The organism is Nitrospiraceae bacterium (genome assembly GCA_019637075.1).
Classification (GTDB): Bacteria; Nitrospirota; Nitrospiria; order Nitrospirales; family Nitrospiraceae; genus JAHBWI01.
Window position 1 is genome coordinate 807,402 of record JAHBWI010000001.1, and the last position, 57,671, is coordinate 865,072.

At 59.9% G+C, this 57,671-nt stretch carries 59 protein-coding genes (2 of these 59 cut by a window edge); 27 read left to right on the plus strand and 32 right to left on the minus strand.

Annotated elements, in window-relative coordinates; translation table 11 throughout:
• The 12 genes from tsaB to KF814_03875 all read right to left on the minus strand — a co-directional run.
• Positions 1-94: the 5' portion of a tRNA (adenosine(37)-N6)-threonylcarbamoyltransferase complex dimerization subunit type 1 TsaB gene (gene tsaB / locus KF814_03820; protein MBX3235258.1), read on the minus strand. 716 nt of this gene lie to the left of the window's left edge; the window shows 94 of its 810 coding nt (coding positions 1-94); it begins with the start codon at positions 92-94; its stop codon lies beyond the left edge, outside the window.
• A gap of 13 nt (positions 95-107) precedes the next feature.
• Positions 108-947 carry a hypothetical protein gene (locus KF814_03825; protein ID MBX3235259.1) on the minus strand — a complete coding sequence of 280 codons (840 nt, stop codon included), beginning with the start codon at positions 945-947 and terminating at the stop codon, positions 108-110.
• Between the two features lie 22 nt (positions 948-969).
• Positions 970-2,331 carry a DNA repair protein RadA gene (gene radA, locus KF814_03830; protein MBX3235260.1) on the minus strand — a complete coding sequence of 454 codons (1,362 nt, stop codon included), beginning with the start codon at positions 2,329-2,331 and terminating at the stop codon, positions 970-972.
• Between the two features lie 132 nt (positions 2,332-2,463).
• Complete coding sequence (locus KF814_03835; GenBank protein ID MBX3235261.1) at positions 2,464-3,222, minus strand: hypothetical protein; 759 nt, start codon at positions 3,220-3,222, stop codon at positions 2,464-2,466.
• Between the two features lie 232 nt (positions 3,223-3,454).
• Entirely contained in the window at positions 3,455-4,234 is a 780-nt protein-coding gene (locus tag KF814_03840) for an enoyl-ACP reductase (protein MBX3235262.1), read from the minus strand.
• A 104-nt stretch (positions 4,235-4,338) separates the two neighbouring features.
• On the minus strand, positions 4,339-5,229 hold the full coding sequence (locus KF814_03845) for a hypothetical protein (GenBank protein ID MBX3235263.1): 891 nt from the start codon (positions 5,227-5,229) through the stop codon (positions 4,339-4,341).
• 23 nt (positions 5,230-5,252) lie between these two features.
• The gene (locus KF814_03850; protein MBX3235264.1) at positions 5,253-5,495 is read right to left on the minus strand and encodes a hypothetical protein; all 243 of its coding nucleotides are present in this window, start codon (positions 5,493-5,495) and stop codon (positions 5,253-5,255) included.
• A 43-nt stretch (positions 5,496-5,538) separates the two neighbouring features.
• Positions 5,539-6,006, minus strand: coding sequence for a thioredoxin-dependent thiol peroxidase (gene bcp, locus KF814_03855; protein ID MBX3235265.1), 468 nt, complete (start codon positions 6,004-6,006; stop codon positions 5,539-5,541).
• A gap of 32 nt (positions 6,007-6,038) precedes the next feature.
• Positions 6,039-6,479: a tetratricopeptide repeat protein gene (locus tag KF814_03860; GenBank protein ID MBX3235266.1), complete on the minus strand. Its 441-nt coding sequence runs from the start codon at positions 6,477-6,479 to the stop codon at positions 6,039-6,041.
• A 28-nt stretch (positions 6,480-6,507) separates the two neighbouring features.
• Positions 6,508-6,783 (minus strand): DUF507 family protein, encoded by a 276-nt coding sequence (locus KF814_03865; protein ID MBX3235267.1) that lies wholly within the window; start codon positions 6,781-6,783, stop codon positions 6,508-6,510.
• A complete protein-coding gene (locus KF814_03870) occupies positions 6,783-7,064 on the minus strand; it encodes a DUF507 family protein (protein ID MBX3235268.1) in 282 nt (93 codons plus the stop codon). The genes KF814_03865 and KF814_03870 overlap by 1 nt, the downstream gene beginning before the upstream one ends.
• A gap of 39 nt (positions 7,065-7,103) precedes the next feature.
• Complete coding sequence (locus tag KF814_03875; protein ID MBX3235269.1) at positions 7,104-7,520, minus strand: hypothetical protein; 417 nt, start codon at positions 7,518-7,520, stop codon at positions 7,104-7,106.
• A gap of 141 nt (positions 7,521-7,661) precedes the next feature.
• Here KF814_03875 and KF814_03880 point away from each other — a divergent pair, with 141 nt between their 5' ends.
• The 8 genes from KF814_03880 (at position 7,662) to KF814_03915 (ending at position 19,968) form a co-directional block, all read left to right on the plus strand.
• Positions 7,662-8,447 (plus strand): ribonuclease H-like domain-containing protein, encoded by a 786-nt coding sequence (locus tag KF814_03880; protein MBX3235270.1) that lies wholly within the window; start codon positions 7,662-7,664, stop codon positions 8,445-8,447.
• On the plus strand, positions 8,447-9,214 hold the full coding sequence (locus KF814_03885; GenBank protein MBX3235271.1) for a serine/threonine-protein phosphatase: 768 nt from the start codon (positions 8,447-8,449) through the stop codon (positions 9,212-9,214). The genes KF814_03880 and KF814_03885 overlap by 1 nt, the downstream gene beginning before the upstream one ends.
• Before the next feature lie 63 nt (positions 9,215-9,277).
• On the plus strand, positions 9,278-10,189 hold the full coding sequence (locus KF814_03890; protein MBX3235272.1) for a nuclear transport factor 2 family protein: 912 nt from the start codon (positions 9,278-9,280) through the stop codon (positions 10,187-10,189).
• Positions 10,190-10,270: 81 nt separating this feature from the next.
• Positions 10,271-11,275: a hypothetical protein gene (locus KF814_03895; protein ID MBX3235273.1), complete on the plus strand. Its 1,005-nt coding sequence runs from the start codon at positions 10,271-10,273 to the stop codon at positions 11,273-11,275.
• A gap of 356 nt (positions 11,276-11,631) precedes the next feature.
• Entirely contained in the window at positions 11,632-15,810 is a 4,179-nt protein-coding gene (locus tag KF814_03900; GenBank protein MBX3235274.1) for a methyltransferase domain-containing protein, read from the plus strand.
• Between the two features lie 94 nt (positions 15,811-15,904).
• Positions 15,905-17,188: a GAF domain-containing protein gene (locus tag KF814_03905; GenBank protein MBX3235275.1), complete on the plus strand. Its 1,284-nt coding sequence runs from the start codon at positions 15,905-15,907 to the stop codon at positions 17,186-17,188.
• Between the two features lies 1 nt (position 17,189).
• Positions 17,190-18,602: a sigma-54-dependent Fis family transcriptional regulator gene (locus KF814_03910; protein MBX3235276.1), complete on the plus strand. Its 1,413-nt coding sequence runs from the start codon at positions 17,190-17,192 to the stop codon at positions 18,600-18,602.
• A gap of 214 nt (positions 18,603-18,816) precedes the next feature.
• The gene (locus tag KF814_03915) at positions 18,817-19,968 is read left to right on the plus strand and encodes a response regulator (protein ID MBX3235277.1); all 1,152 of its coding nucleotides are present in this window, start codon (positions 18,817-18,819) and stop codon (positions 19,966-19,968) included.
• A gap of 7 nt (positions 19,969-19,975) precedes the next feature.
• Here KF814_03915 and recN read toward each other — a convergent pair whose 3' ends face one another.
• From recN to moaC, 12 genes are all read right to left on the minus strand, one after another.
• Positions 19,976-21,661 (minus strand): DNA repair protein RecN, encoded by a 1,686-nt coding sequence (gene recN, locus KF814_03920; protein MBX3235278.1) that lies wholly within the window; start codon positions 21,659-21,661, stop codon positions 19,976-19,978.
• Between the two features lie 20 nt (positions 21,662-21,681).
• Entirely contained in the window at positions 21,682-22,029 is a 348-nt protein-coding gene (gene trxA, locus KF814_03925; GenBank protein MBX3235279.1) for a thioredoxin, read from the minus strand.
• Positions 22,030-22,121: 92 nt separating this feature from the next.
• A complete protein-coding gene (locus tag KF814_03930; GenBank protein ID MBX3235280.1) occupies positions 22,122-22,607 on the minus strand; it encodes a hypothetical protein in 486 nt (161 codons plus the stop codon).
• A gap of 94 nt (positions 22,608-22,701) precedes the next feature.
• A complete protein-coding gene (locus KF814_03935; protein ID MBX3235281.1) occupies positions 22,702-25,113 on the minus strand; it encodes an LPS-assembly protein LptD in 2,412 nt (803 codons plus the stop codon).
• Between the two features lie 70 nt (positions 25,114-25,183).
• A complete protein-coding gene (locus KF814_03940; protein ID MBX3235282.1) occupies positions 25,184-26,479 on the minus strand; it encodes a bifunctional folylpolyglutamate synthase/dihydrofolate synthase in 1,296 nt (431 codons plus the stop codon).
• Between the two features lie 27 nt (positions 26,480-26,506).
• Positions 26,507-27,343, minus strand: coding sequence for an acetyl-CoA carboxylase, carboxyltransferase subunit beta (accD, locus tag KF814_03945; protein ID MBX3235283.1), 837 nt, complete (start codon positions 27,341-27,343; stop codon positions 26,507-26,509).
• 9 nt (positions 27,344-27,352) lie between these two features.
• The gene (locus KF814_03950) at positions 27,353-28,141 is read right to left on the minus strand and encodes a 3',5'-cyclic-nucleotide phosphodiesterase (protein MBX3235284.1); all 789 of its coding nucleotides are present in this window, start codon (positions 28,139-28,141) and stop codon (positions 27,353-27,355) included.
• 151 nt (positions 28,142-28,292) lie between these two features.
• The gene (locus tag KF814_03955; GenBank protein ID MBX3235285.1) at positions 28,293-29,000 is read right to left on the minus strand and encodes a hypothetical protein; all 708 of its coding nucleotides are present in this window, start codon (positions 28,998-29,000) and stop codon (positions 28,293-28,295) included.
• Positions 29,001-29,060: 60 nt separating this feature from the next.
• Complete coding sequence (moaA, locus tag KF814_03960) at positions 29,061-30,125, minus strand: GTP 3',8-cyclase MoaA (GenBank protein ID MBX3235286.1); 1,065 nt, start codon at positions 30,123-30,125, stop codon at positions 29,061-29,063.
• 81 nt (positions 30,126-30,206) lie between these two features.
• Complete coding sequence (locus KF814_03965) at positions 30,207-30,683, minus strand: molybdenum cofactor biosynthesis protein MoaE (GenBank protein MBX3235287.1); 477 nt, start codon at positions 30,681-30,683, stop codon at positions 30,207-30,209.
• A 153-nt stretch (positions 30,684-30,836) separates the two neighbouring features.
• Positions 30,837-31,091, minus strand: coding sequence for a MoaD/ThiS family protein (locus tag KF814_03970; protein ID MBX3235288.1), 255 nt, complete (start codon positions 31,089-31,091; stop codon positions 30,837-30,839).
• 12 nt (positions 31,092-31,103) lie between these two features.
• Positions 31,104-31,616, minus strand: coding sequence for a cyclic pyranopterin monophosphate synthase MoaC (gene moaC, locus KF814_03975; GenBank protein ID MBX3235289.1), 513 nt, complete (start codon positions 31,614-31,616; stop codon positions 31,104-31,106).
• A gap of 296 nt (positions 31,617-31,912) precedes the next feature.
• Here moaC and KF814_03980 point away from each other — a divergent pair, with 296 nt between their 5' ends.
• The 6 genes from KF814_03980 (at position 31,913) to KF814_04005 (ending at position 37,740) form a co-directional block, all read left to right on the plus strand.
• Positions 31,913-32,713, plus strand: coding sequence for a hypothetical protein (locus KF814_03980; protein ID MBX3235290.1), 801 nt, complete (start codon positions 31,913-31,915; stop codon positions 32,711-32,713).
• Between the two features lie 125 nt (positions 32,714-32,838).
• Positions 32,839-33,777: a dihydroneopterin aldolase gene (folB, locus tag KF814_03985; GenBank protein ID MBX3235291.1), complete on the plus strand. Its 939-nt coding sequence runs from the start codon at positions 32,839-32,841 to the stop codon at positions 33,775-33,777.
• On the plus strand, positions 33,774-34,619 hold the full coding sequence (locus tag KF814_03990) for a PHP domain-containing protein (GenBank protein ID MBX3235292.1): 846 nt from the start codon (positions 33,774-33,776) through the stop codon (positions 34,617-34,619). Before folB ends, KF814_03990 begins: the two co-directional genes overlap by 4 nt.
• A 136-nt stretch (positions 34,620-34,755) precedes the next feature.
• Entirely contained in the window at positions 34,756-36,159 is a 1,404-nt protein-coding gene (locus KF814_03995) for a serine/threonine protein kinase (GenBank protein MBX3235293.1), read from the plus strand.
• A 9-nt stretch (positions 36,160-36,168) separates the two neighbouring features.
• The gene (locus KF814_04000; GenBank protein ID MBX3235294.1) at positions 36,169-37,002 is read left to right on the plus strand and encodes a Stp1/IreP family PP2C-type Ser/Thr phosphatase; all 834 of its coding nucleotides are present in this window, start codon (positions 36,169-36,171) and stop codon (positions 37,000-37,002) included.
• A gap of 12 nt (positions 37,003-37,014) precedes the next feature.
• Positions 37,015-37,740, plus strand: a complete 726-nt coding sequence (locus tag KF814_04005) for an FHA domain-containing protein (protein ID MBX3235295.1) — start codon at positions 37,015-37,017, stop codon at positions 37,738-37,740.
• On the opposite strand, the gene KF814_04010 is transcribed toward KF814_04005, so the two are convergent.
• From KF814_04010 to KF814_04020, 3 genes are all read right to left on the minus strand, one after another.
• Positions 37,737-38,345, minus strand: coding sequence for a cysteine rich repeat-containing protein (locus tag KF814_04010; protein ID MBX3235296.1), 609 nt, complete (start codon positions 38,343-38,345; stop codon positions 37,737-37,739). The two genes, KF814_04005 and KF814_04010, sit on opposite strands and share 4 nt — an antisense overlap.
• Before the next feature lie 30 nt (positions 38,346-38,375).
• Positions 38,376-39,389 (minus strand): hypothetical protein, encoded by a 1,014-nt coding sequence (locus KF814_04015; protein ID MBX3235297.1) that lies wholly within the window; start codon positions 39,387-39,389, stop codon positions 38,376-38,378.
• A 157-nt stretch (positions 39,390-39,546) separates the two neighbouring features.
• Complete coding sequence (locus KF814_04020) at positions 39,547-39,960, minus strand: secondary thiamine-phosphate synthase enzyme YjbQ (GenBank protein ID MBX3235298.1); 414 nt, start codon at positions 39,958-39,960, stop codon at positions 39,547-39,549.
• Between the two features lie 134 nt (positions 39,961-40,094).
• Here KF814_04020 and KF814_04025 point away from each other — a divergent pair, with 134 nt between their 5' ends.
• The 8 genes from KF814_04025 to KF814_04060 all read left to right on the plus strand — a co-directional run bounded on the left by KF814_04025 (position 40,095) and on the right by KF814_04060 (position 48,078).
• Complete coding sequence (locus KF814_04025; protein ID MBX3235299.1) at positions 40,095-41,888, plus strand: adenosylcobalamin-dependent ribonucleoside-diphosphate reductase; 1,794 nt, start codon at positions 40,095-40,097, stop codon at positions 41,886-41,888.
• A 178-nt stretch (positions 41,889-42,066) separates the two neighbouring features.
• A complete protein-coding gene (locus tag KF814_04030) occupies positions 42,067-42,825 on the plus strand; it encodes a hypothetical protein (protein ID MBX3235300.1) in 759 nt (252 codons plus the stop codon).
• A 276-nt stretch (positions 42,826-43,101) separates the two neighbouring features.
• The gene (locus tag KF814_04035) at positions 43,102-43,800 is read left to right on the plus strand and encodes an HAD family phosphatase (GenBank protein MBX3235301.1); all 699 of its coding nucleotides are present in this window, start codon (positions 43,102-43,104) and stop codon (positions 43,798-43,800) included.
• Positions 43,797-44,726: a cobalamin-binding protein gene (locus tag KF814_04040; GenBank protein MBX3235302.1), complete on the plus strand. Its 930-nt coding sequence runs from the start codon at positions 43,797-43,799 to the stop codon at positions 44,724-44,726. The genes KF814_04035 and KF814_04040 overlap by 4 nt, the downstream gene beginning before the upstream one ends.
• Complete coding sequence (gene hpnD / locus KF814_04045) at positions 44,723-45,595, plus strand: presqualene diphosphate synthase HpnD (GenBank protein ID MBX3235303.1); 873 nt, start codon at positions 44,723-44,725, stop codon at positions 45,593-45,595. The genes KF814_04040 and hpnD overlap by 4 nt, the downstream gene beginning before the upstream one ends.
• Entirely contained in the window at positions 45,592-46,893 is a 1,302-nt protein-coding gene (locus tag KF814_04050; protein ID MBX3235304.1) for an FAD-dependent oxidoreductase, read from the plus strand. Before hpnD ends, KF814_04050 begins: the two co-directional genes overlap by 4 nt.
• 55 nt (positions 46,894-46,948) lie before the next feature.
• Positions 46,949-47,305 carry a hypothetical protein gene (locus tag KF814_04055; protein MBX3235305.1) on the plus strand — a complete coding sequence of 119 codons (357 nt, stop codon included), beginning with the start codon at positions 46,949-46,951 and terminating at the stop codon, positions 47,303-47,305.
• Between the two features lie 98 nt (positions 47,306-47,403).
• Entirely contained in the window at positions 47,404-48,078 is a 675-nt protein-coding gene (locus KF814_04060; protein MBX3235306.1) for a uracil-DNA glycosylase, read from the plus strand.
• Between the two features lie 364 nt (positions 48,079-48,442).
• Here KF814_04060 and KF814_04065 read toward each other — a convergent pair whose 3' ends face one another.
• From KF814_04065 to tldD, 5 genes are all read right to left on the minus strand, one after another.
• Positions 48,443-48,898, minus strand: a complete 456-nt coding sequence (locus tag KF814_04065; protein ID MBX3235307.1) for a hypothetical protein — start codon at positions 48,896-48,898, stop codon at positions 48,443-48,445.
• A complete protein-coding gene (locus KF814_04070) occupies positions 48,888-49,196 on the minus strand; it encodes a hypothetical protein (protein ID MBX3235308.1) in 309 nt (102 codons plus the stop codon). Before KF814_04070 ends, KF814_04065 begins: the two co-directional genes overlap by 11 nt.
• 15 nt (positions 49,197-49,211) lie before the next feature.
• On the minus strand, positions 49,212-49,916 hold the full coding sequence (locus KF814_04075) for a dienelactone hydrolase family protein (protein ID MBX3235309.1): 705 nt from the start codon (positions 49,914-49,916) through the stop codon (positions 49,212-49,214).
• Between the two features lie 142 nt (positions 49,917-50,058).
• Positions 50,059-51,417, minus strand: coding sequence for a TldD/PmbA family protein (locus tag KF814_04080; GenBank protein MBX3235310.1), 1,359 nt, complete (start codon positions 51,415-51,417; stop codon positions 50,059-50,061).
• A 3-nt stretch (positions 51,418-51,420) separates the two neighbouring features.
• Positions 51,421-52,857: a metalloprotease TldD gene (gene tldD, locus KF814_04085; GenBank protein MBX3235311.1), complete on the minus strand. Its 1,437-nt coding sequence runs from the start codon at positions 52,855-52,857 to the stop codon at positions 51,421-51,423.
• Between the two features lie 305 nt (positions 52,858-53,162).
• Between tldD and KF814_04090 the strand changes: the two genes are divergently transcribed.
• The 5 genes from KF814_04090 to KF814_04110 all read left to right on the plus strand — a co-directional run.
• Positions 53,163-53,948, plus strand: a complete 786-nt coding sequence (locus KF814_04090) for an isoprenyl transferase (protein ID MBX3235312.1) — start codon at positions 53,163-53,165, stop codon at positions 53,946-53,948.
• Between the two features lie 27 nt (positions 53,949-53,975).
• Positions 53,976-54,842: a phosphatidate cytidylyltransferase gene (locus KF814_04095; GenBank protein MBX3235313.1), complete on the plus strand. Its 867-nt coding sequence runs from the start codon at positions 53,976-53,978 to the stop codon at positions 54,840-54,842.
• A gap of 33 nt (positions 54,843-54,875) precedes the next feature.
• Positions 54,876-56,036, plus strand: a complete 1,161-nt coding sequence (locus tag KF814_04100) for a 1-deoxy-D-xylulose-5-phosphate reductoisomerase (GenBank protein ID MBX3235314.1) — start codon at positions 54,876-54,878, stop codon at positions 56,034-56,036.
• Positions 56,037-56,062: 26 nt separating this feature from the next.
• The gene (rseP, locus tag KF814_04105; protein ID MBX3235315.1) at positions 56,063-57,454 is read left to right on the plus strand and encodes an RIP metalloprotease RseP; all 1,392 of its coding nucleotides are present in this window, start codon (positions 56,063-56,065) and stop codon (positions 57,452-57,454) included.
• A 147-nt stretch (positions 57,455-57,601) separates the two neighbouring features.
• Positions 57,602-57,671, plus strand: partial view of a proline--tRNA ligase gene (locus tag KF814_04110; protein MBX3235316.1) — the 5' portion only. 1,637 nt of this gene lie beyond the right edge of the window; only the first 70 of its 1,707 coding nucleotides appear in the window; it begins with the start codon at positions 57,602-57,604; its stop codon lies off the right edge, out of view.

Genomic DNA, 57,671 nt, shown 5'->3' on the forward strand with positions numbered 1-57,671 from the left:
CCTGCTCGACCAGGGCCAAGGTGCGTCCCTGCTCCGTGACGGCCACGCTCTGCCAGGATGTCGCCGTTTCAATGGTGAGCACTGTCATTGCCATCGCCTGCCCGCGTCTACACGTGACCGAGTTCGCCCGGTTTCATCGGCTCGTTGGAGATCAGTTCGAGAAACGTCACCTGCAACGTGCCGGATCCCTGACGGTCCTTCATGGAGATTTTGAACGGCCGGAGTACCCGTCTATCGATCGCACCAGCCGGTCTCACCTCGTCGCCATCCGGCCCGACCGCTCTATAGTCCTCGAACTGCATCGAGGCCTCCACCTCACCGGACGGCGAGAGACGCTCTTCCTCCACGACCAACAGACTCCGCCGCTCGAACCAAATGCGTCGACTGAGAACCGTTGCACTGCTGTCGGCCTGGTTGTGCGTCAGGACGTCCAGCCGATACCGGTCACCATCCTCGCTGAGCCGGACCGATTCGCCGGCCCCCACGGCTTGCGAACCGATCACTCCACCCATAGCCCATACACTCAATTGAAACGGCCTGGCCAAATTGCCCATACGCTCCGTCTGCGACGGCCGGCCCGACACTTCTCGTCCCATGGTCGGCAACCGCAACGTGAACTGGTCGTCGGCCTGCACGAACTCAAACAGTTCACTCCCGACGGAGGTGAATCCGCGCAATCGAATGGCCCCAGGCCGCTGGTAATGGACTGTTCCTTGAATACGTTGGCCAATCGGCAGAATTCCGCCGGTAATCTTCGCGCTAAACAACCCCTTGATCGTTTGAACTGCATCCGCCTGCTCCTGCAACAAAGCCGCGAGTTGTTCGGCCGTCGCCTGCTTCAAAGGCGACAGTTCCTCCCCTGTAAACAGAGCGCAGCCGGGGAGCAGGGTCAAGGCGAAACAGAATAGAGCACAGACGAACCTATTAAACAGACGAGCCCCTTTCACAACATCCTCGTCACGTATACCTTCAGGCCAGCACGACATCCAGCGCCTCTCCCACTTCATGGATCCCGATGAGTTCGATGCCGTCTACCGGCTCGAGCTTGGCGACGTTCCGATCCGGCAAGAGACAGCGTTTGAACCCCATCTTGGCTGCCTCACGGATCCTGACCTCCGCCTGGCTGATGGCCCGCACTTCTCCACCCAGTCCAACCTCCCCCATCACCAGCGTCGTAAAATCGATGGGGGTTTCTCTGAGACTCGAGGTCACCGCTGCGACGATCCCAAGATCGATCGCCGGTTCGTCGATATGGATCCCGCCTACGACGTTCACATACACGTCTTGTCCGGACAGGTGCAGGCCCAGTCGCTTTTCCATGACCGCCAACAACAGGGTCAGCCGATTGAGTTCCACGCCGTTCGTCATACGCTTGGGCATGGCGTAGCTGGTTTGGGACACCAACGCCTGCAATTCGACCAGAATCGGTCTCGTACCTTCGAGACTCGACACGACGACCGAACCGGTACTGCGTTGCGGCCGTTCCGCCAGAAACAGCTCGGAGGGGTTCACGACTTCCTCGAGTCCTCCCTCCTTCATTTCGAAGACGCCGATCTCGTTCGTCGAGCCGAACCGGTTCTTGACTGCGCGCAGGATCCGGTAGCTGTGGCTCTTATCACCCTCAAAGTAGAGCACCGTGTCGACGATATGCTCGAGGAGCCTCGGGCCCGCAATCGCGCCCTCCTTGGTGACATGGCCGATGATGAAGACCGGCACTCCCGTCCGCTTCGCAAAATACATGAGCTGCCCGGCCACTTCTTGTACCTGGCTGATGCTGCCCGGCGCCGAGGTGAGCTGCTCAGTATAGACGGTTTGGATGGAGTCGATGACGACGGCCGCCGGCTGAATCTCCTGCATCGCCTTGATGATCTGTTCGAACGAGGTTTCGCCTAAGATCAAGAGATGCCGATCGCCGATACCGAGTCGTTCCCCGCGCATCTTGATCTGGCGGGGAGATTCTTCGCCGGAGACATACAGCACCTGTTCGCCTGACGAGGCGAGGCGGGGCAATGCCTGCAGTAGGAGCGTAGTCTTCCCAATCCCGGGATCACCGCCGATCAACATAACAGAGCCCGGCACAACCCCGCCGCCCAACACGCGGTCGAATTCCACCAAGCCGGTCCCGCGACGAGCTTCGCCCACCACTTCAATGTCGGAAATCGGCGTGGCTGAGGCATGCCCAGCCTTTACGAGGGATTGTCGGCCCTTCGGGGCGGAAGGTTGCCGTTCCTCCTTGAAGGTGTTCCAACCTCCACAGTCGGGACAGCGTCCGAGCCAGCGCGGGGCCTGATGCCCGCAGGATTGGCAGTGAAAACTCGTCTTGGCCCGCATCCGCCGAAGCCTCAAATTCGATGCATTGGCAATGGGTCCATCTTAATGGAAGGCCCCCCGTAAAAGGAAGGTACACCGGATGAACCAAGTGAGGCTATTTGCAAGGCGGTGAGTGTCAAAACCTGGTGGAGTTCAGCGGGGTTCGTGGTAATGGATCTCGCGGGACCGTGCCTGAGTCCGAAACAATTGAGGCGTTCCGCCCTGGGCCTTCCACCACATCATCGTCTCTTTGGTCCAATTGCCGGCCTGGTCGTATTCATATCGATACTCCTTCCGCTCCGTCAGCTTGCCGTTCGAATCGAACACCCGTTCTTCGATCTGACTTCCCCGATCGTCATAGGTAAACTCTGAACGGGTTTGCAGATGCCCGGTCAGGTCCGTCACCCGCTTTTCGCGTACATGTCCCTGCTCGTTATAATCGGAAAGGACCTCATACCCAAACTCGAAGAGTGCCGAGGTGACCAGCGGAGCGCCGGCGCTGTCGTACCGGTAATTCCTGGACAAAATCTCTCGCACCAACCTTCCACGGTCGTCGTACAGATAGCGGTTGCGATTGATGATATGCGGCGCATTGTAGTGCAGCCCCAATGAGCGGCGGCTGTTGGAATCAAATGCATAGAACGACGCATCGTCGAACGTGCCATCCGCCCAGGCGGCGACCTCCGCTACGCGGTTGCCCCGTTCGTCATAACCCGCCCTGGTCTCCTTGACCAACTCACCACGGCCATCCCACACCTTTTCGGACAACCGTTGACCCGCCTGGCCATACTCATACTCAAATCGCAGCGGCCAGAGACCGCGTGAGGTCTCGATGCCTTCTTGTACCCGACCGACCACGCGGCCGTCTCGGTCGTAGCGATCGGTCTGGTTGAGAAAGGTCTCGTGAGTCACGACAAGAGACACATTCCCTACCAGCCCATCGTCATCACGGTCGGTTTGCTCGCGAGCGAATAGAGTGGGAGACCAGGCCGGGCTCAATAGAACTAAGGCACAAGCAAGTGCTGCCGCGACAACCGGCCGCAACGTATGAGAGCAGGATGGTCGAGTAGACGGCCAGCGGAGAATCGCCGGAAGGCGCGCCGCACCCCTCCAGACCTGCCGGGGGAACGGCCGCGCGCGCTGGCTATTCCACCGAGGCCAACGAACCGAGGATATGATAGCCCCCATCGACGTAGATCACCTCCCCGGTGATCCCCCGCCCGAGCGGACTGACGAGGAACATTGCCGTGTCGCCCACTTCGCCCTGTTCAGTGGCCCGACGAAGCGGCGCGAACTCCCGGTGATGGTCGACCATCTTACTGATTCCGGATACACCGCGCGCGGCCAAGGTCTTGATCGGCCCGGCGGACACGGCATTGACGCGGATGTTCTTTGGACCAAGATCATGGGCCAAATACCGAACCGTCGCTTCTAGGGCAGCCTTGGCGACGCCCATCACATTATAGTGCGGCACCACCCGCTCGCTCCCGAGGTAGGTCAGAGTGACCACCGATCCCCCCTCCGTCATGAGGGGTACGGCGGCTCGCGTGACTGCCACGAGTGAATAGGCACTGACATCGAGCGCAGTTGCAAAACCTTGGCGAGTCGTGTTGACAAACTGTCCCGTCAGTTCCTCGCGCGGCGCGAAGGCCACCGAATGCACGAGAAAATCGATCCGGCCCAACTTCTGGCCGGCGTCTTTCATCAACATTTCGATCTGTCCGTCATCCCCGACGTCGCAAGCACAGGCCGACGCACCGGGCAACGTCGCCACCAACTCCTGGACGTTTTCACGGAGCCGCTCATTTTGGTAGTTGAACATCAATTGGGCGCCTTCGCGCGCGGCGGACTGCGCAATCGCCCAGGCGATGCTGTGTTTGTTCGCGACCCCGATGATCAGTCCTTTTTTTCCCTGAAGCAACATGACGTCGTCTACTCCTTCACCTGATACGTGACTTCACATCTCCGTACGGCGCCCACCATAGCATGATTCGGGATGTGAAGGAATCGCTTCCCAGTACGACCGGCTTACAGCCGTTTCCGTACATCCTTCCAGTCTTTCGCCACCTTCGCTTTGCGAGGCGCCTCTCCTTTTGCCGGTTCCGGCACCAGCACGACCTCGAGACGCCGCTCCAGAAAGGCTTCGGCAAACGCACGAGTTCCCCCCACTCCTGATTTCAATGTGGTCCATCCCTCTTGCTTGAAGCGATCAATCACCGCTCCGACTCCGGCCGATCCAGCAGCCGAACTCAGCAGGTACCCGAGCGGAAACTTATGGTCCATTAGCCATCGCTGCACAGGCTCTAGCGAATGAAATTCGGCGGCAGCCCGCTCACCGGGGATCAAGTAGACAACGTTATAGTAATACTGAGTCAGCTTGGCCAACTCGTCCGCCGCCTCTGGAAAGGGTCTTGGAAGCGGCTGCCCCGGCGATAGGATAGCTGGAACCACACCCTCGCTCCGTTCCATCAGGGCCGCCAGTTCGACGAGTAAAATGGGGCGGCGGCGTTCCCACACAAACACATGCCCTTCTGCCTTCGCCGCCTCCACACGCGGGGAAGCATTGACTGACACAGACATTCCATTTTGTCCGCGCAAGTGGGGAATGTACTCGAAGTACGCCCGCCCGTCTCCGCCGGTCATGGCAGTGGCGACCGGCTTCCCGTCCACTTCGAGCTGCAGCGGCTCTCCGCCCAAGGGTGTCTCGGCCAACATCCCTTTTTGCACCAACCGCGCTTCGATTCGTACGGGCTGATTCGGCGAGGTCAGGCCATCGCGCAACGTAAGCACCCCGCTGAGTTTGTCCCCCGCCGATAGCGCGGAGCCCCACCCCAGCAGGATGAGCAGTATGAATGCGCTCCGGAGACACGCCAGGAACCGAGGTCCAGCGCTCCCCTCAATCCATCCCCGATGGTCCACAGCCGCCTCCGTTTGCCAGTTTGCTAGTCGAGGAGACCGCGGTTTCTATTCACGGTGAGATACGCGTCGCACATGCAAAAGAATACCAGCCCAACCAACGGGACGAGTGCGGCGGCATGGACAAATCGCCAGAGCAGGATGAGGACGAGACCGGCCAGCAGAAAAGGTCCGCCTCGTTTTTCACCGATATAGAGATGCCCGAGGCCTGGAAGGAGAGAGAGGGCTGCCGCACGGTAGGCATGAGAGGTTTTCTCGAGGGGATCCATATCCAATTGGCGCTGCGGTATTCCCGCAGTGACGCAGAGCAGCTTAACCTTTTAACGCGGCCAGCACTTCGTCCGCATGCCCATCCACCTTGACCTTGCGGAAAATGGCCTTGAGCCGCCCATCCTGGCCGATCACGAACGTGCTTCGCTCAATCCCCCAATACTTCTTGCCGTACATGCTCTTCAGCTTCCAGACGTCATAGTCTTTGGCGGCCGTTTTCTCTTCATCGCTCAATAGTGCGAAGGGCAGACCGAACTTAGCAATGAACTTCTGATGAGACGCCGCGCCATCAGGGCTGACGCCTAGGACAACAGCCCCGGTTTTCTTGATCTGCGCCTGCGAATCGCGAAAATCACAGGCCTCCTTGGTGCAACCGGGGGTATCGTCTTTCGGATAGAAATACAAAACGACCTGCTTACCTTTCAGGCTTTTCAGTGAAACCGCTTTTCCATCCTGATCGGGCAACGAAAAATCCGGCGCCTTGCCGCCGACTTCCAATTCACTCGCCATATTCCCGACTCCTCTATCCCGTCCTCGCGACGTCAGCGCGGGCCGCTTCCAATCGTTGGTCTGGTGGTGCCATAGGGATGTTCCCTGGGAGGTCCTTTGGGCGCTTCGGGGTTCCCGAAGGGCCGCAACGCAGGTGAATCCCAAATGATCTTGTCGCCGGGTGCCAAATTCGCCGCCTCGATGAACTGTTGATGCGCGACCGCCGTTTCGCCAAGCGCATTCAACGCCAAGGCGTAATTGTAGTGGGCCTGGCCGGAGTCGGGCGCCGACTTGAGCGCCTGTCCGAAATAATTCTTGGCATCGGCAAATTGTGCGCCTTGGTATGCCTCAGTGCCTTGGGCCGTCAACGCGATAGCCTGAGCGGTCGCTCCCATACCGAGCTGCAACGGTACGAGTGGTTTCGGCTTCGATTTCGCGCAGGCCGCGAACGATACGAGGAGCAGCCCCACGGCAAGCCATGTCGTCAATCGCATGATCGCACCTCTTGATCCGATGGTCGTCTCACGGTTTCGCCCGCTTCTTTTGTTCTTCCTCAACGGTCTTTCTGTACAAGACTTCCCACTCAGCACTCCCTTCCACGATCGGCCTGGAATAGGACGCAAGCTTGGCGCGCACCCTCTTGTCGATATCAACCTCCAGGGCGAGTTCGGCGGCCACCACACGCTTGATCTCGCGCAGGACCTTGCCGTCATCCTCCTTGAGCCGGCACAGTGCACTCTTTTTGAGGGTCCCCAAGATGAGGTGCGAGAGGTGACTCGCTTTGTCGTCGCTGATCATCAGATGATGAGCCCCCGGTCGCGCACCAGCTTTTGTTTGATCATCGTGAACATCTTCTGGTAGTCCACTTGCCCCTCTTCGATCTGGCGTTCGTATTGCTTCATCATCTGGCGAATCTCGGCATTCAGGCGATCCTCCAAGGACAATTCTTCTGTCATCGTGTGCTCGAGAGCCTCACGCAACGCCTTGCGGTCTCCCGTGACCTCCAGAAAGTCGAGCGCCTGTAAGCGAGCGATCAAGGACTCCGCCATATGATGAACCCGTTCTTTCGCCAACCTCATGCGCCTACCTCGTATGCGGCCTGTGAGATATGATCGGCGTTACGTGACGGGCGAACCAGGAGCGGGCTCGATCGGCTCGACACGAATGCTGGCGGCCGCCATCACCTGCCGAAGCACCGACGCATCGCCGACCACTCGACCGATGACATTCACACGATCAGCTGGAACGGGATCGGCCCCCATGCTCATGGGTGTGCGGCCGAAAAAAATCGCCAAAACCTGCCCGGCTCCCCAAAAAGCCACATCCCCAACCTTCACCTGGGTGGTGGCAGTTTCCCGATGGTCCTTAACTCCGGGAACTTTGAAATAGAACTCTTCCCCCCACACATTCAATGGACCCTCGGCAGGCAAGGCGCGATAGACTTCTTGTGCCGTCCGATTGCCCTTGAGTTCCGCTTCGATTTGAACCCCACCCACGCGGATGCGGATACGTTTTCCCTGGCCGTTCGTCATCATAGTCCCGCCATTCGCTCTCAAAATGACATGAAAAGACCTGGTGCGGTGAGAACGCTGAAAATCCGCGCCAGCAGCGGACTCTAACTTGTTTATCCCTTGAAATCAAGGCTACAATCCCCAGTAGTTCGAGACCATCCCGACATGTTGACCTCCACCTTCGTTCATCTGGCCGGCATCGGTCCCTCGACCGAACGGCGACTCTGGCAGCACGGCGTACGTGAGTGGTCGACCTTTCTCCAGGAGCCAGAGGTCCCGGGTATTTCACCCGGCCGCAAAGCGCTCTACGACGGCCAGCTCCTTGCCGCCCAAGCAGCGCTGGACCAGGGCGATGCCGCCTACTTCGCGCGGTGCCTTCACTCCAGGGATCATTGGCGCTTATTCCACACCTTTGGAGCCCGGGCCCTCTATCTAGATATCGAAACGACTGGGACATCCGCACAGGAAGGAGCGGTCACGGTAGTGGGCTTGTATCGATCTGGACGCATGACCACCTTGATTCGACACGACTCGCTTTCGCAGGAACGTCTCCAGGAGGCAATCGACGCATCGGACCTACTCATCACGTTTTTTGGCAGCGTCTTCGACGTGCCGTATCTTAAGACTCAGTTTCCGGGGCTACGCGTGGAGCTGCCCCACTTCGATCTCTGTTTTGCCGCCCGACGGCTTGGCCTGCAAGGCGGCCTCAAACAGATCGAACGCGAATTGGACATCACCCGTGCCGACGATCTCCAAGGACTCGACGGATGGGAAGCCGTGCAGCTCTGGCAACGTCACTGTAGTGGCGACGAAGATGCGCTCGACCGGCTCGTCCGTTACAACGAAGCCGATACCAAGAATCTTGAGCCACTTGCCGTCATGGTCTACGAGCAACTTGTCGCTCAGTATGGCCCACCCGCGGCGACGACATTCGGAACGGGTACCAGATAATGCCGATCTGGATGGCACAGGGGAGCACCCACCAAGGGCTTGTCCGCTCGTCCAATCAAGATGCGTTTCTCGTGGACAATCACGCGCGCCTTTGGGCGGTGGCGGACGGGATGGGCGGGCACCCCGGAGGCGACATCGCAAGCGCTCTGGTCATCGAGACACTCGCAAAACTCGCCCCATCATTGGACCGCACCTCTGCCATGACCGAGGAGATGCGAAAGGCCGCCTTCACTGGCATGCTGCACCAGGCGCATGGGGCAATACTTGCCTACGTTGCGGTCCACCCAGAATACCGGAATATGGGCACGACGCTGGTTTCGGCCCATGCATGGAACGCAAGTCCGTCCCACCTTTTGATTGCCAACGTAGGCGACAGTCGCGCTTATTTAGTGCGAGAAGGGTCCATTAGGCAATTGACCCGCGACCACACCCTGGTCGAAGATTATATTCGCCTCGGCTACCTCACAGCGGCGCAGGCGGCCACACATCCGGAGCGCCATGTTCTAACCCGCGCAATGGGTTTGGGCCAAGCCGTAACGGTTGATCTGTTTCCCACCGTCCTCCAGCATGACGATGTGGTGATTCTCTGCTCCGACGGCCTGACGAAAATGTTGAACGACCAGCATATCCTCGAAGTTACACGTGCTTCGCAAGGCAACCCGGCGTCACTCCCCCAGAAGTTGATCCAGGCCGCCCTGGAGAACGGCGGCGTCGACAATGTCACCGTCGTCATCTGCACCGGCACAGCCGAGCAAGAGGGCAATTAGGCATTGACAACCCCCGGAACCAGCAGGTAGCCTTTGCCCCGAATGGATGCAAATTTCCTTCGTATGATTGCCTATCTGTTTGACGACTCGTTCGTTCGGCGCTCACGGCTCAGTTGGTTCCCGATCCTTCCTCTCATAGGCTTGCTGATGTCCGCCACGGCCTATGCTGAGGATCCGAAGGATCCGGAAACCACATTGCGCCTTTTGGTACGCGCCAACGCCGAACGGGATCTGACCACCATGTCGAAATACATGGCGCACGACGCCGATGCGATCGGATACACGCTCGACGGCCGGAAATATCTCGGATGGGACCAGCTCGCCGATGAAATGCGCAGCGAGTTCGAATCGGTCGTGAAACTCGAAATTCCGATCACCGACTTAAAAATGTGGACGCGCGGTGACGTGGCTTGGTTCGCCATGGAACTGGAGTACATCCGTTATGTGACCGAACGACAGATGACCCAGCGCATCGCCTGGCCTTTGCGCGAAACCGGCGTCCTGGAACGTCGGGACGGACGATGGATGCTGGTTTCGTGGCACGAGTCGTCCCGGCATCAGGACGGCGGCATGGTCGGCACCCGTACGGGATCCGCCGGACTCCTTCATCGGATGTCGGATACCCCGGCCCAGACAGTCGAATCGTACGACCTGAGCGGTGAATGGGAAGTGACGGAGATCGAAGAAAACAAATCCTATCGCGCGACCCTGGATCGCCAGGGGAACGGCCCCTATACCTGGCAAGGTGGCCAATTCACCACGACCAGCTTCAAAGATCGCCGGTGGCAGGGCACTTGGACTCAGACCGGCAATGACCGAGAGGGTGGCTTTGAGATCGTCCTCTCCGAAGATGGTACCCAGGCCAAGGGCATTTGGTGGTACCTCCGTGTGGGAAACCGAAACAATATCCCACCACGACAGCACGGCGGCAGCGTTGCCTGGAAACGACTGACTCCCCCGCCGTCGACTCCATAGATACAGCTGTACGACGGAGCACCCCATGGGTGCCTGATTCATACCCGTGTGGCCAATCCACCGATACCTGAAGGAGGGGCTATGAACCGTGTGCTGACGACAATGTGCCTGATCCTTGGAATGACTGGTGCCGCGTTCGCCGACGGAGGGCACGATCACCATGCCATTCCCACAATGCCGAGTCTCGGAGAGACCAAGCTTGCTATCACTGATCAAACCGTGGCACTGACGTTCGGACCGATCGACCTGCCGACCTCACACGAGGGTGACTTAGCGGCCAGCATGCCCAAGAAGGTCTTCCAACTCCCGGAAGACATGTACATGATCGGGTACAAGTCCGAGGTGTTTACCAAGGACGGGCGACCGCTTCCCAAGAATTACCTGCACCACATCCTAATGATGAACAATGACAAACCCAGCGTGTCCTGCGACGGGGAACCCCTGTTCTTCGCGGGAGCCGGACTCGAAATGACCGAAGCCCGCTTTCCCGAAGGCTATGGGGTGAAGCTCGGAAAGGGACAGAACCTCATGTCCATCGTCGCCTTTTACCATAAGGCACCGCCGACCAAAGACGTGATGGCGCGGTTTACCATGTACGTTGCGCCCAAGGGGACGAAGGTCCAGGAAATGGACGTCTACCAGGTGGGCGTGAACATCGTCTGCTACAGCAAGTTCGGACAGCGCGGTGCGGATCAGACGGACGAAGGCATCGAAATTAAGCCGGGTGTCACCATTCACAGCGCCCCCTTGAAGTTCAACATGGACGGCTGCGTGAAATTCGCCTATCCCCACGGGCATGATGAGCTTCTGCTCATCGCCCTGGAAAACAAGACGACGAAAGAGACGTTGCTTCGGACCGTACCAGATGTGGATTCAGAGGGAACCTTCCGTGACTTCCTCCCACACCAGGTTTACAAGGATGCCAAGGGCTTTCCGATCACTAAGAAAGATGATTACGAGATGGTGATGGTGCATCACCATCCGCTTCAGAACCCAAATATCCAGCACGGGATGGGGAACTATCTCCTCTATATGACACCGGGCTCTTGTCAGCCCGGCACCAACACTGCAGCCGTTCAGCCTTAGCAGAAACCCCGTAGCAGTCTGCCGCGATGAACGCGCGGCAGACTGCGCCGACCTTTCCCGCCCCTTCCCGACTCATACTCAGCCAACTTTCAATGGCCAGCCATTCAAATCATCACTTTTCCCTTTCTACACAAACAGTTACGACCTAAGATCCCTCTCGGCACTACGCCGTCCCCTACGAAGGTATTGAAATCCCCCTCAGGTCGAAGACTGTGCAGACCCTAACCGTGTATGCTATTGAAACACTCGGCATTCCAAGCGGACAGGGCTCATTGGCTCCATTGAAGGCGACGACTTAGCACCCAGTTAGTTGCACCGTTCGCCGAATCTGATGAAGGTAGCTGCGCTCACGTCCTATGTCGTCGCCTGAACCTGCTATTCAGTTTCTCCTCGCGAATGCGCACGCGGAGGAAATCAAACTGGTTTCATCCAGTCTGCGAGGCTTTTTCCCCAACTGCCGCATCGAGGCGGTGTACACCTCAGACGATGCGATTGCCGCCAGCCAAGAAGGCGTTTGGCACATCATCCTGGTCGACCAAGACCTTGCGCCGGACAGTGGTGTCGACATCATTTCCCGGCTCCGACGGAATGCTTCCTATGCCGCGGTAATTCTGCAAACCGACCGGACCGATTCCGAGACCGCCATCCGAGCCCTGCAAAGCGGTGTCGACTTTCTACTGTTTAAGAATTCCCCGGCCTTCCTGACCGAACTATTGTTCTACGTTCAGGAAGCAATCGAAAAACGCGATCTTCGAACCAAATTAGACGAAACATTTCAGCGCCACCTTCGGTTAGTCGAGACCCTCAGCGATCTGTTTTACGAATTGGATCGTGAAGGGCGGTTCGTCTACCTGAGTCCCGGGGTCACCAGCCTGCTGGGTTACACGCCTGAAGAGCTTGCCGGCCGGCACTACTCCGTCCTGTTCTCCTCCATCCAGGAGCCACTCGCGCGATTTCGCGTCAATGAACGTCGTGCAGGAAGCCGGTCGATCCGACAGTTGGAAATCCCATTACAGAAGAAAGCGCTCCCCAACCAGCCAGTCGACACCATTGTGAGTGAACTGACCGCCAAGGGCCTCTACGACAGTAACAATCGATACCTTGGCACAGTCGGACTGATTCGGGATGTATCGCGACAAAAAGAACAACAGGGACGCCTTCTGGAATTGGAAGGGAAATTGCGCGAATCGGACCGCCGTCTTGAATTGAGTCGGGAGGCTGCGACCGTTTCCGATCGGCTGCAGCAACCATTGACGGGGATCCTGAACGATTCCCAACGACTGTTGGCCACGCTGCAGCATCTGAAGATTGAACAGGTGCTCGAGAGCATGGCAGCCCATGCGGTGCAGGCCAGCCAGTTGAGTCGGCGACTCTCAGAGGCAATGGCGCCTCAGGCGCGGCCATCGACGCTCGTCGACCTCAACACCATTATTAACGAAACCCTGCAACGACTGCATGACAAACCGGATCATGTCCCGCTTCGCGTCACGACGCATCTCGATCCGCATCTACCGGCGATTTTGGGCACGCCAGAGAGCATCGGCACGCTCCTGCGCGTTCTGATTGCCTACTCACAGCGACACATGGACGCGACGGTTCCGCTCCGCATACGCACCAACACATTCGGGTTGTCCCAGACAGTCCCCCCCAAGGCAATCACCGCCGGGGACAATACTCCGACAGGCGAGTGCGTCACGCTGACCATTCAACACCAGCCAGACACTGACATGGTTCGGGCTATCCCAACTGAGATAGATACGGCCTCCGCAGTGGATTTCATCCAAGCGCATCAAATCGTGCACCACTTGGGTGGTGCGATTGAAATCGACAGCAGAAGACAGGCGGGCCTTTTGATCACCGTGAGCATACCCGCAATCCATCAGGCGGAGCCTGCACATTCCCTGGTCTCAAGGGAACCGACGTCGGCCTACACTGAGGACAAATCGCCCATCGAATCAGACCAGCAAAGAACGGAACCCTCGGTGGATCGCCGGCGGTTTGCCCGCCGACCGGTGGCTTTCCCCGTGCATTTGGCAATCGGCACCAGCGGATATCCTGGGCTAATCCGAAATATCAGTGCGGGCGGAGCACTGATGGCGCTCAATGAGGTGGCCAGCTCACTTCATATGCAACCGGCCTACCTCCTGCTGAGGACTCCGGTAAGCTTGCTTGAATTGCAGGGCATCGTGTACGAACGCCCATCCTCACCCAATTCCGTTCAACCGCACACAAGAGACATCGCCATTTCCTTTTCAGTTTCCACAGATCACGACCGGAGAGTCATCGATTCACTGCTCGACGGAGCAGTAGCCGGCTCAACCTCCTTGGCGATTGAAGGTCTGATTCCGCTCCCCACTCCAAGCTCCAAACGTGATGCCGTGCAACAGTCAGAGGAAATCGCAAAGGAGCGCAGGGAATCAGTGCGTCTGAAGTTAGCCATTCCTATACGGGTAAATTTACCCGATGAACAGCCTTCGCGCCCGCTTGGACTCATCGTCAATCTCAGCCGAAGCGGGGCGGCCGTCGAACTACCAGGTCGCCCCGACAATTTCACGCTTCAGCAAGCCATTCAATTGATACCGACCGGTCCGGTGGCGGCGATAGCCGGAGCCCTCCCTTCGGCCACCCCCGATATGGCATGGAATGGCTCCATCGTCTGGGTGCGGCCGCTCCCAGTCCGCGATACCAGCGTCCCAAGTCGTGCGGGAGACCTTCCTGTTCAACTGGGAGTCCGCTTCCAGCACGTGAGTGGGCGGCCGGATGCCGTCGTCAATCGGCTGCTCGCTGCAGGCTCGAGTTCAGCCTTCGATCTTGCCGAACCCATTGCGGATTCGGGAATCGTTACCTTCTCCAGAACCATACGAAATCGCCAGGGACTCTCGGTAGCTCTTTGCCAGGATGTCCTCCGCCAAGCGCAAACCATGCCCTTGCAGATCGTGGTGCTTGCCCCCGAATTCGGGCAGACCCAGACGGCTTATCTCGCCTTGTCGTACTACCTCGCAGCGCGAGGGGTCCGCGTCATCAGGTTCGACTACAGCAACCACATCGGCTTGAGCGAAGGCTCCCCTGAATGTGTCAGGATGTCATCGATCGAGGATGACCTGGATGCCATCTTGTTGTGGGTCCGGCAACAATGGCCGGACGCGGCCTCCACCCTGATCGCCCCTGACTTGGCAGGCCGAATCGCCGTACGGCGCTCCGATTGGCATCCGGCCTTGAGGAGCCTCCTACTGCTCAACCCCACTTTCGACCTGCGGAAAAGCCTCGAGAAACTGCATCGCAGAGACCTCGTGCAGAACCACCAGGACCACACCCGCTTTGGCATCGGCAATCTCATGGGCCTGAATCTCGACATCGATCGATTTCTCGCTGACACCGTCCAATGCAACTTCACCGACTTTGAATCTTCACGGACCGACCTGGCGACCTGCCGCGTACAGACAACGATCATTCGTTCCTCCCCGGAAACCGGAGACTTCTTGATTCCGCCGCCTTCTGAAGATCTTATTGCCGAAGCCGTCAGTGCGTTGGGCGCTCAGGGACGTCTTGAGACCATCCCGGGCCTCACCCTCTCTGCAGCAGAGGCGGTCCCAGCCATCCAGGACCAGTGGGAGCGGTTCCGCCAGCTCTTCATGAGTCCATCAGCACGCTTCGTCCCAAGCCCGTTGAGTCCCGCGTTGATCGGACGGACCATTGCGATCCGCAGCCGACTCGAACGGGACAAATTGCGTACGACAGACACCGCGGGGGAAGCGACACCGGCTGACCTGTGGACCGATTTCACCACACTGACGGGATCGTTAGATGAACTGCCCGCCTTTTGGCAATTGACCGACCACCTGTATCAACTGGCACAGCCGGTCCATGAAGGCGCGAGACTGCTCGACGTCGGCTGCGGAGTGCACTCGTTCGCGCGACTGCTTCTCCTGAATCTTTCCTACCGGCTCCGCTCGCAAGCCTGGCGGCATTCTACCCCTGTTCGTTACGTCGGAGTCGATTTTTCCTACAAAGCGCTGGGCGAGGCCCGCAAGTCTGCGCGAGAGACGCTCGATCGCCTTGACACGATGTTTTCCGGACGGATATCGAGCCATCCCCCTGTAAAGGCGAACTGGTCGTTGAGTCGCTCCATCGAATCACTTCCGTTTGCAGCGGACTCGTTCGAGCGCATCGTCGCAAACCTTGTGATCTGCTTTTGTCCGTCACCGCTTCACGCCGTCCGTGAATTGTTCCGCGTCCTTAAGCCGGGCGGCACACTCGTGCTTAGTTCGTTTCGGAGCGGAACCGATCCGGCTACCATCTACCGGCCGCACCTCCAGGAGTTGGGGCTGGACGAATTCTCGGGTGAAGCCCGCGCACACCTGATGGTGATGGCGCGACTCTGTAAAAATCTACGTACCGGCTATCTGCCTGCTTTCGAAGAAGATTCGTTTGCCAACCTCGTCGCGCATGCGACCCGCACCACGCCTACCATCCAACGGGCTATGACCGGCCAAGCCCTCATCGCCATTGTCGAAAAGCCTGTTTCCGCTGGCTGAATCAAAAAGTCAGGTGTATACTCCGGCCCTATAGCACCATAGACGCAAAGGCGGGTGAATACCGGCCCGCCGTTTCTACGTATTTGCGTATTCCATGCAGGGCACGGTCTTGCACAACCACACCCTCTCTGCCTCCATGATATCGAGCGTCGCTGCAACCGCAAGGGCTGTCGGCCAGTTGGCCCGGGACGTCTGCGGAGAGGCAGATCTCCCCTCCGCCTGCCGACGCATTCTCGAACACCTCACCCTTCATGCCGGCGCCTCGAATGGTTCACTGTGGCTACTCGACCAAGACCATGCATGCTTCCGACGAATCGCCGCCGTGGCTCCGGCTGCCTTGCCACAAGACGACAGCTTGCCGGCCGCAGATCACCCACTGTCGACCCTCCTCAATCACCGACGCGTCGCCGTTCATCTGACAGATCCGGAAGCCGGTCGAGCCCTGCGTCTTGCCGATGCTGCCATTGCCTTGCCGTTTTTGAATCGCAAGGAACTGTTCGGCTTTTGCACGTTAGGCCGCCCTTCTGACCCCATACGCTGGGATGAGGATACAGCAGCGATTATGCACGCGCTTGCCGATGTGGCCGCCAGTGCACTTGAACATCAACGCAGAGAGGAAGAACTGCGCCGGTCCTCAGCGCTGCTGCGCCGAACCGACCGTCTACGCTCTCTCGAGATCATGGCCGGCGGCTTTGCCCATGAGATCCGCAACCCGCTCACCTCCATCAAGACGTTCGTACAACTCGCCCCGCAGCGCCAGCATGACCCCGTATTCATTCCTGAATTCAGCCGGGTGGCGATCGAAGACGTGCATGAGATCGAGCGCCTGCTCCATGACATCCTGGATTATGCCCGGTACATGAGCCCACATCCCACAGAAGAAGATCTGAACGAGGTCGTTGCGTCGTGCATGTGTTTCGTTTCCGCGAAAGCCTCGAGCCGGGGAATACAGTTGCGTACCGAACTGGACCCCAAACTACCTTTGTTGTCGCTGGACAGACAGCAAATCAAGCAGGTGCTGATGAACCTCCTCCTGAATGCCCTCGACGCCACGCCGGACAGCGGCGGAGAGATTTGCGTCAGGACTCGAATGGGAATGAATCCCGACGGCAGCTCGTGCGTTGAATTGCGGGTTGAAGACCATGGCCGAGGAATCCCGGCCGATCAAATCGAACACATATTCGATCCGTTTTTCACCACGAAGCATTCGAACAGTGAAAGCGAGGGGTCGGGGCTAGGCCTGACCATCGCTCACCAGATCGTCCGCGAACACCATGGCGTGTTGGGCGTCGAGAGCCATGTCGGAACAGGATCGACCTTCACGGTTTGTTTGCCCACGCTCAGAACACATACGACGGCTCCGGCACCACGGGAGTAACATGAAGAAACGGGTACTGCTCGTCGACGACGAGCCGCGCGTTCGCGCCTCACTGAAGACCGTCCTGGAACCCACCTACGACATTTCCGAGGCAGCCGACGCGGCGGAAGGGCTTGAGGCATTCAAGCGGGAAACACCGGATCTCGTGCTGTTGGACGTCATCCTACCTGGCACGGACGGCTTGGCAGTCCTGCAAACGATGCGAAGCGAAAACCGCTCGGTCCCCGTGATCATGCTGACGGGAACCAAATCGGTCAAAACTGCGGTCGACGCCATGAAGTTGGGCGCAGCCGACTACCTCTCGAAGCCTTTCGACGTGGAAGAGCTCCGCATCGTCATCGACCGCACTCTCAACTCACAAGAGTTGGAACGGGAAGTTCGTCAGTTACGGGCGCAGGTCGTTCAACGCTATGCCTTCCACAACCTGATCGGCAAGAGTCCGGCGATGCAAGAAATCTACGCCAAGATCGAACAGGTTGCGGACAGCCGCACGACCGTGCTGGTGACCGGGGAGAGCGGAACAGGCAAGGAGTTGGTGGCGAAGGCCATCCACTACAACAGCGCGCGACGCGATCGTCCATTTATTGCGCTCAATTGCGCAGCACTACCCGAAACTTTGATCGAAAGCGAACTGTTCGGGCACGAAAAGGGGTCGTTTACCGACGCCACGGCCCGCCGCGTCGGCCAGTTCGAATTGGCCAACAGCGGCACGCTCTTTCTCGATGAGATCGGCGACCTGAGCCCAACGACACAAGCCAAACTGCTCCGGGTGCTGCAGGAACGGGAATTCACCCGTATCGGCGGCGTTCAATCGATCAAAGTCGATGTGCGGATTGTGGCCGCCACCAACAAGAACCTCGAGGATTTGGTGCGCAAGGGCCAGTTCCGTGAGGACCTTTATTACCGTATCAACGTCATCGCCCTCTATCTTCCCCCGTTACGCGACCGCGGAGAGGACATCCCGCTCCTGGCAAAACACTTCCTTGCGAAACGCATTGAAGAAGAAAAACGTCCGATGCAGGAGTTTACGAAGGAAGCGTTGGAATTGATTTCACGATACCCTTGGCCCGGGAACGTGCGGGAGATGGAAAATATCGTGGAGCAGGCGTTCATCTGGTCCAAGGGTTCAAATGTCATCACCCCAGAACATTTGCCCAATATCCTTCGGGCGGATACACGGTCGTCGTCGTTACGCGACGACACACTGGCCGGCAGGCTGTCGCTTGAAAAAGCGGTGATGGAGTTTGAGCGCGAAATCATCCTTGACGCACTCAAACGCACGAACTACGTACAGACCCATGCCGCCACGATGCTGGGAATCAGCCGTCGCATGTTGAAGTATCGAATGGATACGCTTGGCATCAGCAGGCCCGATAACGGATCGAGCAACGACCCTGCGCTGTCTCAAGAATGACACGGTCGAAACTCACGAGGCGCTGAGGCTGTCTCATTTTCTCCACCGATTTTCAATGGCTATAGTCCATTGAAAATGCTAAGGTTCTACATATTGTGGCGTCACGCACACGCACGCCAATATATTGATTCATTCGCCTAAGTGCACGAAAAGGCATGGGAATTGCCTTTTATCACCACGGCGCGAAATGCATCTCACCCGGGGAGTGCTCTGGATGGGGACTTATACGCAGGCCAATAACATCAGCGGAAAACCGTCGGTACTCGTCGTCGATGACGAAGCAGGACCGCGCGACGCGCTGAAAGTCATCCTTCGCCCCTTCTTCACGATTCATTCAGCCGAGAACGCCAAGTCCGCGCTCGAAGTCCTCAAAGACCAACACATCGACCTGATCACCCTCGATCAAAAACTTCCCGACCGCCAAGGCATCGATCTTCTGCAGGACATCAAACACGACCATTCGGACGTCGAGGTCATCATCATCACCGGGTACGGCAGCCTCAAGTCGGCCATGGAAGGTATTCGTCACGGTGCCGCGGGCTACCTCCTCAAGCCCTTCAACGTGACCGAGCTGATTACCCTGATCAATCAGACCCTCGAAAAGAAACAACGGTTGGACTACCTGCGGTCCTTTCTCCGCACGTCTACGGCGCTTTGGGGCACGGAGCAGGAGACCGCACGGGCGTGGAAAGACATTCAATCGAACTACTTCGGGATCGGCAAGTCGTCCGGTGAATCGGAAGCGGCCTCAGGCGATGCGACCTCCCTGATCCCGCTTCTATCCGACCTATTGGAGGCCAAAGACCGCCAGCTCCTCAATCACTCAAGCCGCGTAAGCTTCTACGCATCGCTCCTCGCTAACCGGCTCAATCTCCCGGTGGCCGAGCAAAAGGCGTTGGCACTTGGGGCTTTTCTGCATGATATCGGAAAGATCGCACAGGCGGACTATTCGTTCAAGGCCGAATATCAGACCCGCGGCGATCAAGTAGACGGCGATCACCAGCATCCGGACATCGGCTCCCGCATGCTGCTCCCATTGGGCTTTCCGGCTGAGGTGGGGCAAATCGTCGCGTACCACCACGAGCGATTCGATGGTCTCGGCTATCCACATGGCCTTCGGGGAGAAGGCATTCCCTTGTTGGCAAGAATCGTCTCCATTGCCCAGGCCTTCGACAATCTGACCGTCGACGTACCGGGCCGGCAACCCCTTTCAATCGATGATGCGATACGGCAAATCACGCTTCAAGCCGACACACACTTCGATCCAATGCTCACGGAACTGTTTGCGCGGGTCGTACGCGAGTGCAAATCCTCGCTTCCCGCGCTGGCCATCGCCGCGACGCCGACATCGAACCCCGAGCCCTGAAGACCCGCTACTCCTCGTCCACCACGCTGCCGATCATATCCGCAGCCGCAGCCCGCGCGCTCTTCGTCACCGTTACTCCCGCCAGCATTCGAGCAATTTCGTCCTCGCGCCCACTCCGATCCAACCGGCGAATCTGGGTGACCGTCCGCTTTTGCCGGACTTCTTTCTCCACGAAGAAATGACTGTGGGCCTGTGCGCAGACTTGAGGAAGATGGGTCACGCTCAACACCTGGTGGTACCGGGCCAAGCCGCGCAGACGCTTCCCCATAATCTCCGCCACCGCGCCCCCCACCCCGGAATCCACCTCGTCGAAGATCAAGACCGGAACCTGGTCGGCATCCGCCAGGATCGTTTTCAAGGCCAACATGACTCGGGACAGTTCACCACCTGAAGCCACCCGCGCCAGCGGCTTCAACGGCTCGCCTGGGTTCGCACAGAAAAGGAACTCGACCGTGTCGGTGCCGGTGGGGCCATAGGCGCTCTTATCGGTGGAAGGGGACACCGACACGGCAAATCGTGTCCGTTCCATGCGCAAGGCACTGAGTTCCCGAGTAACCTGACTGGCGAGTTTTCCCGCCGCATCCTTTCGCTTTTGCGAAAGCCGATCGGATAACTTCCGTAGCGCCTGCTCCCGTACGAGCTGGTCGCGCTCCAACGCCGCCAATTCAACATCCGCCCCCTCAAGACGAGAGACCTGTTCCTGCAACGCCTCCCGCTGAGCCAAGGCCGCGTCTAGCGATCCCCCGTACTTCTTGCTCAATCGCCGCAACCGGTCCAACCGTTGCTCGATTTCAACCAAACGCTCGGGATTGTCTTCGACGGCATCGCGGTAGCGCCGCACCTGATCGGCCAAGTCTCGAAGCTGAACCGTGCAGTCCGACAGCACCTGACGCCAAGACACCGTGCCGGGATCGATCGTTTCCAACCGAGTGATCAGTTTACTCCCCTGACCGAGAGCGGCCAGAATTCCGGCCTCGTCCGCATAAAGCAGATCGTAGACCTGGTCCGACAGTTCCCGGAGTTGACGCCCATGAGTCAGACGGGGCCGTTCACGCTCCAGTTCTTCATCTTCGCGCGCTTGAAGCTCGGCCTCGGTCAATTCTTGCAACTGAAACCGAAGCAAATCCTCACGTTCGCGACGCCTGGCTGTGTCCTGTCTCAACTGTTCGATGACCGCTGCTTGCCTCTTCCAAGACTCGTACGACTCCGCGTACTCTCGGCGAAGCGGATACAGCCGCCCGAATGCGTCCACAGCCTCCAACTGGGCGGCGGGAGACAACAGGGACTGCTGGTCGTGCTGGCCATGGATATCGACCAACGCCCCCCCCAATTGCTCCAGCAAATGGACGGGACACAGATTGCCGTTGAGAAAGGTCCGATGACGGCCGGTGCGCGACAAGACCCGGCGGACGATGATCTCCGTTTCGCCGCCTCTGACGAAGCCCTTGGCCTCGAGCGTGGCGAGCACGGGATGATCGGAAGGAAGCAGAAAGGATGCTTCGAGGTCGGCCTCCTCGGCGTCGGCACGGATGTGCTCAGCCGAGGCTCGGCCACCTACGAGAAGTGTGACGGCATCGATGAGGAGTGATTTCCCGGCCCCGGTTTCACCGGTAAGAACGGTGAACCCCTTGTCGAATTGCAGAGCCAGCTGCTCGATGACGCCGAAATTCGCGATTCGCAGCTCGGTCAGCATCGCGATGGAGACAAGGCCGTTTAGGCACTACCGGAATGTTGCGCCAGCAGCGAGTCGATGATTTCCTTGAACTGCCGCTTCGGGCGAGCGCCGACTAACCGTTCCACCGCCTGCCCGTTCTTGAAAAACAGGATTGTCGGAATGCTCATCACCTGATACTTGCCAGCGATCTCAGGGTTTTCGTCCGTATTCAGCTTGCGGACCTTGATCTTGCCCGCATATTCCTTGGCCAATTCGTCGATGATCGGAGCCACCATCTGGCACGGTCCGCACCACACAGCCCAGAAATCCACCATCACGAGTTCCGGCGCCTTCATGACATCGGCGTCCCACGTTGCTTCGCTTACTTTGAGTGCGTCACCTGCCACAGCGTCTCCTCCTTGCATCAAATCGAGTTCACATCTGCCGTGAACCAGAGGGTCATCCTATAACACGATTTTGCGGAGAGTCAAATAAGCCGCTACCATACCCACTCTGGCGGAATTCCGAACCACCAGTCGTTGGGATTCGTCGTCCGCCACAGCCGCTGCTCTTCAAAGAAACGCGCCGCACCTGTGTCATCCAAACGCCGCGCCATCGCCTCCGTAAGCTCCGCCTGTTGAAGTACAGCTTCCTGGATGAGTTCCTTGGCGATCCGTGCCATCACATCGGGGGGATCGACCAGGTCGCTGAGGTGCCAAGCGCCAAGATTGAGATACACCTGCTCGACGCGTACCCACTGATCGGTCGCCGCGAGGTGATCGAGGTAGGCGTGAACGGCACGGTACACGTAGGCCAACGCCACATAGTTCTTGGCCGAAGGCGCCGACCGGAGTTCCGCATCACAGGCTTGGAGCGCTCGACGAAAATCTCCGGCCTGCAGAAACACTTTAGCGCGTTCCAAGTGCCGTGACGGCGGTACGTCTCCAACAGGCGGCGCAGGAATCGCCGCCACAGTGGAGGTCACGACAAGGGCCACGATGAATACACACCCTGCCCAACAGTTCCGGGTTCTTGACACCACCCGCACGGTCCGCACCTCGCAGATCCGCGGCCTGTAACTAGTAGCGACCGGTCGGCATCGACTGCGTCGGAACAACACTTTGTGCCCGGCCGTAAGGTCCGCCCGGAGCCGCCCACGGCAATCCCCGATCCCCGATCATCAACGGGCTGAGGATCGATCGCACCACGATCGTGCCGAAGTTTTCCGTCCAGCCGATGCCCGTCATGCTGAGCATGAAGGAGTAACTTTGACGATCCGGGAACTGCAGGTAATACAGGCCCAGCGACCAGCACTTGCATGGATTCTGGTACAGCGCCACCACATCGTATTCCGGGCTCCGGCCGCCTTTGACATCGTAGTAGCCCTTGGCCCCGAAGGTCCAGCCCCAGGGAGTCCGAAATCCCGCGCCGGCCGTGACGAATTGTACCTCGGCTGTGGGCGCGTAGACTTCATTGAAAGAGATGGGATTCCAGATGTCCCCACGTCGGACCCGATTTCCATCACGACTGAAGCGTTGTCCGATCTCCGCATACCAATAGTTGGACTGCTGCACCCGCAAGTCCGTGTTCCACTGGCTGAACGTCCCACGATAAGGATCCAAGAAAGCATCCACGGTAAGATAGGAATTGGTCGGAGGCAACATCTGCCCGCCGGTCTGATTCCTCGTGAGCGTCTGCTGGGACCCGGGCGGATTCAAGAAATCCGGGGCTGTGTTCCCGATGACGGCCCGCATCCAGAGATCGGACATCTTTCGCCCCTGTACCGCCACGGTGGCCGGCTGAAGCGGCTGGGTCAGCGATCCCAAAAACGGCAGGATGCCGGGTGTGAACTCTCTCGCCCTGGTCTGCACCGCCCCCACGTGATAACTCTGGGCCAGCGTTAGGTCCAGCCAATTGAAAGATTGACCATTGATTTGCTGCTCGAGCAACCGGCTGCGCAACGCATAGGTCAGCAAGTTTTTTTTCGGCAAATCGTCGATCTGGTCGATCTGCGCAATCTTGGACTGGTCGCTCCCCGGCACATACTCATACATCACGCTTGGTTCGATCGTGTGTAACAGGCTCCCGCCTTCGCTACCCGTATATCGTCGGCTCAGCTTCGAGGTGGCGTCCAACGAGGCCCAAAACGTTTCGCGATGGATGGCATCCGAGCTTTCGATGCCGCGCGTGTAATAGACTTCCTTAAATTTGAACTGCGGCGTGAAGCCGACCAAATGGCCGACGTCGATGACGTCCGTGGCCAAGCCCGGGGTGAAATCCATGCGATTCACCCCAAACCCCTGCTCGCGAAAGAAATTGACGAAATTGGTGTCCATGTTGACCAGAAACGGCAGCCCGAACGGCGACGTATTCGGCAGCACGTATCCGACTTCCGGCAGGCGCTGGAAGGTGTCGGGACCACCGAAATTTAACGGCTGCAGGAATTGCCCGAGCAGGTATGCGTTCCCGTACGGCAAACGCTGGGTAGCCAAGAGGCTGGACTCGCCGCTGGGGGAGGCCCGTTGTGCGCCTGAATTGCTTAATTGTTGCAAATAGGTGCGGTCCGAGACGAACGACGCTTGCCCGCGAATCAACAGAGTGTCGGTCACCTGCTGCACATGAGTTCCGCTGAAGATGCCGCGGAGCCGCTGCTCGCCTCCGCCGGCCTGATCCACACCCGAGACATTCGGCAGCTTCGTCTGTTGCAGCACGCTCGCAAACCATTCTCCCCGCGAGCGGCGATCAAGATAGTAGCGATAGGCGAAATCGCTGCCGTACCCAAGGTTCGAATAGTAGGACGGTGAAATCGTCATATCCTGGCTGGGATTGATCGCCCAAAAGTATCCCTGCTGATAGTGGAGGCCGAAGCGGTTGTCATATCCCGGCGTGGGAATCAGGAACCCGCTATGACGGTTGTTCAAGGGATAGGTGAGCGTAGGGATCGGGAGGATCCGCGCGTCATTCATGCACAGCCATCCCCGTTTCATGGCAACGCTTTCGCCGGTCCGAACGTCGAGGTCTTCGAACTTGAAGCGCCAGGCCGGAGTCTCCCCTTCACCGGCATCGCAATTCGTGAACGTTCCGTCCTTGATCCGGTAATGGTCTTCGGACATACGTTGCAACAGTCGGCCGGCCAAATAAGAGTTGCTCAATTTGACGTAGAGCGACCCCGTGGTCACCACTCCGGCCTCGGTGTTGACGTTGAGTTCCAATTGGTCGGAACGGATGTCGGAGGTCGGATCGACCAGGTGGACATGCCCGGTCGCAATGAGCGTCCCCGGCAAGCTCTTGATCGTGACGTGATCGGCGGTCAGCTTGAACGGACCTTGGGTGATCACCACCGACCCGTCGGCCTCGTAGATATCCTGCTCTTGCAGATGATCGATGCGCTCGGCAGTGACGTTCAGAGGCTGATTGGTGGGGGACGGCGCGGCGACGGCCGGCGCAGGCTGTGCCCATAACGGAAGGGCAGCCAGGAGCCAGCAGTACAAAGACCACCCGAGCGCGAGCCCTAAGAGGGCCAGACGCCCGCGTGATGTGGGGCAACAGCCAACCCCCATTTCAACCACGAACGGGAGACAGGCGGCACCCGCGGAGCAGAGCTTTGACCTCTCCGACCAGCATCAGGGAACCAGCCACACAGATCAGGTCGCCTGGATCGACGAGTTGACGCGCCAACGCCAACGCGTCGGCCGGCGCGGCCGCCACATGCGCCGACGGCGCCAGATCTTGGAGTGCAGTGCGAAGATCCGTCCCCGACATGGCACGAGGAAGATCGGCTTGCGTCATGATCACATCGTCCACATAAGGCCGCAGGGGATGAAAGAAACCCCGCGGCTGTTTGTCGCGCATCATCCCCATTACCAGGCACACACGGCCATCCGGCCTTCTTGCCCGCCAGGCGGCAAGGTAGCCAGCCAAGGCTTCGGCGGCAGCCGGGTTATGGGCGCCATCCAAAATAATCGTCGGGCTGGATGCCGCTGCTTCGAGTCGCCCCTCCCATGCCACATCCCGCAATCCCGCACGGATCGCCGAATCGGATATCGCGATGCCGGCCTGCCGGAGGACCCCGCATAAGGAAATCGCGCAAGCCGCATTGTCCAGTTGAAACCCCCCGTTCAAACTGCAGCTCAGACGGTCATATCGGCCGGCAGGTCCCTCATAGGTGAAAGCAGCCGTTGATTCACCGATGGTCCGGAACTCCCGATCGAGCCGAGAAACCGGTGCGCCCACGGCTCTGGCACGCTCTTCTATCACGCGGCCCGCAGCCTCGCCGACACGCCCAAGGACAAGAGGACTTCCTGGCTTGATGATTCCCGCCTTCTCAAAGGCAATCTGCTCCAGTGTGGAACCAAGATACTGTTCATGGTCGAGTCCGATGGTTGTAATGGCCGTCGCCGCCGGCGTCACGACGTTCGTGGCGTCGAACCTTCCACCCAGTCCGACTTCCAACACAGCCAGATCGATGCCGGCCTCCGCAAAATGCATACAAGCCATGGCAGTAGTGAACTCGAAAAATGTCGGGGCTAGATCCGGTGCAGCCGCCGATCGAAGCTGTTCGACCAGGGCTATGACGCGTGACTCCGAAATCATCTCGCCGTTCACGCGCATGCGCTCGCGATAATCGATGAGGTGCGGCGAGGTATATAACCCGACCCGATGGCCGGCCGCCTGCGCGATGGCGGCCACCATGGCGGATGTCGAGCCTTTGCCGTTAGTCCCGCCAATGTGCACAACCGGGTAACGACGCTGCGGATCACCGACCCGCCCGAGCAGCGCCTTGATCGTGTCGAGCCCCAGCTTGATGCCGTGTTGCTGCAGGCCGTAGAGAAACTGCACGGTCTGTGAATAGGTCATGGAGGGTGTCCGAGGACTAGGCGTCCGCTAGAAGTGACCGACCAGCGTGCTGAGCGCTTCCTTCAGCTGCTTGCGCTCGACGATCATGTCGATCATGCCGTGTTCGAGCAGAAATTCGGCACGCTGAAACTGATCGGGCAATTGCTGCTTGATCGTTTGTTCGATGACCCGTGGGCCCGCAAAACCGATCAAGGCCTTCGGCTCCGCAATGATGACATCGCCCAGCATGGCCACGCTGGCCGTCACTCCACCGAATGTCGGGTCGGCCAAGATCGACAGAAAGGGCAGCTTCGCTTCGCCCAGCTTCGCGATCGCCGCCGACGTCTTCGCCATCTGCATGAGCGACAGAATGCCTTCTTGCATCCGCGCCCCGCCCGAGGCCGTCACCAGAATCAGCGGCAGGCGGGAAGCCAATGCACGATCCACGGCCCGGCAAATCTTCTCCCCGACCACCGAGCCCATGCTGCCGCCCATGAAACCGAAGTCAAACACGCAGAGGGCCACCTTGCGACCGTTGATCGCACCTTCACCGATCACCATGGCGTCTTTCCGGCCGGTCTTTTCCTGCTGTGCCTTGATCCGATCCTTGTAGGTCCGCGTGTCCTGAAACGACAAGGGATCCTGCGGCTCCAGTTCGGCATCCCATTCCTTGAACGTCCCGAGATCGACCAGCAGCGTAATCCGTTCAATGACGGAAATCGGAAAGTGATAGTCGCACTTGGGGCACACTTTGTTGTTCCGGTCGACCTCTTTGCGATACACGATTTCCCGGCAATGGTTGCACTTCAACCACATACCTTCCGCCGCCTTGGAACGCTTCGGGGGGTCGGATTCCGCCGTTTTGCCTTTTTTAAACCACGCCATATTCGTCCTCTAGAATTGAAGGGTCTGGCCTTCAGCCAACACGGTCACCCTGGGAATGCCCGTCCGGCCCAATTCCGTCCGTATCCGTTCACGAAATCGCGGCTTCAAATGGTAGGCGAAGACCGGGAGATCGGAAGATTCGAGCTTTGAATATTCCTGTGCCAACAACGCCGGCGTCAGATGGCGTGAGACCTCCGCCAATTCGCTCAGTTCGTTGGGAAATGAGCATTCGATGAACGCCGCCCGTAGTCCTGCGGACTGCTTGGCCGCCCGCCAGATCTCGTCGGTCCGGTGCGTATCGCCGCTCATCAGCACTGTCTTCTCACCATCGCGGATCAGAAACCCCACAGCGGGCCCCACGTGATTGACCGGCACGGCGGTAATACCCAACCCACCCAACATCTCCTCGCGCCCGGGCTTCAATGCATGGGGAACGAAGATCGGCTTGGCGGGGTCCGGTAGCCGAAAAAAGTCCGGGTACACATCCCCGTTAAAGATGTGGGTGGCAAGTCCCTTGAGGACCTCCGGAATCGCAGCTACGACCACCGGCTCATCGATTTCTCCCACCAAATTATCGGCAAGAGTCGGTAAGGCACGGATATGATCGAAGTGGAGATGCGTCAGCAGCACCAGACGAATCCGCTTCTGATCTTCCAGATACAGCCTGGCGCCGATCGTTCCGGCATCGACCAGCACGTGGTCGTTGACCAGAAATCCGCAGGTCCCGCATTGAATCGGCCCCTGCGGTCCCCTGACCAAAGAATCGGAACCGTGGCATCCGAGCACGTCGACCTTCATTGCCAGGCCCCGTGCCCCCCCCTTCGCCAGGGGTCCGGTTGTTCACGCATCAACACTGCGCGGCAGGATAGCATACCTGTCGGATAGGCGCACACAGATTCGTGCGGCAAAGGGTGAGGGCGACGATGGCACCGCAATTTCCGACAAAGGGTCAGGACAACCCACCGCCGAATCCGATCCGCACCATGATGACGAGTCCCAGGCCGATGCTGGCAATGCAGGCGAAACCCTGAACCGCCCAGTAGGCCCGCGGACTAAACGAAGCCGAGCAGACAACCGGAACACTCAAGACCAAACCGACTCCCACCATACCCAGAATCGATCCCACGCCGAAGATCAGAATGTACCCAATACCCTGACCGAATCCGGTGACGGTAGAGAGAACCATCAACACCAGAGCCGCAGATCCGGCCAAGCCATGGGCCATGCCGATCAACAACGGTCGCAACGAGCCTTGATACCAATGAAGGTGGGCGTGATCCGTCCGCACTTGGTGACTGTGGAGATGCATATGAGCGCGGCCGTCATGATCATGCTTGTGCCAGTGCCACCGCTCCCGGTATACCCGATGTGCCAGCGATCCCCCGAGACCAACCAACATGAGCCCGATGGCAAACTCAAACGCATTGGCCAACGAGTCGGGAATCCGCAGATTCAGCGCCATGACGACAGCACCGACGCACAGCAACATCAGCGTGTGCCCAAGCCCCCAAAACAATCCGATCGAGGTGGAGGCCTGCAGGGACGGCCGTTCTGCCAAGACAGTGGACACGGCCACGAGGTGATCGGTATCCAGGGCGTGCCGCAGGCCCAGGATGAATCCGAGACTGAGCACTGTTAGGGTCTGAGGATCAAGCATCCACTGCTCCGAGAGACACACGTGGGCCGACCCAGAATCTGGACCGGCCGGCACCGACGGTCATCCCCCTCGGGCATGCATTTCCAGGTGGGGATCTTCTTTCAGGCGGTCGACTTCGATGAGACGTTGTTCCCGCAAACCAAGCGCTTCCAGCGATTTCCGCTCCTCGGCGCCACGGTCCGCGCGTCGTTCCCATGAGTTGGTGATCAGGGTTGTGAGTTCCTGACGGCTTTTCCCGGTGCGAAGCGGTGCCCGCAGATCCAAACCGTCTTTTGCATACAAGCACAGGTACCACATACCGTCTGCCGTCAATCGGCTGCGATCGCAAGTTCTACAGAACGGTGTGGTCGTGGAAGGAATAATGCCAAAGGTCGTGCCGTCTGGCAAGATGAACCGTTCAGCCGGCGCCACGCTATTCTCGACGATCGGCTCGACGCCGCCGTAATGACGGCCGATCACATCCAGCATCTCGGCACGGGAACAGACCTGATTCATAGACCAATCGGTTGCGCCGCCGACATCCATGTACTCGATGAATCGGACCTCGCCGCCCGCCGTCTTGGCATATTCGATCAGGTCAATAACTTCATCGTCGTTGTACCCCTTGATCACAACCGTGTCGAATTTCAGAGCAGGAAATCCGGCCTTCACGACGGCCTTGATCCCATCGAACACCTGATGGTGCAGATCGCGCTTGGTCAGCGCCCGAAACCGGTCGGCTCGAAGCGTGTCCAGACTGACCGTCACCCGATGCAGCCCGGCAAACGAGAGATCGGACGCCTGATCCGCCATCAAGACGCCGTTGGTCGTGAGCGCGATGTCGGTAATCCGACGATTCTCCGACAGCATCCGCACAAACCGCGGCAGGTCACGGCGCAGCAGCGGCTCTCCGCCGGTCAGCCGCACCTTGTCGACGCCCAGATCCGTGAACACACTGACCAGTTCCGCCATCTCCTCAAACGTCAGGATGGTCTCGCGCGGCAACCAGGCATAATCCTCTTCCGGCATGCAGTACTTACAACGGAGGTTGCACCGATCGGTGACGGAGACTCGGAGGCTCCGCAGCGGCCGAGCAAGCCGATCGTGAATCGCGGGCACCGGTTGGTCTAGGATGGGTTGATCCATGGTGATCTCAATCGCGCTGTGGTGGTTTGTATGCGGTTGCCCTGTGGGCCTCCCGGCTATCTAAGCGCCCTAAGCGCCCGCCTACGGATGCTCCTCGACCCAGACCTCCCCCTCCGTCGTATGTTCCAACTTCCAAATCGGGGTGATCTGCTTCAGTTCGTCGATAGCCCACTTGCAAGCCTGAAAGGCTTCGGCACGGTGCTCAGCCCCCACAATGATCAGCACGATGTTCTCCCCGATGCTGATCTCTCCATAGCGATGGAGGACTAACACCTCGAGGACATCGAAATCCTTGAGCGCGCGTTCCCGAATCTCGCGCAACTTCTTTTGCGCCATGCCTTCGTAATGCTCGAAGGTGATGCCGTCGACATCGCGCCCCTTGGACCGATCGCGCGCAGTGCCCAGAAACATGGCAATGCCCCCAATTCGCTTGGACCTGGTCCGAACGCGCCTGAGCTCCTCATCGATCGAGAAATCCTCACGCTGCACCCGCACCAGCATGGCGGTATCGTCATCCGCAACCGGAACCTCTGTATTCGTAGCCTGCTCAAGGCTCATCGGCAACTCCTCGGCTATGTGACTCACCATGAAGAATGGTCAAAAGGATTTCCCAGCAAGGCCGCAGCGAGCAGGAAGGCGAAGCCTACGCCTTCGGTACGTTGAGCCTTCGAGCACAGCGAGAACGAAGCTGGAAATCCTTTTCACCATCCTTCACATGCCGCCGGCAAAAGGCGGCAACAGCGCAATCTCATCCCCGTCGTTCACGACAAGGTCTTCATGGGCGATTTCTTGATTGACCGACACCAATACTTTCTTCTTATGAAGCAACTCGCCGATTTTAGGGTTGGCGGCATCGATGAGCCCGATGACATCCTTGACCCGCCGACTTTCGCCCAACGTCAGTGAGAAGGTGCTCTGATTCCCCGCCAGCATCTTCGTCATTCCAAACAAGCGGACCGTGACCATCAACGTGTTTCCTCAGCCTCGCCCCGAGCCATGACCGTCCCGCAGGTACGTGCCGGACTTCCCCCCGGACTTGGCCAGCAGGCAGACGTCACTAAAACTCATCCCGCGATCGACCGCCTTACACATGTCGTAGATCGTGAGCGCCGCGACCGAGGCCGCCGTGATGGCTTCCATTTCGACGCCGGTCTGACCGGTCGTCTTCGCCGTCGCAGTAATCGTAATGGCGCAGAGCCCGTCACGGTTCGGCCGGGGTTCTTCTTTAAAGGAGATATCGACGCTGGTCAGGAGGATGGGATGGCACATCGGGATGAGGTCCGGAGTCTTCTTCGCCCCCATCACACCCGCGACCTGGGCGACAGCGAGCACGTCGCCCTTTGCGATTTTCCCGTGCTGAATCTTTTCCAGGGTTTCCGGCTGGAGATAGACAATGGCTTGGGCCGTCGCGGCACGCTCCGTCGAAGCCTTAGCCCCGACATCGACCATCCGCGCCCGTCCCGACTCGTTGAAATGGGTAAACTCAGCCATTTTTCACAATGAATCAGCTGGTTATGGCGTCCGAATCGTCGAATTATAGGAGCCCGGGAAAACGGGAGTCAAGCAGCAGCGTGGAGATACTGGTCCTCGTGATTCGACGGTCTGACAACGTGTTGCCTCCGCATGCCCTCACCCAACGACTGAACAGGGATTCAGACTTCAATTTCCCCACACGCCACACAACACCTACCAAGCAAACGAATCTCGCGCCTGAGATCTCCAGGCAAGGTCTCGAAGGGCTTCAGTTACCCTTTCCCGTTACCGAGAAGGTGAAAAGAGACTTATCGATGGCACTGATGTCTCGCCAGGCTTTCTCTCCCTATTCCTGGACCGTGCGCGCACGGTCCGCTTACCACGGCTTCTGGTTCCACCTGTCTGAACGGATTCGATGGACCAGACGGCCCTACCGCGAACAACCGGCCGGCCGATTGACCGGACTCGAACCCTGGCAGGCGAGGCGAATCGCCGTCTTGGCCTCCCGTTATGGCGTGGCCTTCGAAGCCCTGTACAGCGAGCGGATCGCCATCGCCAATTACCACTATCTCGACATTCTCGACCGGTCATGGACGGAAACCCGGCTGTCCCCGCCTAAGCAGGCCTCCGTCACCGATGTCGGTTGCGCGAATTTTTGGTACGCCCGGACCTTGTGGGCATTCCTCCATCCGGCACGATTGGTCGGTGTCGATCTGGAGGGATATCGGCTCTACCCCAGCGGGTACAGCCGCTACGATGCGGCAGCCGGCTACCTGACCGACCTGCCCGACACAACCTTTTGCGTTGAGGACTATTGCCGGGTTGAAGAACAGTCGGATTTAATCACGGCATGGTTCCCCTTCGTGACGCCCGCCCCGGTGCTCGCATGGCGGCTCCCGCTGTCGGTCCTCCAACCGGAGCGACTCATCAGCCGTATCGCAGGAAACCTATCCCCCGGCGGATTGTTCTACATGGTCAACCAAGGGGACAAAGAGGCTGCGACTGCCCATCGTTTCTGCCGTGCGGCCGGCCTGCAGCTCGTTGCCCGTTGGAAACATCCCCATCCACTCCGTGCCCGACCTCTCCCACCGATCGTCTCTTGGTGGACTGCGTAACACCGTCGCCTGTTGACCGGTACCAGGCACGCACTCGCTCATCCGAATCTTGCCCGCGCTCGAACCGGCCTAACCGGCCGCCACCACAGCTTGACACCACCACCCCCATCCGTGAAAATGCAAAAATGCCAGAACGGATCGTGATCGAACGACTTGAATTTCAAGGCCATTGCGGCGTGACGGACGAAGAACGCCGGCGCCCGCAACCGATTGCCGTCGATGTTGAGCTGGAAACGGGGATCGAGGAGGCTGCGGCGTCCGATCGCCTGGCCGATACCATCGACTATGCCAGGGTGGCCGACCGGCTTGCCACCGTCGGAGCGGCCCAGAACTGCCATTTGCTCGAGGCGCTGGCGGAAAAACTCGTAGCCGTCGTCTTTGCCGAGTTTCCCGCCGACCGGCTTCGATTGTGGGTGCGAAAACTCCGCGCGCCGCTGACGGTTGTCGCGGGCTCCGTCGGTGTGCGCCTCGAACGAACGAGAACGGCACAGCAGGCGCGGTCACTCGAACCGGGTCCCGCCCCCTTCCTCATCCAGCAACTGGCAAGAATTCCCAAAGGCCGCATCTTGGACGTGGCGTCCGGCCGCGGCCGCAATGCGCTCTACTTGTTGTCGCAGGGGATGGAAGTGGACGCGGTCGATCAGGATCCTGATGCGTTGGCCTCGTTGATTGAATCGGCCAAGGCCCGAGGGTTCTCCGGGCTCACGACCCGAACGATGGACCTGGAAGCGGATCCCGAACAACCACCGAGCCTTGGAAGCGAACAGTTCGACGCGCTGATTGTCTGTTTCTATCTGTACCGGCCCTTGTTTCCGGTGTTGATGGAGGCCTTGAAGCCGAACGGGGTCCTGCTGTACGAGACCTTTACGATCGATAACTACTTCCGACATCAACACCCGCGGCGTTGGGAATTTTGCCTCGGGCACAACGAACTGCTGCGGCTGACCTCCCCGCTCCGCGTCCTGCATTACGACGAGGGCGAGCACGAGAGCGGGCATGGCGCCGGACCGGTATTCACCGCGCGACTGCTCGCGCAGAAAGCGGGGCCTCGTCTCCCATCATGAGCCGGATCGATCTCCATCTGCATACCACGCACTCCGACGGCAGCTTTTCACCCCGCGAGGTCCTGCAATTCGCCAAGCAAGCCAATGTCACGGCTCTGGCCATCACAGACCACGACATCACCGATGGAATACCCGAAGCCACGGCCGTAGGGACCGAACTGGGTATCGAGGTAATCCCAGGGGTGGAGATCAGTTCCCGTTTCGGGGATAGCGAGCTGCATATCCTGGGCTACTTTCTCCGGTGGACCGATGAAACACTGAATCAGCGCATGGCGAAGTTACGGGAGAGTCGTCATACCCGCAATCCCCGGATTATCGAGCGATTGAACGCCCTAGGCATCGAGATCACCTATGACGAGGTTCGAGCCCTGGCCGGGACCGAATCTGTGGGCCGCCCCCACATCGCGCGCGTGCTGATGGAGAAGAAGGTCGTCACATCGGCCAAGGAAGCCTTCGATCGATTTCTCGCGGATGGCCGTCCAGCCTACGTGGGGAGAGAACTTCCCGATCCGGCCGACGCGGTGAAATGGATTCAAGACGCGGGCGGGGTAGCGGTCCTCGCGCACCCAACCTGGGTCCGCACCTCGGCCGACGGTCTGGCAACCTTGGTGGGTAACTTGAAAAACAAGGGGCTCGGCGGCATGGAAGTCCATTACAGCAGCCATACTCCCAGCCAGACGAACGAATACCTCAACCTCGCAAAACGCTATGACCTCCTGGTCACCGGAGGAAGCGACTTCCACGGGGTGACCAAGCCGGATATCGAGGTCGGCATCGGCAAGGGCCAGTTGAAGGTCTCAGAAAAGCTGCTGGACCCGCTCCGCAAAGCAGCAATCGCATAGCCAGCGACGTTTCCAACCTTCCCTTGCCCCTGCCCAACGATACGGTCGACCGGTATCGCTGCAGTATTCCGGCCTTTCGTTGACACTCCTTCCCCATCCGCTACACTGATACAAAACCTCCAAGAACTCCACGCACATGACCACATCCTGGGGCTGGATCGGCCCCTACCTAATCGTTATCATTTTGGCTATCCTCGTGGGCCCCGTCTTGGCCACGTTGCCGCTGTTTACCCACACCTTCGTTCAACAACTCGGAATGAATGCTGCCCAGGCGGTCCGTCTGGCGGCCGATGCGCTCTGCCTGTTGATGGTCTGGCTGGCCGCGGCACGGGCACGAAATGAACTGGAGGACAACGGTAAGGGACAAACGTTCCTCCGTTCCATTCTATTCCCGATCGCGCTGCTTATCATCGTGATCGTGGCGCAAAAGGCCTATGAGGCACACGCGATTCCCGTCCTGGGGCACCCCAGACAGCCACTTTACAATTGGGTCCTGACGGGGGGCTTGATCAGTTCCGCCGCCTGGCTGACATTTGCCTGGGTTCGTCACGCCGATGCCCTGACCAATGCGTTCGCTCGTCCCGTCCGCCGCCGCCCTGCCGAAGAAGACAAAAAAGAAGCCATCGTCGAGGAGGAACCGGCCCCCGCCGAATCACTGTCGCAAACCCAGTCACGCGCGGGCGAAACGGTCATCATTCGAACGGGCAGCCAGCCGGCGGCACTGGGCCGCTATCAAATTGTGAAGGAACTGGGACGCGGTGCGATGGGCGTCGTCTTTCTCGGCAAGGACCCCACCATCCAGCGCTTCGTGGCGATTAAGACGATGCGGCTGGACGAAATCGACAGCCCGGAAGAACTCAAGCAGTTTCGCGATCGGTTTTTTCGAGAAGCCGAGTCCACGGGCCGTCTCTCGCACCCCAATATCGTCACGGTCTACGATGCGGGGGAGCAGGACGGCCTGGCCTATATCGCGATGGAATACCTTGAAGGCACCACCCTCGCGAACTACTGCCAGAAGGGAACGCTGCTCCCGGCCAAGCAGGTTCTGCAGATCGTCGCCACGGTCGCGGAAGCGCTGGACTATGCCCATAGTCAAGACGTCGTGCACCGGGACATCAAGCCCGCCAACATCATGATTCTCAAGAATCGGCTCGTGAAGGTCATGGATTTCGGCATCGCGAAGGTCGCGAGCCAGTCGAAAACCCAGACCAGCATGATCATGGGCACTCCCCGGTATATGTCGCCGGAACAGGCCTCCGGGAAAAATGTCGACGGCCGTTCCGACGTCTTCTCTCTGGGAATCGTGCTCTTCGAATTGCTGACCGGAAACAAACCCTTCGACGCCGAAAACATGCCGGCCCTGGTCATGAAAATCTCCAAGTCGCCCCACCCGCCCCTCTTGAAATACCGGCGCGACCTCCCCACCAGGGTCCAGTCGATCGTAGACCGCGCACTTCAAAAGGAAGTGCCCAATCGCTATCGCCACGCCAGTGACTTTGCCCAGGATCTTCGCGACGTCTATCAGGTGATGCCCAGGTAGGTGCCGGCCATGAGCCAGCTACGCGCCCTCCATGGCGCCAAGTCCGACACAGGCTTGCGTCGCCGCCATAACGAGGACAGCTTTTGCGCTGATCCGACGCTGAGTCTGTTCGTCGTCTGCGACGGGATGGGAGGGCACCGCGCCGGTGAGGTGGCAAGCGCGCGGGCGGCCGAAACGATTCATCGTCATATCGCCGAGTCGGCTGACAACCCCGAACTTCCCCTGTTCGGAGTCGCCAGGCCGGAATGGTCGGCGCGGGCGAACCGGCTCGCCAGCGCAATCCGTGCCGCGAATTCCGCCATTCACCAGGAAGCGGCCCGGCATCCCGAACGAGGCGGCATGGGAACGACTGTGATCGCGGCCTGGCTGGCCGACGACATCCTCTCGATCGCCCATGTGGGAGACAGCCGCCTCTATTTGGCCCGCGGTGAATCGCTTCAACCGCTGACCACCGACCATTCGTTGGTCAGTGAACAGATTCAACAGGGCCTGCTGAGCCCCGCCGATGCCGAGCGGGTCGCCCACCGACACGTGCTCACCCGTGCGGTCGGCGTTAATGCTACCGTGGATGTGGATGTGAGTGAGATCCCGGTTCTCAACGGAGACGTGTTGCTGCTCTGTTCCGATGGTCTCACCGCCGGGGTCAAACCGCAAACCATCTTGGACGCCGTGAAGGAAATCTCCGACCCGCAACAGCTCTCCGAGCGGCTCATCGAACTTTCGAATGCCGCCGGAGGCATCGACAACACCACCGTCATCGTCGTCAGCCTGGCCAGACGCAGGTCGGGAATCTGGGACCGCCTGCGCGGCCCGTGGTTCGCCAACTACGCCGTCGGCGAGTAAGGAGGAGTCATCATGTCCGACGCCGCATCCCGTCTTCCAAAGCTCTTGGTCAAGGCCCCGCAGGGCGGTACGAAGGAAGTCGAGGTCTCAGAGACCCCCTTCACCATCGGCCGTAAGCCCGACAACCACCTGTGCCTCGACGACCCGGCTGCCTCCGGCCACCACGCCCGTATCGTGAAGGTGCAGGAAGTCCTGTTCATCGAGGATCAACGAAGCACGAACGGCATATTCGTTAACGAGCAGAAAATCGATCGCAAACAATTGCGCGACACCGACAGCATTCGCATCGGCACGCACCGCCTGATCTTCCGGCACGAGGACTCCGCCGCCGCTGCATCGAAACCGGTTCTGGGCACAGCCGACACGGACAAGACGATGGTCGTTTCCGCCTCGATGGCCTCAGCAGCAACGCCTGTCCCGCAGAAAATCGGCATCGTCGAGGTACTGTCGGGGAAGACGACTCAATCGCAGTACCGGTTGACAAAACAAGTCTCCCTGATCGGCTCCCAGGAGGACGCGGCAATCCGGCTCACCGGTTGGTTTGCGCCCAAGTCCGCGGCCGTGATCGGACGCCGCCCCGAAGGCTACTACGTGGGCAAGGTGGAAGGGGGCAAACCGGTATTGGTCAACAAGGAACCGCTCGAGGGGCAACAGATGCTGCTGGATGGGGACGTCGTGGAGACGGCGGGGATCAGCCTCCAGTTTCATCTGCGGGACGCCAAAAAGGCAGCGGCCTAATTCAACAGGCGTCCCCGCTTGGGGAGTAACTCAAAGCACCGGTCTGACACTTCTTGGGCGTGCCCCTCCAAACACTGGATCATCGCGCCGCCCCCGACCGGAGCTTCACGGCAAAACCGCCTCGCGTCGGCCTCGCAGGCGACACGCAACTGTTGCATCGCCTCCTTCATCCGCACCAATCGCTCGCGTAAGACCTGTTGGCAAGGACCCGACACCTGGCGAAGTTTCTCCTGCAGGCAAATCCGTCGATCAGGCCCTTCCGCCTCGGGACAGAGCGCCTCCACTTCACCGTCACATTTTAGCTCCAGTCCCAGCGGCACGCGCGGACCTTCCGGCGCGACACGGTCGAGTGGTCTGATCTCCGCCACGGGCGGTGCTTCACGCACAATGACGGGCGCAGGGTCATGCGGGGGTGGTGCCGGCTCAACCGGTCGGTTGTGGACCGGGGCCGGCTGCGACGAAGGGGCGACGGCGACACGAGAGGAGGCAGACTCGCCTTCGCTCTGCGGCAGGAGAAAAATCACCAGGCCCCAGACCGAACCGAGCACCAGAAGGCTGAGCACCGTGACAATGACGATGGCGCCGAATCGTGATGGACCCGCCAAAGATCTCCTCGTTGGACGGAGAATCGGAGCCTAGTTTTCCGGGGCTTCGACGATGTGATTCTCGAAACGCGTGCAACCTTCCGCCAGGAGACGGTTGGTCAGCATCTCGCCCGGCCATTCGATAGGAAGGTCGGCCGTGAACACCCACACATCCGGCGACGTCCACACCGGACCGTGGTCTTCCGGCAACTCGGGATCAAACAGGTCGGTCCAGACCGGCATGTAGACCCCGTTCCCGCACTGCGTATGCAGATGAACGATAGTCCTAGCCCGGACGAGCGGTTCGAGATCGCGCCAGACCGCCGCCGTTTCGTCGGCCAACCGGTGCAGCCGCACGGCATTTTGCGCGTCGAACAGCGCATAGGAGGCGTAGACCGGCACCTCGAGCGTGTCGGGCGCCAGGGCCAATTCAGCACACTGTTCGACCAGGCCGCTCAGCAACGCTCGACGGTCGGTCTCTTCGAAGCAGTCCGGCAACCCTGGGTCCGGCAGCCCGATCAGTTCGAAGAAGAGAAAGGCCGTATTTTCCACCGGAGAATAGAGACGCGAGGCGATCGCCGGCGTGCGCTGCGAGTCCGCGATGCTCGCCAGATGTTCGTTCAAACTCTGCAACGTCAGCCCTTCCAGCGTGGCATCGGTCAAGAGACGGGGCTCCACCCGAACAACAACGCCTGCCGGGATCTGGAGATGCCGATGCAGCAGGTCCGCGGTGGCGACCGAATCGATCTTCAATCCCAAGGGCTGGTTCAGATTCGCCTGCAGCGGCAACTCCAGCGCCGCCATCACCGCATAGGAACGCTTGTCATCGACCGGACCGTCCATCACCACCGAACAAGACGCCTCGGCGACGAGATCGAACAGCCACTCGGCCATCTCCTCGTCGAGCGCCGCCAGAACCGTGAGAAGATCCTGCTCCCGCCCCTGCTCAATGAACGCCTGCAACGTATCGATCGCGGCATCGGTATCGCCATGATCATGCCGACGGGCATTGATGAGATGAATGAGGTCGCGTGTGAGCGGATCGGGCCGTGCCCAACTTAACATCGCCAGCCTCCCGCGCCGACACAGAATATCGTCACGTGGTATCGACTCTGCTTGCAAATCATGTTGCCAAACTTTCCCACACGTGGCAAGCGCGAACGCGGTTCCATGCGGGGCTCCATCCCCCGCTCATCGGCCCGGGCCAAACGGCCGTTCCGGCTCATTCCCCGATGACCTTGACCAACACGCGTTTTCGTCGCCGCCCGTCGAACTCACCGTAAAAAATCTGTTCCCAAGGACCGAAATCCAGCTTGCCGTCTGTAATGGCGACGACAACTTCGCGCCCCATCAGCTGCCGCTTGATATGGGCGTCTCCGTTGTCCTCGCCGGTCTCATTGTGGCGATACTCGGCGGCGTGCGGGGCCACGCGCTCCAGGAACTGCTCGTAGTCCTGCAAGAGCCCGGCCTCATCGTCATTGATATAGACGCTGGCCGTGATATGCATCGCATTGACGAGGACCAGTCCTTCGCGGACGCCGCTCTTTCTGACGGCCCCCTCCACCTGAGGAGTAATGTTCACGAATGCCCGGCGGGTCTTGGTTTCGAACCAGAGTTCCTCGCGATAGGATTTCATGTGACTCCGAAGCGGTGTCAGCGATTCTGCAATGCGGATGTTCGAAGTTGCAAGCCCCTTCGGAAGGAAATCCGAGCGCGGCCGCTCCACCACCCGCGCGATAGTAGTTCAGGCCCCGGTTGCTTATAATTGTCATGATGACACGTGCAAACTTCACGGGCCGGCGCACACCGACGAACCTCCCCGGCCTGTCCCGCAACGCGCTGGCAGTGTTGCGCCGCCGCTACTTGACCAAGAATGCGGCCGGTCGTGTGATGGAGACCCCGGACGAGATGTTTCGCCGTGTCGCCGGCGACATCGCGCGCGCCGAGGCAGCCTATCCGCCGCACACTCGGCTGGCGCAGGCGGCCGGGAATTACTACCGGCTCATGCGCGCACTCGAATTCCTGCCGAATTCGCCCACGCTTATGAACGCGGGACGGCCGCTGCAGCAATTGTCGGCCTGTTTCGTTCTGCCGATCGACGATTCGCTCGATTCTATTTTTGACACGCTGAAACACCAAGCCCTGATCCATCAGTCGGGCGGCGGTACCGGGTTTTCGTTCAGCCGGCTTCGCCCCAAGGACGACCGCGTCGCCACCACCAGCGGCGTCGCGTCCGGTCCCGTGTCGTTCATGCATATCTTCAACACTGCCACCGACGTCATCAAGCAGGGAGGCACCAGGCGCGGCGCCAACATGGGCATCCTGCGCATCGACCACCCGGACATTCTCGACTTCATCGACGTGAAGCGGAAACCGGGCGCGATGAACAACTTCAACCTCTCCGTCGGCATCACCGATGCCTTCATGACGGCCCTCGATCAACGGCGCACCTACGCGCTGAACAATCCCCGGACCGGGAAGCCGACCCGGCGGCTGGCCGCCCAGGAGGTGTTCGACCGGCTCGTACAGGCGGCTTGGGAAAACGGAGAACCGGGAGTGGTCTTCCTCGACACCATCGGCCGCCAGAACCCTACTCCGCATCTCGGCGCCATCGAAGCGACGAACCCTTGCGGCGAACAGCCGCTGCTGCCCCACGAATCCTGCACATTGGGCTCGCTCAACCTCTCCCGCTTCGTCACCGGATCACCGGATACTCCGACGATCGACTATCCGCGCCTGACCGACGCCATCGTTACCGCCGTGCGCTTTTTGGACGGCGTCATCGATCGTAACCATTACCCCCTCCCCGTGATCGAAGAGCGCACGAAAAGCACCAGAAAGATCGGATTGGGCGTGATGGGCTTCGCGGATCTCCTGATTCGCCTCGGCATTCCCTACGATACGACCGATGCGGTTGAGACCGGCGAAGGCGTGATGCGGTTCATCCATGAGCGGGCGCATGAGGCCTCCGTCGAGTTAGCGAAATCCCGAGGCCCTTTTCCGGCGTTTGCGGAAAGTCGCATGGCCGCCATACACGCGCCGCGTCGCCACGCCACGGTGACGACGGTCGCTCCTACCGGCACGATCAGCATTATCGCCGACTGTTCACCCGGCATCGAGCCGCTGTACGGGGTCAGTTTCATGCGCACCGTGATGGACAACGTCCGGTTGATCAGCGTCCATCCGGATTTCGTGCGTTTGACCAAACAGGCCGGCATCTACTCCGCTCGCCTGCTCCGTCGCGTGACTGCCCAGGAATCGATTCAATCGCTCAGTGAAATTCCTCGGGCCATCCGCCAATTGTTCGTGACGGCCCATGACATCCCTCCCTCTCACCATGTGCGCATGCAGGCGGCCTTTCAGCGTCACAGCGACAGCGGTGTGTCGAAGACCATCAATCTCCCGCCGCAGGCAAGCCGTAAAGATGTGGCCGAAGCGTTTCTGCTCGCCTATCGGCTCGGCTGCAAGGGCCTGACGGTGTTTCGCTCCGGCAGCCGGGATGCGCAGGTCATGTCCTGCGCGCAAATCGAATATTGCGACGCAGCGCGGGAGATCAGGTCCTAGCCCGCCGGTCGCCATGCATCCGGTTCCTCCGTCACATGCCGCTCAGCGCCGTAGCTCGACGACAGACGAACGGTCCGGATGTCGATTTCTGGAACAAAATTGACAGGGTAGAGACCCGGTGATAAGTACCTAAGCTGGTATCCACACCGGTGCCGTGATTCCACCAGGGAGGTTCCCGATGTTGGCTTCTCAGGGCGTAACCGCGCTCAATGGTAGTTGGTTGAACCTGCCTCTGTTTTTTGCGCAACAGCCCGAACCGGATCTTGAATTCACCGAGGAAAACCTCGACGACCAGACCACGCCGCTTCCCCCGCCGATGCGGGCCCCGAAACGGTCGGGGAAAAAACCCTTGCTCTGGATCCTGCTGCTGTTGATCCTGGGAGTCGCCGGGTACGCAGCCTACGATCCCGACGGCATGATGCAAATACTGGAACCATACCTGGGCGGGCTCAGCGGGGAGAGCGAACAGGCCCAGCAATCAGCCCCCACACCCGCAGCCCCTCAGCCAATGGCTCAGGAGGCTCCAACCACCGCACCGCCGACTCCTGCAGCGACCGGCACTCCGGCTCCTGCTCCGACAAGCGCCGCCCCGGCCGCTGCGCCGACTCCAGTGAAGCCTCAGACCCCGGCAGCGGCCGCTCCCGCTCCGACGCCTTCGCCGGCGGCAAAGCCGATGGCTCCGATCGCGCAGGTTGCCGGCCCATTGTTTGGTGAAGGTCAGCGCGTCGTCATTGTGGCAGATCCGACACGCCCCGGTGCGCCGGTTCCTCTCTTCAACAACTCAGCGGGATCGAAAACCACCACCACCGTCTCGGCCAGCACGACACTGACCGTGCTCGACGGCGAACTGGCAAAAAATGGCTGGGTCTATGCCGTGCGGACCGACGACGGGCGCAAAGGCTGGATTTCCGAGCGCAACCTCAAGCTGAAGCGCTGATGAAGCTGTGCGCCGTACGTTGAGCCTCTGATCGCCGCGCGAGAGAAGCTCGCGGGCGTTTTCAACATCCTGCTGAGCGTACATGAGCGGCCCGCCCCGATGAGGGGCGGGCCGTTCTGTTTCTTGGCATCCGCTCCCTCGGAGGTTATAATGCCACGCGTCTGGCGCTCCCCTTGTGAGCGAGCGCCATGGAGGGATACGTTTCCCGAGTGAACTAGTAAGCAACATTCGAGCGACGATACCGCTCCGGTACATCCACCACGACCGATAAGGGATATGCGCGCGATTATTTTCGATTTCGACGGTGTCATCGCCGATACCGAGCCCCTGCACTTTGCGGCACTGCAACAGGTGCTGGCCGACATCGGAATCACGCTCACTGAAGCCGCGTACTATGCCGACTATTTGGGCTTCGACGATCGTGGCTGCTTCACGGCCGCGCTCCAGGCCAATCAACGTCCGATCACGCCGCCGCTGCTCAAAGACCTCATGGCCCGCAAGGCAACGGCCTATCTCGCCGCCGTCAGGCAACGACTGGTGATTTTTCCCGGCGTGCGGGAACTGGTGCAAGAAGCGTCGGACCGTTACCACTTGGCCATTGCCTCCGGTGCCTTGCGGCCGGAAATCGAACTCATTCTCGAGGAAGCCGGCATCCGGAAACAGTTTCGCCACATCACGAGCGCGGAGGACGTGACCCGAGGCAAACCGGCGCCGGATCCTTTCCTCCACGCGCTCGAGGGGCTCAATCGGGTGGATGGTCGCGCAGCCCTGCATGCGAGAGACTGTCTGGTCATCGAGGATTCCCTTCCCGGCATCCGCGCCGCCAAGTCCGCGGGGATGAGGGTACTGGCCGTAGCCAACACCCACACGGTCCAAGACCTGGCGGAGGCCGACGCCATCACCCATTCGCTGACGGAAACCAGCCTGGCGGAATTGCGGCAACGGCTCTGGGGCACGGCGGATCAGCGGCCATGAGGATCTGCTCGCTTGTTCCGGGGGCAACCGAAGTGGTGGCGGCATTGGGATTGGCTCGCGATCTGGTCGGCATCAGCCACGAGTGCGACTATCCTGCGTCCGTGAACAGCGTCCCGGTAATGGTTCGGCCCAACATCGACAGCGGGCGGTTGAGCAGCGCGCAAATCGACGCGGAAGTCGGCGCCCTCCTCTCTTCCCATCGCTCTCTGTATGAATTGGACGAGCCGGGCTTTCGCGCCGCCGCACCGGATCTCATCATCGCGCAAGACCTTTGCGACGTCTGTGCCATCACGCCGCCGCAACTGCAACAGCTCATCCGCGACCTCACCCCGCAACCGACGGTGCTGTCTCTATCGCCGCATCGCCTGGCGGACATTCTCGACGATGTGTCGGTCATCGGACGCGCACTTCAGTACGAACAGCAGGCGTCAGCCTTCGCGGCCGGATTGCGCCGACGCCTCGAGCAGGTGAGTCAGGCGGTGGCCGCCGCCAAGCGCCCCAGAGTCGTCTGCCTGGAATGGCTCTCACCGCTCTATGTCGCGGGCCATTGGGTGCCCGACATGGTGACGGCAGCCGGGGGCGCGGATGCCTTGGGCGTGGCGGGCGAACCGTCCCGGCGAGTCACATGGGCCGAGGTTCGGGCGGCCGACCCGGACGTGGTCCTGCTCATGCCCTGCGGATTTTCGATTCCACGAGCTCTGACTGAGCTGACGACGCTCACCAACGAACCGGAGTGGGCAAGCCTCCGCTCCGTCCGGAACGGAGCCGTCTTTCTCATGGACGCGATTTCCTGCTTCAGCCGTCCCGGCCCTCGAGTCGTCGACGGCATCGAAGCACTCGCCGGCCTCCTTCATCCTGACTGTGTCCAGGCTCCTCCCGCCGAGAGGGCGCTGAGCCTGCAGGCACTGGTCGGCCAGAAGACATGACACCAGCACAAGCCCAGGATTACTGCACGACGCTCACCAAGCAGAGCGGCAGCAATTTCTACTATTCGTTCTTGTTCCTGCCGAAGGCCCGACGCGAAGCCATGTACACGGTCTACGCCTTCTGCAAGGAAGTGGACAACGCGGTCGACGAGCCTCCGCCCGGCAGCAACCCGCAGCATGAACTCCAGCGATGGCGCAAGGAATTGGATGCGGCCTACCAAGGCACCCCGACCTTTCCCGTAACCGTCAGCCTGGCGCAACATGCCAAGGAACTCGGCATTCCGAAAGCTTATTGCGAGGAACTCATCAAAGGCGTGGAGATGGACCTCAGCCGTCTGCGCTACGCTACATTCGACGATCTGTCGCTCTACTGTTACCGGGTTGCCTCAGTCGTGGGGCTCATCTGCCTCCACGTATTCGGCGCGACCTCGCCGCGGGCGCAAGACTATGCCGTGAACTTGGGGATGGCTTTTCAATTGACCAACATTCTCAGGGACGTCGGCGGGGACGCGGAGGCCGGGCGCATCTACCTCCCGCAGGAGGACTTGGCGCGCTTCAAATATACCGAGGCGGATCTGTTGAGCCGCCGGGAAACCGCCGCGTTCACCGAGTTGATGCGATTCGAGGTGGAACGAGCCAAGGAGTATTACGCCAAGGCCAAACGCGCTCTGGAGTCATTGTCTCCGCAAGAACAGCGCGCCCTGACCGTCGCGGAAATCATGCGGGCGGTCTACAGCCGGATCCTGCAACGCATCGAAGAATCCGACTACCGAATCTTCGGACCGCGCATCTCACTCAAGCCCAGCCACCGCCTTGCGCTCGCTGCGGGCGTGTGGCTCCGCTCCCGCTTTCAACGCGCCGCTTCATGAGCGGCCAGGTGCTCATCCTGGGTGGAGGCATCGCGGGACTGACCGCGGCCCTGCACCTGCGTGAGCGCGGCTTTCAGGTGACGGTGACCGAGCAGGCCCCGCACGTCGGAGGCCGCCTCAGCCATGCACCGCCGCCCATGCTCCTTGGGGCCCACACCGCCACCTGGGCGCTGCTCAAAGAGCTGGAACAAGAGCCCTCGCTGCAACGGCTGCGGCATACTCCGATCGAATTTCTTCAGGCCGACGGCGGACGCGTCCAGTTTCTGCATCTCCCCCTACCTTCGCCGTTGAATACGCTGCTCGGCACGACTCTCTTCCAGGGACTCTCCATGCGGGACCGCTGGCACCTCCTGTCATTCTTGGAGCGGACGTGGGAACAGGATCCCCCGCTCCCGAACGATCTCGAAATGCGTAGCGCCGACGAGTGGCTTGCCGGGATCGGACAGTCCGAACAGGCGCGGCGCGGCGTCTGGAATACCCTCTCCCGATTTCTGCTCGGTGCGTCGCTGGCGCAAGCGTCCGCCGCCATCTTCATGCGAACCCTGCGGCGAAGCTTCTTTACCGGTGCGCGCGCCACCAAAATGATCGTTCCCCAGCAGAACGCCGCAGCCTGCCTGATTGCGCCTCTCAAGGCTCGACTCGATGCCATGGGAGTCGTATTCCAATTCAATAGGACGGCGAGTCACATTCGATTCGATTCCGATCGAGTCTCTTCCGTTCAATTTACCGATCGTCAATCGTTTACGGCCGACTGGTATATCAGCGCCTTACCGCGTCGGCATCTCACCGCTCTGCTCTCGGAACGGGTCGTGACGCACTATGCCTATTTCCAACAACTTGGACGCCTCACGGAATCGCCGCTGGTCCTCGTGCACCTCCACCTTGACCAGCCGAGTACGGAGACGCAGGTCACGCTCCTCGAACAGCGCCCGTTCCATTGGCTGATCTGCCAGCCGGATCACACGCTGCAAGCCCAGACCTCCAACGTCTGGGCCGTTGCAGTGGGGGCTCCTGAGTTAGCGGCCAAGGACGACCGGGATCTGATCAGCATGGCCACCGAAGAGGTACGACGCGCTTTCCATTCCCCAATCCCGGCGCCGATCCTGCGATCCCGATGCCATCGCGAGGAGCGAGGCATCCTCGACGTGGGTCCCGGCGCACAACAACACCGCCCCCTTCCGCAAAGTCCCTTTCGAAATTTCCTGATCGCAGGCGATTGGACCGACACAGGGTGGCCGGCGGTGCTGGAATCCGCCATCCTGAGCGGCCAACGCTGTGCGGCAGCGGTGGGAGCCTAGCGCTCATCTTCTGATTGAGGGTAGTAACGTGATCGAGGAAGGAGTACAAGAAGTGATGCAGCAGAAGAGACAGCTGCCGACCGCGCGTATTCTCTGGAATGCTGGGACCTTGCGGATGCGAGTGTTGGCCGCTTGCGCGGCCCTGCTCCTCCTGGCCGGTTGCCGATCTTCCGCAGCCCCGATCCCACCGAGAGAACGGACCGAGGCGGAGATTCAGCGCGACCTCTACGAATGCGACCGATTGGCATCACTCGGCAACGAACATCACTTCTGGGGCTCCGGTCCACCGGGATCTCAAAGCCCGTATAGCCCCGGAGGTTATCGCGACAACCTCCGCCAGTGGAACGGCATGACCGCGACGAACATGTCTCGTGAAACCTGCCTGGCCTCGAAAGGCTACCGGGTCGAGTAGTCCGACGGCTACGAATCGAGCACGGTAGCCCGTTCCTCCACCATTGACATCCCCACCTGCCGAGCCTAAGATGCGCTCCAATCTTTTCGGCGGGATCCATGCAGGCTTCTCTCACACCGCTCCAACAGCTCGCCGCCTCACTCCACAACTGTCAGCGCTGCAAACTGGCCAAGCTCGGCCGCAGCCAGGTGGTCTTCGGTGTGGGGAACCCCCATGCCTCGATCATGTTCGTGGGGGAAGCGCCCGGGCAAAACGAAGATCTCAAGGGCGAGCCCTTCGTCGGCGCGGCGGGGAAGCTGCTGAACGACCTGCTGCAATCGGCGGGGCTCTCGCGCGATGAGATCTACATCGCCAACGTCATCAAGTGCCGCCCCCCGAACAATCGGGACCCGGAACCGGACGAAGTGGATACCTGTAAGCCGTTCCTGCTCCAGCAAATCCAGATGATCCGTCCGAAGCTGGTGTGTACGTTGGGCAACTGGGCGACTCAGACCCTGCTCGAACGTAAGGTGGGGATCACGAAGGTGAAGGCCCAGGCGTTTTACTTGAAAGATTTTGTGATCTTCCCCCTGCTGCACCCGGCAGCGGCGCTGCACCAGGGAAACCTGCTCCCGGTGCTCAAGGAAGATTTCAAGAAGCTGAAAGACTTTTTGGACAAGCACTCCCAGTCGACCGCAAACACCACAACTCAGCCTGCAGCTCCTTCACCAGCTCGTTCGCTGCACATCGAGCCTCCGGCAGCACCGGCCCAACAAATGGATCTCTTCTCGTAGACGCGTCTCTCGTGGCCCATATCTCGTCGCTCGCCACTCCTTCTGCGATGGAGGAAATGCCGCGCGCGACGACAGATGCGCTGAATGGGAAGCAGGACCCGCAGGAACTGGATTCGGTGTAGGTCAAACGAATCCAATTGAGCGACATGTACATTCGAGCGGGTGCCGCGGCGATCTGGCGCCCCGCTGCGCGCAGCGTAAGGGCCCCACTGGGTGATGGGTGGAGCGAGGCCGGACGCGCTGGATTGGGTATGAGACCTGCGGTGGTCGTGGACCACTGAGCAAATTGTGGCTAAAACGAAAATGCCGCGAGACCACTAGATAGCGGCATCGCGGCAATCCGCAACCGTCTGACCGGTAAGTACTAGGCTTTCGATTCGATCTTTTCCGACTTCTCGGAGTCCGCAGCCTCGCCGCCGTCTTCTTCGGCCGGCTTTTCCTCTTCCGGCTGTTCGAACCAGGCCACCAACATTTCTTCCCACCAGGCCTCGTCCACCGAAGGGCCCGGATCGGTGCCTAAGAAGGCGACGTCGTCCTTGGTGATGCCCTCGCCCACCTGATTCGGCTGGAACTTGGCGCGGTCGATGACTTCCTTGGTGGCGTAGCCGCCGATGATCCAGGAATCCGGATCGGCCCGCCGAGACTTATAGGCTTTGAGCCCGAGCTTCAGATACATGAAGATCTTTTGCTGCTGCTCGTCGCCGACCCCGCTCTGCGGTAGGCTGAGCGTTTTTTCGATCTTCTTTCTCCAATGCCGATCGTCATAGCGCGACGTGATCAGCTGGAGCATCAATTTTCCCAGTTCCGCATCAAGTGCCATGTTCCCTCTCCGGTTGCTCGTCTTCGTGAAGATCGACCGTATCGCGAAGCCCTTCGGCCTCCAACAGTTCCTTGGCAGCCTTATGCTGCGCGACCGGCACGTGAAAAAACAACCCCGTGTACGTCCCCCCGAAGAGGGTACCGAGGATGGAATCGTTCCGGTACTCTTCCAACTCAACGGCATAGTCGACGCCCGCACCGTTCAGGGTCGACTCAGCCGCCTCTGCGTCCCTCGTCGTGCCGGCGATGTAGACCAGGCCGAGCGGCTCCGCAAATGACGCCAACCCTCGTCGTGCCATTCCGGCCCACCTGCCTCAGGCCTTGAGGTATTGCTGAAAAAACGCCATCGCCCTGCCCCAGGCATCCTTGGCCTCCGCCGGACGATAGACTTCTTTCCGCGTATCGTTGAAAAACGCGTGCGTCGCCCCGGGGTACGTTTTGATCTCACCAACCTTCTGGTACTTTTTCAGGGCCCCGGCCAACCGTTGCACGTCGGCCTTCGTGATCCAGCCATCGTCTTCGCCGTAAATGTAGAGAATGGGGCAGGCCAACTGCTGCAGGGGCGCATCCGGATTCGGCACCTGTCCATAGAAAGGAACGGCGGCCTTCAACTCCTTCGTCTCGCAAGGCAGCCGCAACGCATACGATCCCCCCATACAGAATCCCATGACCCCCAAGCGGGCGGCATCGACTTCCGGCACGGACTTGAGGTAGGTGATCGTGGCCAAGAGATCTTTGATCCCGTCTTCCTGCTTCAGCCGGTTCATCAACTCACCGGCTTCGTTCGGATTCTTTGTCACGACGTGACCGAAGCGCGAGTAGAGATCCGGTGCGATGGCCACGTAGCCGGCAGCGGCGCAGCGGCGGGCAATGTCCTTCACATGGTCATTGAGCCCCCACCACTCCTGCACTACGATCAGCGCGGGAAGTTTGCCTTTACTATCCGGTGCCGCCACATAAGACGACAATTGGACGCCCGCTCCGGGAAATTGCACCGTCGTCTCGCGAATGGTCCCCAAGGTACCTCCAGAACTGACTAGCGCCGGTGGCGCGAACTGACTCTCCGCAGGATGCTCAAAAAGTTCGTGCGGCCGGCGGTAAAAGGGTTAGACCCGATCATGCGGCTCTCACCATATGCCATACGCCATCAGCTATGGGCTCTTAGGATCCGGCGATGGTCATGTCCGCCAGCTTGATCGTCGGACTCGCTACACGGCCGCGAAAAACCAAATCCGAGCCGATCGTTTCAATCCCGGCATACATGCGCTTCAGGTTGCCGGCGATCGTGATCTCCTCAACCGGGTAGGCCAATTCTCCGTTCTCGATCCAGAACCCGCTGGCCCCGCGCGAATAATCGCCTGTGACCATATTGATGCCGAAGCCGATCAGATCCGTGACATACAGTCCATGCTTCACCGAGGCGATGATTTCCTCCGGGCTCTTGGTGCCGGGGACCATGTAAAAATTGGTCGGGCCTGCGGAGGGGCTTTCGCCGATGCTGCGCGAGGCGTTGCCCGTCGAAGGCAGTCCCAGCTTCTTCCCCGAGTAGGTATCGAGCAGATAGCTGGTCAGCCGCCCCCGTTCGACCACAGCCTGCTTCCGGGTCGGCAAGCCTTCTCCGTCAAACGGGCGCGTACCGAGACCGCCCGGCAATCGGCCGTCATCATAAATCGTCACGAACTCCGGCGCGATCTGCTGGCCCAATTGCCCGATCAAGAACGAGGCCCCCTTGTACAGTGCGTATCCGGACAAACCGCTGCAGAGATGGCCGAGCAGGCTGCCCGCTATTTCCTGTTCGAAAATCACCGGCGCGCTGCAAGTCGGGACCTTGCGCGCCCCAAGCCGGCGGAGGGTGCGACGCGCCGCCTCTTTTCCGATCACATCGGGGCTCTCCAATTTGGCGAACGACCGATGCACACCGTACCAGTAGTCACGCTGCATCCCGCCCGCGTCGGATGCGACGGGTGTCACCGAGAGAGAAAAGCTGCTGTTTCGGTACTGACCGAGAAACCCGTGGCTGTTGGCCAAGACGATTCGGCCGGACGACGAGTCACAATCGGCGCCCTCGCTGTTCGTAATCCGCGGGTCTGCCGCGAAAGCCGCACGCTCGGCCCGCAACGCGAGGTCGATCTGCTGATCCGTCTGCAGCGTGGTGGGGTCGTAAATTTGCAGGTCGCCGCATTCGCCCGCATACTGTCCCGGCTCCGGTAGTCCGGACACCGGATCTTCGACGACGGCCTGTGCCAGCGCACAGGTTTCCCCCACGAACCGATCCAACGCCTCGCGCGAAAAATCCGAGGTCGAAGCGCTCGCAGACCGGGCGCCGAAGAACACGCGCAGGCCCAGCCGCTTTTCTTTCGCCTTGGTCAAACGATCCACCGCCGCCATTCGAACTTGGACCGACAGCGTCTCGCCGTCGGCGACCATGACGTCCGCGGCCGTGGCACCGCATTGCTTGGCGCGAGCCAGCAGATCCTGCGCCAACTCTCGATAGTCCCATTGCGTGGTCAGTTGTGTCATCGTTTATGCCTTGGTTCCGCCGACGGTGATTTCATCGATCTTGATCGTCGGCAGCCCGACGCCGACCGGCACCGACTGGCCGTCCTTGCCGCACGTTCCAATCCCTTCATCCAACCTCAAATCGTGTCCGACCATCGACACCTTCGTCAGGATCTCAGGCCCATTGCCGATCAAGGTCGCGCCCTTCACGGGCTTGGTCACCTTTCCATCCTCGATCAGGTAGGCCTCGCTGGCGGAAAACACGAACTTGCCGTTGGTAATGTCCACTTGGCCGCCGCCGAACGAAACGGCGTACAGCCCCTTCTTGACGGACTTGATGATGTCCTGCGGGTCGGATTCCCCTGCCAGCATGAACGTGTTGGTCATCCGCGGAAGCACGACGCTCTGGTAGCTCTCGCGCCGTCCATTGCCGGTCAACGGAATCCCCATCAACTTCGCATTCAACTTGTCCGTGATATAGCCGCGGAGGATGCCCCGTTCGATCAAGACGGTTCGGCCGGTGGGGGTTCCTTCGTCGTCGATGTTCAACGAGCCTCGACGAAACGGCAAGGTGCCGTCATCTACGATCGTACAGACTTCCGACGCCACCTTTTTGCCGACAAGGCTGGAGAAGGCCGACGTCTTCTTGCGATTGAAGTCTGCCTCAAGGCCGTGACCGATGGCCTCATGGAGCAGAATGCCGGGCCAGCCGCCGCCCAACACGACAGGCATAACGCCGGCCGGAGCATCCACTGCGCTGAGGTTGAGGATCGCCTCCCGGGCCGCTTCACGGGCAAACTGCAAGAATCGCTGGCCATCCCGGAAGTAATCCAGACCGACTCGTCCACCGCCGCCGAACGTCCCCACCTGCCGATTGCCGTTGTCTTCCGCGATGCAGGTGACTTGAAGGCGAGACAGGGGCTGCATGTCTCCGACCATCATGCCGTCCGAGGTGGCAACGACCATGATCTTGTATTCAGTATTGAACGCCGCCATGACGTTCTTGATGCGAGGGTCGTAGCGCCGCGCTTCGGCATCGATGGCGTTGAGCAACTCGACCCGGTCCTTCGTCGCGACCTCGATATTGGCCCGCTCGTGCGGGTACAGGTTCCGGGCCAGCGGAGGCCGGTGAGTCACCGCAACCGGCGTCGTGCCCTGGCTGGACTGCGCAATGTACCGGGCCGTGTCGGCTGCGATTTCCAAGTCTTTCTTGGTCAGTTCATCGGAGTAGGCAAAACCGGTCTTCTCACCCGAGATTGCACGCACGCCCACGCCCTGACCGATATTTTTTGTCGCCCGTTTGACGATCCCCTCTTCCATGGAGACCGACTCGGATTGACAGTATTCGAAGTAGAGGTCGGCATAGTCGACGTTCGACACCTTCACCCGACCCAAGGCCTGCTCGACTTCTCGATCACTGACACCAAAGCGTGTCAGCGATCCGGACTGCTCAGTCGCCATGATACGTTCTCCTTGTGACCGGCTTCATTGGACCCTCCGCGGCGCAAGTTCGCTCGGACCGCAAACGGCTACCATTGGAAGGTTGGTCGTTCAGAAGGGGGTTCGTCACCGACCGTGAAACATTTTGTCGCGTTCGACGGTGCGCGAGTATAGCCCATTCATTTCCTGAGCCGCAATGCGAATGCGCTCGAACCATCTGCAATTACAGCGAAATCCGGAAATTTCGTTTGACTTTCTCATGTCCCGAGTCTAGACTCACTTTACCCTCCGGATCAGCTCCAAAGAAAGGGTAAACACACCGCTCCATGAATGATTCTCGCTCGCAGGATATCGAACCTCCTTCAGATTCCGACCTGCTCTCCAAACTCGATCCCGATATGCTTCCCAAACACCTCGCCGTCATCATGGACGGCAACGGGCGCTGGGCGGAGTTGCGTGGGCTTCCACGGATCGCTGGTCACCAGGAAGGCATCAAGTCGGTTCGCGAGCTCATTTCGCTGTCCCTGGAGTTGGGCATCAAGATCCTGACGATCTACGCGTTCTCACAAGAGAATTGGAACCGGCCGGCCCAGGAAATCAGCGCGTTGATGGGGCTCCTGGAACATTACCTTTCGACGGAGCGATCAAGTCTCATCGAGCAGGGCGTGCGATTCCGGACGATCGGTCGAGTCTCGTCGCTTCCGGCCAACGCCCTCCACTGGGTGAATACCACCGAGCGGGAAACCGCACACCTGAATAAGTTGGTCTTGAATGTCGCCCTGAGCTACGGCGGACGGGCGGAAATCGTCGATGCCGCCAAGGATCTTGCACGCGCCGTGCAGAGCGGCCGTCTCGGGATCGACCAGATCAACGAGGCCTCGTTTCAGCAGCGTCTGTACACGCAGGATACCCCGGACCCCGACCTGCTGATTCGCACCAGCGGCGAAACGCGTATCAGTAACTTCCTGCTCTGGCAATTGGCCTACACTGAGTTGTATTTTACCCCGACGCTCTGGCCGGACTTCCGGCGCCGCGAAACGCTGGTCGCGTTGCTCGAATACCAGCGCCGCGAACGCCGTTTCGGACGCGTCATGAGCAGCATCTCCTCCTAACCTCCATTGCCAAGCCTGGGAACCCTCGTGAGCACTGCCGGTCCCGTGACGTCTCCCAACGCGGTTCCCGCCGCCAAGACCGAGTTCGATCCCCGTCGGCTCTATACGGCGCTGGTGCTGATTCCCAGCCTCTATGCCATCATCCGCTACCTGCCTCCGATGGCTTGTACGGTCCTGGCATTTGTCATTGCTGCGCTGGCCCTGACCGAATTCTATCGCCTGTGCCTCGGCGAACGCGCGAGCCGCCTGTTGATGGGCATTGGGTATGGAATCACCGGGCTCTGGTTTGCCGGGTATCACTTAGGGGGACTCGGCATTGACACCCTGTTTCTGGCCGTCGTGCTTACGCTCTTGATTCCCCTCGTAACGACGGCCGGCATCCAGCATCGGGTCGCCGACAGCGCCGTCACGGTCATGGGCATCCTGTACATCGGCGGAGCCATGAGTTATCTGATCCGGCTGCGGGGCTATCCGGGCGGAGAGCTGATGATTCTGTTCGTGCTGCTTGCGACCATTGCCTCCGACACCGGCGCCTATTATGTCGGCAAGACCCTCGGGCGGCACCCGCTCGCGCCAAGCATCAGCCCCAAGAAAACGATCGAGGGTTTGATCGGAGGTCTCGCGCTGACGGTGGCGGCCGTCTACGTGGCGCGGGCCTGGTTTCCCGTTTGGGAATTGACCCTACTGGATTCGCTTATCCTCGGCACAATCCTCACGCTGGCTGGTCTGGCCGGCGACCTGACGGAGTCGGCCGTCAAACGCTCGGTCGGCGTCAAGGATTCCGGTGGACTGTTGCCCGGCCATGGTGGCATGCTCGATCGGATCGACAGTTTGTTGTTCACCGCGCCGGCTTTTTACTACTATCTGTGGCTCAATGGGGTCACGCCCCCCTGACGGGCTCGGCGGAACCCGAGTGAGGAAATCGCTATGAAGAACATCATCATCCTTGGCGCCACGGGCTCCATCGGCACCAATACCCTGGACATCGTCGCGCGGTTCCCGAATGAATTCCGCGTCATCGGTCTGACCGCCGGCTCCAACGATGAGAAGCTCGAAGAGCAGATCCGTCAGTTCCGGCCAAAAATGGCGGCATTGGCCAACGAAGCGGCGGCGGCTCGATTGCGGGATCGCTGCGCGGACCTGCCGGTTCAGATTCTCTCGGGGAACGAAGGCGTCCGGGAAGTGGCACAGGCAGCCGGCGCGGAGTTGGTGGTGTCGGCGATCGTGGGCGGGGCCGGGCTCGTGCCGACCTTGGCCGCCATCCGCAGCGGGAAACATATCGCCCTGGCCAACAAGGAACCGATGGTGATGGCCGGTAAGTTGATGCAGGAAGAGGCGCGTAAACACGACGTCCGCATCCTGCCCGTCGATAGCGAGCACAGTGCGATTTTTCAGTCCCTCGAAGGCCACCGGCTCGACGACGTTAAGCGACTGATCCTCACCGCCTCCGGCGGACCACTCTGGGACTTCTCGATGGAACAGTTGCAGACCGTCAGTCCGGAGCGGGCGCTCCAGCACCCCAACTGGAAAATGGGCTCCAAGATCACCATCGACTCCGCCACCTTGATGAACAAGGGGTTGGAGGTCGTGGAAGCGCGCTGGCTCTTCGATCTCCCCGAGACCAAAATCGAAGTCCTGGTTCATCGGGAGAGCATCATCCATTCTTTGGTAGAATATATCGATCGATCGATGATCGCGCAGTTGGGCTTGCCGGACATGCGCACCCCGATCTCTTACGCGATGCGGTATCCTGAGCGGATGCCGCTGGAACTGCCCTCGCTGGAACTGGCGGAGATCGGCAAATTGACCTTTTTCAAGCCCGACCACGAACGGTTTCCCTGTCTGGGGCTCGGATATGAGTCGTTACGCATCGGCGGCACCATGCCGGCCACGATGAACGCGGCGAATGAAATCGCCGTCGAAGCGTTCCTGCAGGGCGGAATTCGTTTTATGGATATTCCGGACATCATTCGGAGTACAATGGAATCGCACGTGGTGCAATCGATCGACAGCCTGGATCACGCCCTGGAAGCCGACCGGTGGGCTCGGGAAAAAGCCGAGTCGCTGGTTCATTCGTTGACGCGGTAACACCCCGCACACCAAGGAGTCTGCCCGTGGGAACAGCCTTTGCCTGGTCGCCTGACGTGGTGTCGTTCCTCAGCCACTGGGCCCTTCCCTTCCTCGTCGTACTCGGCGTCCTGGTCGCCTTCCATGAAATGGGCCACTTCCTGGCCGCACGCTGGGTTGGGGTCAAGGTGCTCAAGTTCTCGCTCGGATTCGGCCCCAAAATCTTCGGGCGCCAGATCGGCGAGACCGAATACCTCTTGTCCGTGGTCCCGCTGGGCGGGTACGTCAAACTATTCGGCGAGGACGAAAACGAGACGATTTCGCCGGAAGATAAGCGGCGCGCGTTCGCTCACCAATCGCTCTGGGGCAAGACGTTGATCGTGGCCGCCGGTCCGATCTTCAACTTCATCCTGGCCTATCTTATTTACACGGTATACATCGGCCTCGGTTATTCGCTGCCGGTGCCCAGTTTCAAGGACATCATCCCCGAGATTGAAGCGGTCCTTCCAGGCTCTCCCGCCGATCAAGCCGGCCTCAAGCCCGGCGACAAGATCATCCGGGTGAACGAAAAAGAGATTTCCACCAGCGCCGAGCTGATGAAGGCGATCGCCGTCAGCAACGGAAAGCAACTCACGCTGGACCTGACGAGGGGCCAACAGGTCAAGACCGTGTTGGTCACGCCGAGCAAGACGACCGTTCAGGAGGGCGGAAAGCCGGTCGCGTTGTATCAATTGGGCATCGAGGAGCGTGCGCCGGTCATCACGGCCGTGATTCCAGGCTCCCGGGCCCAAGCGGCTGGGTTGCAACCCGGTGATCGGGTCGTGAAAATCGACAGCCGGGAAATCTTCACCTGGTCGCAAATGACGTCGATCGTGCGGGAGAGCCCGAACAAGGCGCTGCAGTTCGAAGTGCAGCGCATGGGAGGGGCACAGTCGGTCGCAGTCACTCCGATGGGAGAAAAGACAACCGTCGACGGCAACACGGTCGAGATCGGCAAGATCGGCATCTCGGCACAGAACCAGACCATTCTCCAAACCAACGAGCCGCTCAAGGCGCCGCTGCTCGGCGCCCAGGCCACCTGGGGATGGACCGAGCTGACCGTAGCCGGTATCTATAAGATCATCACCGGGGAGATTTCCCGCAAGAACATCGGTGGGCCGCTGACTATCGCCAAGACCGCGGGCGATGCGGCCGAGCAAGGCACTTCTAACCTGGTCTTCCTGATGGCCATGCTCAGCATCAACCTCGGCGTCTTGAACCTGTTGCCGATTCCCATTTTGGACGGAGGACACCTCTTGTTCTTCTTCATCGAGGCTGTGCGCCGGAAACCGTTGGAGGACCGTCAGCGCGAGTTGGCGCAGCAAGTCGGGTTGGTGCTCCTGGTCGGCATCATGATCTTTGCCTTCTGGAACGACATCGAGCGGTTGATTTCCCCCTAACGGGGGTGAACGGACTCAGTCGAGCGGCTTCCCGCCTGTGCGGGAAGCCGCCTTGCTCCGCGCGGGCTGTGGTTCCGCTGGACAGACAGTCCGCACATCCTGTATACCTGTCTCCCCGATAGCTTAGTGATGGACTCCTGATTCCGCATGCGCGTCTCCCAAACCCTCATCCCGACATTGCGCGACGATCCGGGCGAAGCCGAAACGGTCAGCCACC

Bases quoted from the DNA above. Each gene is read 5' to 3' on its own strand.
- radA (MBX3235260.1), bottom strand. From the start codon at position 2,331: ATGCGGGCCAAGACGAGTTTTCACTGCCAATCCTGCGGGCATCAGGCC.
- KF814_03840 (MBX3235262.1), bottom strand. From the start codon at position 4,234: ATGTTGCTTCAGGGAAAAAAAGGACTGATCATCGGGGTCGCGAACAAA.
- KF814_03850 (MBX3235264.1), bottom strand. From the start codon at position 5,495: ATGGATCCCCTCGAGAAAACCTCTCATGCCTACCGTGCGGCAGCCCTC.
- bcp (MBX3235265.1), bottom strand. From the start codon at position 6,006: ATGGCGAGTGAATTGGAAGTCGGCGGCAAGGCGCCGGATTTTTCGTTG.
- KF814_03860 (MBX3235266.1), bottom strand. From the start codon at position 6,479: ATGCGATTGACGACATGGCTTGCCGTGGGGCTGCTCCTCGTATCGTTC.
- KF814_03865 (MBX3235267.1), bottom strand. From the start codon at position 6,783: ATGATCAGCGACGACAAAGCGAGTCACCTCTCGCACCTCATCTTGGGG.
- KF814_03870 (MBX3235268.1), bottom strand. From the start codon at position 7,064: ATGAGGTTGGCGAAAGAACGGGTTCATCATATGGCGGAGTCCTTGATC.
- KF814_03875 (MBX3235269.1), bottom strand. From the start codon at position 7,520: ATGATGACGAACGGCCAGGGAAAACGTATCCGCATCCGCGTGGGTGGG.
- KF814_03880 (MBX3235270.1), top strand. From the start codon at position 7,662: ATGTTGACCTCCACCTTCGTTCATCTGGCCGGCATCGGTCCCTCGACC.
- KF814_03885 (MBX3235271.1), top strand. From the start codon at position 8,447: ATGCCGATCTGGATGGCACAGGGGAGCACCCACCAAGGGCTTGTCCGC.
- KF814_03890 (MBX3235272.1), top strand. From the start codon at position 9,278: ATGATTGCCTATCTGTTTGACGACTCGTTCGTTCGGCGCTCACGGCTC.
- KF814_03895 (MBX3235273.1), top strand. From the start codon at position 10,271: ATGAACCGTGTGCTGACGACAATGTGCCTGATCCTTGGAATGACTGGT.
- KF814_03900 (MBX3235274.1), top strand. From the start codon at position 11,632: ATGTCGTCGCCTGAACCTGCTATTCAGTTTCTCCTCGCGAATGCGCAC.
- KF814_03905 (MBX3235275.1), top strand. From the start codon at position 15,905: ATGCAGGGCACGGTCTTGCACAACCACACCCTCTCTGCCTCCATGATA.
- KF814_03910 (MBX3235276.1), top strand. From the start codon at position 17,190: ATGAAGAAACGGGTACTGCTCGTCGACGACGAGCCGCGCGTTCGCGCC.
- KF814_03915 (MBX3235277.1), top strand. From the start codon at position 18,817: ATGGGGACTTATACGCAGGCCAATAACATCAGCGGAAAACCGTCGGTA.
- recN (MBX3235278.1), bottom strand. From the start codon at position 21,661: ATGCTGACCGAGCTGCGAATCGCGAATTTCGGCGTCATCGAGCAGCTG.
- KF814_03940 (MBX3235282.1), bottom strand. From the start codon at position 26,479: ATGACCTATTCACAGACCGTGCAGTTTCTCTACGGCCTGCAGCAACAC.
- accD (MBX3235283.1), bottom strand. From the start codon at position 27,343: ATGGCGTGGTTTAAAAAAGGCAAAACGGCGGAATCCGACCCCCCGAAG.
- KF814_03950 (MBX3235284.1), bottom strand. From the start codon at position 28,141: ATGAAGGTCGACGTGCTCGGATGCCACGGTTCCGATTCTTTGGTCAGG.
- KF814_03955 (MBX3235285.1), bottom strand. From the start codon at position 29,000: ATGCTTGATCCTCAGACCCTAACAGTGCTCAGTCTCGGATTCATCCTG.
- moaA (MBX3235286.1), bottom strand. From the start codon at position 30,125: ATGGATCAACCCATCCTAGACCAACCGGTGCCCGCGATTCACGATCGG.
- KF814_03965 (MBX3235287.1), bottom strand. From the start codon at position 30,683: ATGAGCCTTGAGCAGGCTACGAATACAGAGGTTCCGGTTGCGGATGAC.
- KF814_03970 (MBX3235288.1), bottom strand. From the start codon at position 31,091: ATGGTCACGGTCCGCTTGTTTGGAATGACGAAGATGCTGGCGGGGAAT.
- moaC (MBX3235289.1), bottom strand. From the start codon at position 31,616: ATGGCTGAGTTTACCCATTTCAACGAGTCGGGACGGGCGCGGATGGTC.
- KF814_03980 (MBX3235290.1), top strand. From the start codon at position 31,913: ATGGCACTGATGTCTCGCCAGGCTTTCTCTCCCTATTCCTGGACCGTG.
- folB (MBX3235291.1), top strand. From the start codon at position 32,839: ATGCCAGAACGGATCGTGATCGAACGACTTGAATTTCAAGGCCATTGC.
- KF814_03990 (MBX3235292.1), top strand. From the start codon at position 33,774: ATGAGCCGGATCGATCTCCATCTGCATACCACGCACTCCGACGGCAGC.
- KF814_03995 (MBX3235293.1), top strand. From the start codon at position 34,756: ATGACCACATCCTGGGGCTGGATCGGCCCCTACCTAATCGTTATCATT.
- KF814_04000 (MBX3235294.1), top strand. From the start codon at position 36,169: ATGAGCCAGCTACGCGCCCTCCATGGCGCCAAGTCCGACACAGGCTTG.
- KF814_04005 (MBX3235295.1), top strand. From the start codon at position 37,015: ATGTCCGACGCCGCATCCCGTCTTCCAAAGCTCTTGGTCAAGGCCCCG.
- KF814_04015 (MBX3235297.1), bottom strand. From the start codon at position 39,389: ATGTTAAGTTGGGCACGGCCCGATCCGCTCACACGCGACCTCATTCAT.
- KF814_04020 (MBX3235298.1), bottom strand. From the start codon at position 39,960: ATGAAATCCTATCGCGAGGAACTCTGGTTCGAAACCAAGACCCGCCGG.
- KF814_04025 (MBX3235299.1), top strand. From the start codon at position 40,095: ATGATGACACGTGCAAACTTCACGGGCCGGCGCACACCGACGAACCTC.
- KF814_04030 (MBX3235300.1), top strand. From the start codon at position 42,067: ATGTTGGCTTCTCAGGGCGTAACCGCGCTCAATGGTAGTTGGTTGAAC.
- KF814_04035 (MBX3235301.1), top strand. From the start codon at position 43,102: ATGCGCGCGATTATTTTCGATTTCGACGGTGTCATCGCCGATACCGAG.
- KF814_04040 (MBX3235302.1), top strand. From the start codon at position 43,797: ATGAGGATCTGCTCGCTTGTTCCGGGGGCAACCGAAGTGGTGGCGGCA.
- hpnD (MBX3235303.1), top strand. From the start codon at position 44,723: ATGACACCAGCACAAGCCCAGGATTACTGCACGACGCTCACCAAGCAG.
- KF814_04050 (MBX3235304.1), top strand. From the start codon at position 45,592: ATGAGCGGCCAGGTGCTCATCCTGGGTGGAGGCATCGCGGGACTGACC.
- KF814_04055 (MBX3235305.1), top strand. From the start codon at position 46,949: ATGCAGCAGAAGAGACAGCTGCCGACCGCGCGTATTCTCTGGAATGCT.
- KF814_04060 (MBX3235306.1), top strand. From the start codon at position 47,404: ATGCAGGCTTCTCTCACACCGCTCCAACAGCTCGCCGCCTCACTCCAC.
- KF814_04065 (MBX3235307.1), bottom strand. From the start codon at position 48,898: ATGGCACTTGATGCGGAACTGGGAAAATTGATGCTCCAGCTGATCACG.
- KF814_04070 (MBX3235308.1), bottom strand. From the start codon at position 49,196: ATGGCACGACGAGGGTTGGCGTCATTTGCGGAGCCGCTCGGCCTGGTC.
- KF814_04080 (MBX3235310.1), bottom strand. From the start codon at position 51,417: ATGACACAACTGACCACGCAATGGGACTATCGAGAGTTGGCGCAGGAT.
- tldD (MBX3235311.1), bottom strand. From the start codon at position 52,857: ATGGCGACTGAGCAGTCCGGATCGCTGACACGCTTTGGTGTCAGTGAT.
- KF814_04090 (MBX3235312.1), top strand. From the start codon at position 53,163: ATGAATGATTCTCGCTCGCAGGATATCGAACCTCCTTCAGATTCCGAC.
- KF814_04100 (MBX3235314.1), top strand. From the start codon at position 54,876: ATGAAGAACATCATCATCCTTGGCGCCACGGGCTCCATCGGCACCAAT.